The sequence below is a fragment of the Vibrio sp. 05-20-BW147 genome (assembly GCF_013369385.1).
Taxonomy (GTDB): Bacteria; Pseudomonadota; Gammaproteobacteria; order Enterobacterales; family Vibrionaceae; genus Vibrio; species Vibrio floridensis.
The window spans coordinates 115,343-165,878 of record NZ_SZTO01000014.1; the positions used below are offsets into that span (position 1 = coordinate 115,343).

Genomic DNA, 50,536 nt, shown 5'->3' on the forward strand with positions numbered 1-50,536 from the left:
AAACGCTTTTACCAAATGGCTGAACTGGTTGCATCGTGGAGTAAAGATCCATCTACCCAAGTGGGCGCCGTTATCACAAAACAAAACCGAATCGTTTCTGTGGGTTTCAATGGATACCCGCACGGCGTTTCTGACAGTGTTGAGACCGATGAACGGGAGCTTAAGTATCTCAAAACACTGCACGCCGAAGAGAATGCGATTTTGTTTTCTAAGCGCGATTTAGATGGTTGTGATATCTGGGTTACTCATTTTCCATGCCCGAATTGTGCTGCGAAAATTATTCAAACCGGCATTGCTAGAGTGCATTGCCCAGAACAATCTGAAGATTTTCTTTCTCGCTGGGGTGACAAGATAGCCGTTAGCCAAGATATGTTTGATCAAGCGGGTGTTGAGGTGGACTGGTTACCGCTTCAAGACATTGATCATAAAGAGGTTCGCTAAAACGATACTCAGTATCGCAGCCCCAAACGACAAAGCCCAGCAAACGCTGGGCTTTGTTACAACTGACGGCCAGTTACGAATATTTTTTCGCCGTCAGTTCGGCTATTTTAACAATCACTTCAACAGACTTCTCCATCTGCTCAATTGAAGCAAACTCATGAATTCCGTGGAAGTTGTACCCACCCGTGAACAAATTCGGACATGGCAGCCCCATGAAAGATAAGCGCGCCCCGTCTGTACCGCCCCGTATGGGCTTGATGATCGGTTGGACATCACATTCTTCCATTGCATGCTTGGCGAGTTCAATCACATGAGGAAACGGCTCCACCTTCTCTTTCATGTTGAAATAACTATCGGTAAAGCGAACCTCGACTGAACCATGCTTGAGTTTGTGGTTCATTGCATCAACCAGCCCCTGCATGTAAGCTTTACGACGCTCGATACCTCCACGTTCAAAATCACGTAATATGTAACCCAACTCAGATCGTGAAACGCCCATTTCTGCTGATTTTAAATGATAGAAACCTTGGTAACCTTCGGTGGTTTCAGGCGTTTCATCCGCTGGCATTCGGCCATGGAACTGCGTTGCCAATGTCATGGCGTTCACCAGTTTATCTTTCGCTGTACCAGGGTGTACGCTCACGCCATTGAAGATGACATCGGCGCTGGAGGCATTAAAGTTCTCATACTCCAACTCACCTTGTGGTCCACCATCAATGGTATAGGCCCATTGCGCACCAAATCGTTCAACATCAAACAAGTTCGCACCGCGTCCTATCTCTTCATCGGGAGTAAATCCAATGCAAATGTCACCATGTAGGATGTTTGGACTTTCAATCAGTAGTTCTATCGCCGATAAAATTTCCGCAATGCCCGCTTTGTTGTCAGCACCAAGCAAAGTCGTGCCATCAGTGGTAATTAAGTTGTGACCATGTAACATATGCAATTCAGGATATTGAACTGGTGAAAGCACCTCGTCACCCACACCAAGCGCAATGTCCCCGCCATGGTAGTCTTCAATGATTTGTGGTTTGACGTTCTTACCTGACGCATCGGGCGCCGTGTCCATATGCGCGATGAAGCCGATAGCGGGCACCGGAAAATCGACATTGCTGGGCAGTTTGGCCATGAGATAACCGTGTTCATCCAACTGAACATCACTCAAGCCAAGAGCGATCATTTCTTGTCTCAAATGCTCAGCGAACTTAAGTTGACCTGGCGTACTTGGGCAGCATTTCTTTTTCGGGTTTGATTGAGTGTCAAAGGTGACATAGCGAACAAATCTTTGAACTAAATGTTTCATTGCAATTCTCTTCTTCTTAGCCAACGAGAGCGGTGCATGTAATCTTTGTGGTTGCGACACCACTCCACGATTCGCCGGGCGTAAAATGAAGGCATCAATTCAACGTGATATGCACACCCGACCAAACTATCTTACGCACTTGGTGAGATGAGAATTTGCTTTGAATCAGTTTTTGGCTGATTGATGCGGAGAATAGTGACACTTCACGACGCAAATGAGATGTTAATGTTCAGCGACTTGCGTGTTAAGTTCCACAGCTAAATTACGCCACCCTTGAATTTCTGAGCGAAAATGTTGCCACTGTTTGGGGGTCATGGTTTGGCTAATTTTGGGAATATATTGATTTGCCAGTTCGAGATTGAAAGCGACTTTTTGCCCAAGCTCTACGCTGTAGTAGCTCTCAGGTTCGAGTAAGAACCGCATCAAGTTGTCATGCAAGTAATGGCTATCATGTTTGTTAACTAGGAGTTTGCGCACTTCCGCTAACATCTTATTGCGATGCTCCCGCCAATGCGGGGTGGTAAGTTGAAGATCATTCACCCAGCCCTTAACGAGCGCTTTCTGTTGTTTCGTTAAGCGACCGATCCATCGTTCAAGGCTCTCCTCGATGCGTTCTACATAGCGCTCACGACGCTCTAGCTCTGACAGTTTGCCGTATTTATTGTCGAGCTCTTGATACTTTTTGGCCAGATTTTTTAACAGTTCCTCTTCTTGCTTAGTGGAAAGAGACAAGATGAGCGCATAGAGATCAGGGGCGACTTGGGTCGCCAATCTTGTGGTGTGCTGCTTGATAAGCTCTCGTTGAGAAACGACAAACTGCGCCGTTACCTGCCCGGAATCAATGTTCTCTAATGTGTTTAACTGGGAAATGTAAAGAGGCAGTTCTTGCTCTTGATGCCAATAGAGCAATTGCTGAAGCCGTTCATCGAGCATCGCTTCTTGGTCGCGGTCTAAGGTGACGTAATCGTCGATGTACTCTAAAACGACCCAGTCTAGGTTAGTGTATATGAATTTGTTCGAGCAGCCTGCAAGCACCAGCACTAAGGCTAAATAAACCCACTTCCCTCCCAACCATTTGGCGACACATCCAATCGTCATCTCATCTCCTTCATTAGCCTATCCGTTGCTAATACGAAAACGCGTCAGTGACGGATTACTCCGTCACTGAATTTTCTGATTTCTATGGCACACCATGTCCTTTCGATGCAACCCAGACTCGATACCATTGCTCTCGGCTTAGCTCAAACTTTAATGCGTTAACGGCACTCTGTACGCGTTCAATTTTTCCTGACCCAATAATTGGAATCGGCTTAGATGGTAATCGTCTCACCCAGGCGTAAACGACTTCGTCGATACTCTGTGCTCCAACTTCTGCACGAATGGCTTCGAGTTCATTTCGAACGCGCTGTGCCTGTTCACTGTTCCCGGAAAACAGCGCCCCACCACCCAAACAAGACCAAGCCATTGGACGCACTCTCTGCATTTGCAGTTGATCCAGCGTCCCATTATGGACCACATCAAATTGCAGCGGATTGATTTCAACCTGGTTGGTCACCAGGGGTTTTCCTAAACGAGACTGAAGCAGTTCAAACTGACGCGGTGAGAAGTTCGATACACCAAAGTGCTTCACCTTCCCCACTTTGTGAAGCTCACCAAACGCCTCAGCCACTTCATCCGCATCCATCAGCGCATCAGGACGATGGATAAGTAGCACATCCAGCTCATCAACACCTAGGCGCTCTAGTGAATTATTCACCGACTGATAGATATGTGCAGCACTGGTGTCATAATGGTTAACCTTTCTCTGTGGATTTTTCACACCACACAAATTGATATCGCATTTTGTGACGATTTGAATCTCGCTTCGGACACTTTTATCTAGCGCTAATGCTTCTCCAAACAAACGCTCGCATTCGTACTGCCCATAGATATCCGCGTGATCAACGGTTGTTATGCCCATTTCGATGTGCTGCTTTAGAAAAGTTAGGCGTTGTTGAGGGGTCATGTTCCACTCACCTAAGCGCCAATATCCTTGCACTAACTCCGAAAACTCCGGCCCCTGTGGCGCAGTTACAACTTTCGCTACCATAGCGTTCTCCTTTATTTAACTCGTTAAATCCTAGACTTGTTTTGCCATCGGCTCAACGCTTAAACTGTTGGAATTCGAACTGGAGTACGAATTGATGAGTTTTGCCCAAAGATTAGCCAACTTAATTGGTGAAGAAAGTGTCAGTGGTTTTGCACGTCGTGTTGAACTTTCAGAAGCACTCATTCGCAAATACCTTAAAGGCACCGAGCCAAGCCTCTCCAAAGCCAACCAAATTGCCATGCGAGCAAACTGCTCTCTGGAATGGTTAGCCACTGGCTGTGGTTATCTTTACCGACAAGCCGAAGTGGTCGATGACCAAGCCTATAAAATGGCGTATCAATACGTGACTGGCCGGAGACTAAACGAACAAGATTGGCCAACCCAGCAACAGATTGTCGCAGGCTATCAGTACCTTAGAGCACACAAGAAATCCGATGGCTATTTGGATCAAGAAGGCATGGCGGCATTTATACTGCGCTCTTCTTTCAAGGTAAAAGAAGAGTAATCTCTAAGGTTATCCATTCCATATCGTGGCTGAGCTCCACCAACACATCGGTTTGTTCGAGGTGGTATTGTGAAACTGGAAGCCAACGTTGCTGCTGTGGATGCAGGCGGTGTTGATTTAAGAAGAGGATCAGATTCCTATCGACAAGGTTTACTTCCTCTTGACTGGTCGCGTTCACCAGTAGTGCTTGTACGTAAAATGACTGACCTGAAGAAGAGGCTTCTGCCATTTGCATTCGATCTTTTCGTAAATTCAATTGCAACTGTGACCAGATGATGGACTTGTATGGCGCGCCCAGTTTTATCTTGGTGATGGAAGAGTGAAATTCAATCTCAGCGAAAAATGTGATTTGATAGTAACGAACACTGTCATAGCAGTAGATGATCTGGTGTTCATTTTGCTCACATCGATACCCTGCTGAATCATGGTCAGCTGCCGTTTGAGACAACGGTGATTCATTCCCTGTCAGTTGTCCTATTACGGACCAAGTTTCAGCCATCGCAATTGAACTACAGGACAATGCCGCGAGGATGCTCATTTTCAACATAAAACGAAATAACAGTGGAAGCATAAAAATGGAAACGATGCGATAAAAGACCAACAGAATAAAGTAGTATGAGTAAGAGTCAAATCAAGGGCCTAAAATAAAACCGCTCGATTGAGCGGTTTTGTTCTCGTGGTCTCATACTTTGAAATACCTTAATTGGTCGTTAAGTATTTCTGCAGTAGCAGCCATCGATTGGCTATCTTGCGCTAACGAGAGTGAAGACTGCATAACTTCGTTTGCGGCAAGGTGAATGGCGGTAACATTTTCTGTCATTTCGTTAGCCACTAGCCCTTGCTGTTCCGATGCGGCGGCGATTTGAGCGACCATGTCGTTCGACTTCACCAACTCCGTCACCATCAACGAAAGCTGTTTTTGTGTCTCCAGTGTAATGGCAACACTCTGTTCAACCTGACTGTTGCTACGTTCCATTGCTTTGACTGTTCGCTCTGTTCTTTCTGTCAAACGATCGATGGTTTGTTGTACTTCGGTTGTTGACTGTTGTGTGCGCGAGGCAAGGTTTCTCACTTCATCCGCGACCACGGCAAAACCTCTACCTTGCTCTCCCGCCCTCGCCGCTTCTATTGCCGCGTTCAAGGCAAGCAGATTGGTTTGCTCAGAAACTTCTCGAATCACGCTCACGACGGCACTAATTTCTTGTACACCCAATTTTAACTCTGTCACTAGTTGATCCGCTGAAGAGATTTCGTGCGACACTTTTGAAATCGTCTCACTGGTCTTACTCATCGACTGGCCACTTTGCTCTGCATGTGCGGTAACCAAACCCGTGGTGTGCGCAGTATTTTCTGCATTGTTTGCCACATCTGCGATGGTGGTACTCATTTCGGTCATGGCTGTCGATAGTTGCTCCAGTTGCGAATGCTGGCTGCCCACGCTGGTAGCGGCTTCTTCACTCGCTTGGGCAATATTTTGCGCCATAAGTGCCGCTTGTTCCGATGCGTCATGGGCGGTTAACAGAGTCAGCTGCAATTTTTCCAACATACGATCGATTTCTCGACTCATGACACCAAGCTCATCTTTTCTGTTGAAGTTTAAGCGCACGCGCAAATCGCCATCGGCTATTTGGTTGGTGTTCTCTATCAATCGATTCAGTGGCAAAACGATATTGCTTGAAATAACGTATCCCATCGCCAATAAAAGGGCCGCCATTACCAAAGCGATCATCGTTTCTTTCAACATTTGCGCGTAAAACGCCTCTTGGATATCGGCCACTAAGATACCTGAGCCTACAATCCAGTTCCATTCTGGCACCGAAGCGACATAAGAGATCTTGTCTTTAAGCTCCCCTTGTGGGCTCTTCCAACGATAGTCTAAGAATCCTTGTCCCGATTTAGCCGTTACATCAGCCATTTCACGCCAATGAAATTTCCCGGAACCATCTTTAAAGTCTTTAGCGCTTTTCCCATTTAGTTCCGGCTTTAACGGATGGGTAATCACCACAACCTGAGGGTTTGTGATCCAAAAATAGTTGTCGCCATCATAACGAAGTTGATTGATGGCATTGATGGCTCTCGATTGAGCCTCTGATTGCCCCAATTGAGTGGATTGAGAGCGGTAGTAGTTGATTAGATTGACGGCCGTTTCTACTTGAGCACTCAACTTGCTTTCGCGTTCAGCAAGAGAGGATTTCCGTTGTTCGTTCAAATTGTAAAGGCAGGTAATTGCAATTAAAAAGACCGCAACCATAACAAGCGAGAGAAGTTTGTACTTAACTGACAAATCACTTAATTTCATCTAAAAGATCCATTCTATTTGCGAAATCAACATCGAGTATTCTTATAAAATGCGATTCTTACTCACTTAATTGAATAAGCAAAGGATGCACATCACGATTTTAACCATATGTTATCTATGGGTTTCAATAATTAACAATTTACCGCTATTTATGAGGATTTCGTATTAAAAAAGAGGGTTTTATACACGCTGTAAGCAATGGGAATAATGATTAAGGGTTATTAATATAAAAACATAACACTAGTACAACATATGGAAAATATTCTCGCTAACTCAAAGCCCACGGCTTTGCCGTCAGTCTTAACTCTTTTCGCCAAATAGGCCAATACACCGTTAACACCCTCCTTACCTTACCGTTACCAATCGCTAGAATAGTGTGAGTCATGGCTGAGAATTAACATGTCAATTTTGTCGCAAAATGAACTGTGAACAAGGTTAGCTCTTTTTTTTCTGCAACGAGAGAAAATAGCGTCAACATTACTTTGTTAAGGATAATTATATGTTGTATTTGGAGTTTCTGTTCCTCTTACTGATGCTTTATATCGGCTCTCGGTATGGTGGTATCGGTTTAGGGGTAGTATCTGGTATTGGTTTGGTTGTCGAAGTTTTTATCTTCAAAATGCCCCCTACCTCCCCACCCGTGACTGTCATGCTGATCATTTTGGCGGTTGTTACTTGTGCATCAATACTGGAAGCCGCTGGTGGTCTTAAGTACATGTTGCAGGTAGCTGAAAGATTGCTGCGTAAAAATCCAAAGCGTGTCACTTTGATTGCGCCTTTTGTTACCTATACCATGACGTTTATGCTGGGTACTGGCCATGCGGTTTATTCCATCATGCCAATCATCGGTGATGTCGCCCTGAAAAATGGCATTCGTCCTGAGCGTCCTATGGCGGCCGCGTCGGTAGCCTCCCAGATCGCCATTACCGCTTCACCGATCTCTGCCGCTGTTGTTTACTACCTAGCCCAGCTTTCTGATATTAACCACAACATCACGTTGCTTTCCGTATTACTTGTGACTGTGCCTGCGACCTTATTTGGTACCTTGCTCATGTCACTCTACAGCATGAAGCGTGGCAAAGAGTTGGATGATGATCCTGAGTATCAAGAGCGATTGAAAGATCCCGTTTGGCGCGAAAAGATCCTCAACACCACCGCGACGTCACTCGATGAACATCTACCACCTGCTGCTCGCAACTCGGTCCTGTTGTTCATTTTGTCTATCATCACGATCGTTGTTATCGCTATGGTGCCAGAGGTGCGTATCATCGCTGAGGGTAGCAAACCAATTAGTATGGCTGTTGTTATTCAAATGATGATGCTCTGCTTTGGCGGTATTATTCTCCTTTCAACAAAAACCGACCCGCGCAGTGTACCCAACGGTGTGGTCTTTAAATCAGGAATGGTGGCAGCCATCGCCATCTTCGGTATCGCTTGGATGTCAGATACCTACTTTCAATACGCCATGCCACAGTTTAAGTCTGGTATCGTTGAAATGGTGAACAACTACCCGTGGACATTTGCTCTTGCCTTGTTCATTGTATCCGTCGTTGTTAACTCGCAAGCAGCTGTGGCGCGTATGATGCTGCCAGTTGGTTTGGGCTTGGGCTTGGAGCCAGCTCTTTTGATTGGTTTGATGCCAGCGCTCTACGGCTACTTTTTCATTCCTAACTACCCATCTGATATCGCCACCGTTAACTTCGATAACACTGGTACGACAAAAATCGGTAAGTGGTATTTCAATCACTCATTTATGTCGGTGGGTCTGATTGGTGTCATTTCCGCCTGCTGTTTGGGCTACCTATTGGGACAAATGATCATCGGTTAACCCACTTTTTAGGGCAAAACAAAGAACCCATAACGACAAAGAGCGAATATCACTTCAGACCTGATATTCGCTCTTTTTTTGTATGTACAAATTGACCTAGGAGTTGTCTTGTCGCTCTTTCTGGTAATGGGGGCGACTTGCCGTTCCGCCCTTCTGCTCTTCGTCTAACGCTTCTACTTTATGAGAGGCTTTCATTTTATGAGACAAAAAATTAAGCCAACTTGTCGTTTGCTGCGTTGACTTGATTGCATCGGCTTTCTTCGCCTGAAGATAGGCTTCTTCAAGTCTATCTAGACGATAGAGCGCGTTGATTTTCAGCATCTGCCCGTCAAACTGTCGTTGTGGGTTTTGCATTGTATCGAGGGAAGCAATGACTTGCTGGTAACGTTTGAGCTCATTTTGCAATATAGCCACTTCCCATAAATATTTGGGCTCTTGCATAGCCGCCTTCTGCCAATAACTCAGCGCGCTTTCCCACTCTTTGGCGGTTTGCCAATATTGGGCTTGAAGTTTGAGTAGCTGAAGATCGTGCTGAGCATCATCCAACCTGGCTAACGTTTGAGCTGCCTTTAGGTAGATCCCCTCTCCAGCATAAAGATAAGCAAGTGCTTTGATTTCACTTTCATTGAGCGATATGCCCTGAAGCTCTGCCAAAGCGAGCATATCCAAGGCCGATTTCTCTTGCTTTAAATTCAGATATGCATTGTACGCTTGCAGCCACCAATTCTTATTGTTGGGTTGCAGCGAGATCAACTGTTTCGCAATGGGCACTACAGACTTCCACTGCTCCAGTTGCACATTGGCTGCCAACGCCAGTGATAGTATTGTGCTGTCGGGTTTGCTCTGTACACGCTGAAAACCTTGAGTCGCCTTAAGCGTGGCTTGCCAGTTCTCAACGCTGTATTGGGCTTGGGCAAGATAACGCCAGATCTCCGCCTCATTTTCATTCTGGGGCACTGCATTTAAGAGCGTTTGAAGCAGCGGTATCGCCTTTTTGAACTCACCTTGAGTTAAGTAAAGCTGCGCCAACATACGGCGAGTAAACCAAGCTTCATTGGAGGGAAATGCGTTTACCTTCAGCGCTTTTTCCAACGATAGAATCGATGCATCAAACCGTTCCTCCTGCCAATAGTAGAGACCCAACATCTTATTGAGCGCAGCAATATCATCCGCACGGGAGATCTCTGTACTTTCCAACCTCTTAATCGCCTCAACCACTTTCTTATCATCAGCCAACTGTTGCGCTTGTTGCATTGCACGCGCTGCATAATCACTGACGTTAAGCGCAGCTTGCCCAGCCAAGATGGGCTGAGACAGGAGCATGCTGATCACCAATGTTAGAATCCGTTTATTCATCACTGTGCCATCTTAAACTCAATTTTGGTGGTGTACCCGGTGATCACGTGCGCTTGTCCATCCACAATCTGTGGCTGGTAACGCCAGCGCTTAATCGCATCCATCGCACTGCGTTCGAAGAAACGTGCTGGCTCTGCTTCGAGCACCTCAATGTTTTTCGTCCGTCCTTGTTCATCAATGTCAAACTTAACGATGACATAACCTTCGATGCGTCGCTTTTTCGCCTTCGCCGGATAAACTGCCTCTACACGGCTAAGCGGCATTAGTTGTTTGTTCGAGTTGCTCACCGTCTGCGTTGGCGTTGTCACTACCGCTGGCACCGACACCACAACGCCATTGACACTGAAATTCATGTCAATGCTAGGGGTTTCCAATTGGGTTGAACTCACCTGCATTGGCGTGTGCGATAATTTGGGCGTTTCTGGTTGTGGCGGCTGTGGAACATCGGGTGGCGGCGGCACGCTGCGTTGTCGCCTAGCGACCTCGTTTTCTTGCTCGATCATAAACATGTTGAAGCTTAATGAGGTGCTGTTTGACACCGCTCGCTGCTTGCCACTGTTCACCATCCAGGCCATCGATGAAAACAGCGCAATCACCATTGCAATCGCTAAGGGAAAGACCACCAGCAGTCGCAGCATTAGGGTTTCTCCGCTGCCAGTGCGATGTTCTTCACCCCAGCCGCTTTGGCCGCGTCCATCACTTTAACGACGACACCGTTATATGCGTACTCGTCTGCTTGAATCACCAAAGAAGCCTCTGGTTGTTCAAGCAAAAGTCTCTCAATACTCGCCTGTACACGCTCTACATCCACAACGCGCTTATCAATGTAAATGTCATTGGCGGCGGTGATGGCGATAAAAATGCCCGCATCTTTTTGCGCAGCAACATTTGACGCTTGCGGTCGATTGACTTCAACGCCCGACTCTCGAACAAAAGAACTGGTGACGATAAAGAAAATCAACATGATAAAGACGATATCAAGCATCGACGTGAGATCGATTTGCGCCTCGTCACTCTTGCTTTGGCGTTTTCCTAATCTCATTGTTGACTCCTTAATGACTGCTCCAACTTCAGTTCACGGTTTTGGCAAAGCTTCAGTAATCGCGCATGGACAAACATACCCACTAAGGCGGCCACCATTCCTGCCATGGTGGGTAGTGTCGCTAACGAAATACCCGATGCCATCAGTTTTGGGTTGCTGCTTCCTTGGGTGGCCATGACATCAAAAACCGAGATCATTCCGGTCACCGTGCCAAGTAAACCCAACATAGGGCAAATGGCGACGAGAACTTTAATAAAACTCAGGTTACGGAACAGTTGTTGATGAGCGTGATCTATCCAGGCATTACGCTGTGATAATGCAAACCATGAACGTTGGTCCTGACGGCGGCTCCACATGGCTTTTGTCTCTAACATTTGTGTGGGGAACACCCGGTAAACAAAAAATATCTTCTCTAAGGTCAACGCCCAAAAGATCAACAAGACACCTGCTAACCACCACAACACCTCTCCACCTTGTTGCATGAAAGCATACAAAGCGTTCCACCAAGCGCTGCTTGTCAGCAGCTCAGGTAAAAGATCTGAATGGACACTCAACATGGTTACGCCGCATTCCCTACTTTTTCTACGGTTAAGGACTCAGTTTGCGTTTTCCGTTCCGCTTGTTGCGCGACGAGGCCAATGCCCTGCTTTTCGAGCGTATTGCGAATCTCTTCAGCCAAGCTGCTTAATACATTATGCGCAAGCAGCAGAGGCATTGCGGCAACTAAGCCCAAGACTGTGGTGACCAGTGCCATCGAAATACCGTTCGCCATTACTTTCGGATCGCCGTTACCAAATTGAGTGATAACTTGGAATGTTTCGATCATGCCAATAACCGTCCCCAATAACCCAAGCATAGGTGCTAAAGCAGCCAATAGCTTGAGCATCGATAATCCTTTCTCTAAACCAGTTTGCTCATCCACGATCGCTTCTAGCAGGCGCAACTCTAGTGCCTCTACACTGCGTGGTTTCTCTTTACTGTACACCGATAGAATACGACCAAGTGGGTTGTCACCTAGTTGTGCTGGCGCTTTCAACTGCACATTGATCTTGCGCTTTGTCACCAACAGCATCGCGCCACGATATAACGCGATAATCAAGCCGATCAACAACAGTCCTGCAATCACTTTACCCACCGCACCACCGGCGGCAAAGCGCTCGCCTAGGGTCGGAGCGTTAGCAAACTGTTCTAGCAACACCCCTCGAGTTGGGTCAAGCAGAACCACATTGGCCGTATTGCTGCTCATCTCGGTCAACTGCTTCATCGTCGGAGTTTGGCTGGGTAACGCGGTATAGGGTGTCGCGAATTGCTTATCACTATGCCATTGCACATACCCTTGGTGAGTAAGAAGAGCAAAATTACCAATACGAAGTGCGGGGGTTGATTGCGCTTCACCTTGTTGATCGATCACATCGACATCCAACGTAGTAACTTGGCCACTCGCCAACACCTGTTGTTGCATCACCAACCAAAGATTTTTTAACTGATGAATATCCGGCAACGTTTGCGCCGCGACAATCCTATCAATCGATTCAATTTTTTTTTGCTCACCTATGGCAGTGATCGATTCATTCAAATCCGCTTTCAGCTCTTTTGCATGTTGCCGTACTACGCCAAACAGCTCACCAAGTGACCCAGATTCGACGCGAAGCTCTTCCTCTAGGTGTGACAATGTCACCTCATTGTCACTAAATAAGCTGGACAACTGCGCATTTTGTTCTTCAAGCAGCCGCTTTTGTTCTGAAAGTTTTTGCTTAAGTGCTGAAAGCTCCCTCTCTGCCTCAGTAAACTCTCTCTCTCGAACTTGGTTCTGTTTCTGCTGGATCTGGTTCTCTTTGTTCGCCTGTTGCGCGAGGTCAGTGTTTGCGAAGGCAAAGGATTGGCTAGTAAGTAGCAATACAAATGAAAGTAATGTGTTCATTTTCATCTATTTGCCCTCCACTCTAGCAACAGAAAGCGGCAGCAAAATGAGTGAAGGCGCCACCTTTTGGCTCGCAACATCAAAAGCTTGATTGATCTCGGATGCGGGAACATTGGAGAGTTCTTGCCACGCTTGAGCAGATGACTGCCAATACCAAAATTTATCGCCACTTAGGTTACGAGCAATCAACGAGATACGTCCTAAGTGAAGTTGTTCAACTTCGATTTGCTTGCCATTACTCAGTAAAATCGGCGCTTGATAGGCAGACAGCTTGCTGCCGTAATCCATTTCAATTTGGTAAGCCTCAAGGATACGGCGAAATTTTTCTGCATCCGCAACATCTGCACGCACCATTAAGTTTTCTAATTTGCTCACTCGATCCTGGCGTTGCAGGGTTTTGATGGGCAGGTCCTGTTCGACTTGCGAACGGAGTGCGTCGAGCATATCGTACATTAATGGCACAATGCCCTGACGGGTCACTTGAATCTCTTTGATCTGTTCTGCGAAACTAGACTTCTCTCGCTCTTGATTCGCAATCATCGCGTCTAGGTGGCGCTGATAAAGCTCAAGATTACGAACCTCTTCTTGCAACAGTTCAATCTCTGCCTGTAACAGTCGGCTTTGTTCCGCACTGGCACTAATGACGGTTTGACTTTTCGCTGCAGCGGCGTGAGTACGGCTTTGAATTTTTTGAGCTTGTTCAAGGTCACTGCCAACGGCGACGTTACTTGTCGCCAATAAAAACAATGCCGCGCCCACTTTACATCCTGTCATAGACTTCTATCTACCTAAACTGACCATCAAACCAGATGATATTAATTCGTATTATCAAAGTAAAAGGCATTGTATAGGAAATTTTGATCAATACCAAATCGAATGAGTATCCAAATTACATTCCGTACAATGCTTTATTAATCAATGAAGTAGTAACGAGTGGTCGATTTCAATGTAGTGGTCTGCCGCTGCTTGCAAATTTTGCGCGGTCAGGCCGGGCACACCATAAACAATGACGGTTTTACCGAATCTTTGCTGAATGCGTTGCACCAGTATTTCGAAATCACCATCACCTGAGAGCAAAATGACTTCATCGACTTCGGCTGCTTTTTCGATTGCATCCAACGCGATCCCGACATCCCAATCACCTTTTGCGCTGCCATCACCACGCTGGATAAAAGGTTTGAGTTTCACGTCAAAGCCAATGCCGCGCAAAATATGGTGAAACTGTCTTTGCCCTGCATCTTTACTGGCAATGGCATAAGCATTCGCACAGATGACCTCTTTACCCTCGGTGGCTAGTTGCCAAAATCGGTTGTAATTAAACTTTTGGCGGTACTTTTCTTTGCAGGTGTAATAGACATTTTGAACATCAACGAAAATCGCAACACGACGAGACATAACTTGCTTTCTACCAATTAAAAAATTTGCACTAACCCTATTCGATAGAGGGTAAAAAAGCGAGGTAAAATGTCAAATAGTTGCGTCTAACAGAAACGAATTTTTATAAAGAAATGTTGACGTAACGAGGTGAGAAAACAAAAAAATAGAAGATGACATTAGAGAGGAATGGAGGCGCGTCCCGGAGTCGAACCGAGGTCCACGGATTTGCAATCCGCTGCATAGCCCCTCTGCCAACGCGCCTTTTAGATAACCATTACTGGTTTGAGTTAGGATGGTGCCCCGGGCCGGACTTGAACCGGCACGACTCGAAAGTCGAGGGATTTTAAATCCCTTGTGTCTACCAATTTCACCACCAGGGCAACGCATACTGCGATGGTAGCACCATCTGTTCCAACGGCCTTCGCCGTGAGAACGAGGCGTACTTTAGCGGATTTTTTATTTGGGTCAACAACAAAAACAAACTTTTTGAATCAAATGGTTAGTTTGCCATCGCCTCAGTACGGTTCGCGTGCAGTATGGGGAATTTTTCAACATTCTTCCGCTCTTCACTCTTATTGAATGTCTAGATAAGTCATGATGGCTCGATGATCCGAACCGGTCACTTCATCGATAGACTCCCTTTTGCAGATAGTAAAATCACTGTTGAGCCATAAGTGATCGATGGATATTTGCAGCCATGACGGCAGTGTCAATGTCGGTAAGTTTGGCCAACTTGCAATAGGGGCAGTTTGCATTCCAGCAAAAAGCGTGTCAAAGCGCTCACTGTTCGCAGAAAGATTCATGTCGCCCATGATTAAAATATCTTTCGTCGGGCTTTGTGTCGCTTGGTGTTCTAAAGCCTGAATAAGCGTGTTGCGTTTCAACCACATCTCTTTGTTGCGAGGTGAAGGTGGGTGGGCGGTAAGCAAGAATACAGGGTGTTCTTCATCAACTTGCCAAATGCCTCGGATGAGATTTTGATAGCCTTCGATATAAAAAACATCCATGCCATATAAAGGCTGTCGAGAAAAAATAAGCTGATGCGACGGTAGACCTACTTTCGGCTGGCCACCGAAACGATAGCGGTATACGTCATCTAGCACTTTCAACTGCTCTAAGTGTGGGGCCGTGACTTCTTGTAGCAAAACGAGATCAGGTTGCACCCTTGATAGGTAGTCGATCAATTGATCGACATGTTGATTAGAGAACAACATATTGTACTGAAATAGGCGGATGCTATTTCGGCACTCCCCTTTCGAAACCATCCCTTTCGGTACACCAATGACCGTGAAATAAATAATGAGCCCAATGGATGCCAACATTGGTGTCCACGCACGCATCCCAAAACTGATGAATGCGACAATCGCGATAGGCACAATAAACAGTGCGGGATAAGCCGATATATTTTCGGCCCACCATAAATGGGTTTGCGCTTTTACCCCCCAGTAGAAAAGGGTGCAAAGAATGATGATGAACCACAAGCCATAACTTTTAAGCATTGCTGAGTCATACCTGTTGTGCCGCTACCTTAGTTAGTCTAGCAAGGTTTATTAGAGAGGCTGCTCCATTTTTCTTAAATTTCAAACTTTTCTGACACTCTCCGTACACAGGCCAACATTAGACTTGGCTATAATTTCTCCCTAATCCAATACAAGGTATCCCCTCCAATGAAATCAAAATTAGCGATGGCAGCAGCGACGCTATTTTTACTGGCAGGATGTCAGCAAGAGCCTCAAGAACAACCCTCAAGTTATCGTGCTAGCAAAGCGATCTGTAGCTCGCAAGAAAGTATGCCTGGAGGTTGGCACAAAATTGAAGTCGATCATCAAGTGATGCGGGCAGTCGATACTGTGTTAGAGCAAATGAACACCAACTCGCCCTTGAAAGGTATTACATCGGTTCATACTCAAGTAGTCAGCGGTGTCAACTACGCGATTGAGTTTCAGCTAGAAAATGGAAGCCAATGGAATACGATTGTTTACCGTAACCTGAAAGGCGAATATCAAATTACACAAGTGGCGAAACTAGGTTTATTCTGTCAGCAGTAAAGAAAGAAACCCGCGTTTTACTTTGTCACTTAAAAATCCCCTTATCCAGTCAGATAAGGGGATTTTTAGGTATTGAGGACGACCAGTTTAAGCATCACGTTGCCTCTCAAAGGCCTGCACCAGCTATCCGTTGCCACACCGTCTTGAGTGATAATACTGGACGTTATCTAATGACAGTAGGTGGGGTGCTCACGCCCGCACTGTTAAGTCTCACTCCAATTCAGCTGATTTTTCCCTGCAAGCTTACTTTTGTAGAGTGCTTCGTCGGCAAAGCCAAACAGCTGTTTTATGGTGAACTCGTCATCAGGTACACAGGTCACGGCACCGGCACTTAAGGTTATACCGACAGCTTGCTCTACGCTTTCTAAACAGGCTAAGACAAACTTCTCTGCGACATTTCGCTCAGTGTTGGGCATGACGACCGTAAACTCTTCGCCACCAAACCGGCTGACTAAAAAACCCTGTTGAGAAAAGCTCTGAATGAGAATCGATGCTGTTTTAATCAACAATTCATCGCCAGCACTGTGACCATATTGATCATTAAACTGTTTAAAGTCGTCGATATCAAAAATTGCCAATGATAGCGGTTGGCGGAGCTCTTGCGCTCGAATCCACTCTTTCTTCAACACAGTGTCATAACGGCGGCGATTGGCCAACTTTGTTAAAAAGTCACTGCTAGCCATCAACTCAAGTTGTTCACGTTGTTTAATCAGTTCCAAGTGAACAGCAACTCTTGCCTTTACGATACCTGCGTAAAAAGGTTTAAAGATGTAATCCGTCGCACCAAGCAGCAAACCTTTTTCTTCATGATCATAATCGGTCATACCTGAAACAAATATAACTGGAATCGTTTCTGTTATTGGTTCACTTTTCAAACGTTTTAAGGTTTCAAAACCATCCATTTCATTCATATTGATATCGAGTAGTATCAAATCTGGCTGATAACGAATGGCTTTTTTTATTCCTTGTAGACCCGACTTCGCAACATGAACTTGTGCTGTACCACGTAAAATATCACTCAACACTTGTAAGTTGATTATTTCGTCATCAATAACGAGTATTTTCGGAAGGTGATTCATGATATTTCCTTGTCCATAAAAAGAGCCTTGACCACCAAGTAAGCCTCTTCAAACTCAACGTCTTCTAGTAACGCTTCCGTTTTGTCCAGTTGTTGCTGATGGAACTGAGTACACCATGGCTGTTGTCGGATACGACTGACCGTTTGCGCAGCTGAAAAATTCGATTGTGACAGCTGTTCGAGTAGTACATTGATGAGAAGATCACTTTCTTCATTCGTGGTGTTGGAGCCAGCAGGGGTCGTATCGAACGCCGTGGCGATAACTTTCAACACATCCGATAACGACTCGCATATTTGACGTCTAAGTTCATGCGAACTTTTGCCCGAATCAACCTTTCGGCACAAGGCCAACAGACTGTCAGCACCAATGTACGCTGCTGTCGATTTTAAACTATGACACTCAGAGAAAAACTCGACGTCTGAGATTTCAAAAGGTTTAGAGAGCAAAACACAGTCACTGTAACGGCGGTAAAATGTCTCCAACACATCGATAAGCAGATGATCCCGACTCTCAAGACGTTGCAGTGCCAACGGAATATTGAGCAATTCACTATTTAACAGCGGCGTCAGTCTCTCACTCCGTGTCGATTCTACTGGTATGGATATTGGACTTAACGTTACCGGACGATCCTCCTTCCCAGACAAAAATTTACCTATCGTCTCCAGTAGCTTAGCTTCAACAATCGGCTTACCAATATGAGCAGACATGCCGACACGTTTGCAAGTGTCATAGACCTCCTCACCTGAGAAAGCCGTCAAAGCAATGATGGGTAGTTCACTGATAGTATATTGTTGTCGAACCAGCGAGGTTGTTTCCCATCCATCCATATGGGGCATGTTAATGTCCATAAGTACAAGATCAAAACGCTGTTCCTTAAGTATTTCGATCGCTTGCACGCCACTCATGGCTGTTGTAATGCTCACACCAGTATGTTCTAGATATCCTCGAGCGACCTGTTGGTTGACCTCATTGTCATCCACAACCAATAACGAATAGCCTGACCAATTTGGCCGACCTACTCCATTTACAAGCACGTGGTTTACAGGTTTATCTATTAAGTGGCTTGGGCTAGCACTACCGCTAAACGCTTGAAGTAACACAGTTCTAAACAGAGGTTTTTCGAGTGTCATAAGCGTTTCGGTGTCGGTCAGCTGGCGCTGTTCATTCCCAAATTTTTTGATCAAGATGAGATCAGACTCTGAATAGAAACGCCTCACCGCACTTAACATCGAGTCAAGCTCTTCTCCCTCGAAGGAGTCAACGTCAATCAAGACTTTGTGGTAAAGCTGAGAGACCTGCACCGACTGTAACGCCTTAGCGAGCCCAATAGTGAGCATGCCACACAGCTCAACTTCATAACCGATATCAGTTAACATCTCGGACAAGGCAAAACTACTCGCCACACTTTGATCAAGCAACAGAATTTTACGTTGAGCGGTAAACTCAGCAAAGTCACTAACTCGCTGACGTCTCGCTGAAGGATCAGGCGCTGGCAATACAACAGAAAAGCAAGATCCCTGACCGAGTACGCTTTCAACAGTGATATCGCCCCCCATGAGTTGGCTGAGCTGTTTTGAAATCACCAAGCCTAAACCTGTACCGCCATAGTGGCGTGATGTACTCGCTTCTAACTGGTTAAAGGATTGAAACAACTTATCGATATGGCTGCCACTGATTCCCTTGCCTGTATCTTTAACACTCCAATGCAAACAAGCCTGGTGCTCATCATAGTCAACCGCTAACGTAATGGCGCCTTTGTCGGTAAACTTTATGGCGTTGCTGAGCAAGTTAATCGTAATTTGTTTTATCCTAAGGGGGTCTCCAATCAGGACATCAGGTAAATTAGCGCTAATCGAGACTGCAATATCGAGTTTCTTTTCGTAAGCTCTTAATGCGAGCATATTGACCGCTTGCTGCATCACCTGCTCTGGTGAAAACTCAACGCTCTCTACTTCAAATTTTCCAGCCTCAAGCTTCGATAAATCAAGTGTATCGTTCACCACTCCAGTAAGCTGCTGCCCTGCTTGAAGGATCTTATCCAAGTAACTCTGTTGATCTGGTGTCAGCTCGGTTTTGTTTAACATAGAGGCGAGTCCGACAATGGCATTCACGGGTGTACGAATTTCGTGACTCATTCTCGACAAGAAAGCAGATTTGGCTTTGTAAACGCCTTCAACTTCTTTGGTCGCTTTTTCCAGCTCCCGTGTGCGCGCCTTAACTTTTTCATCCAAATCAATGTTTATGCTCTCCAGCGCTTCCGTATACTCTTTGAGCTTTACGTTGGCTTCGACAGCAATTTTTTCTGCTTCTTTTATTTTTGAAATATCACGGCTCACACCACACACAAACTGGGCATTCCCCTCTTCGTCAAAAATGGGGACAAGAAGAGTGTCAACGAAAATGGGACTGTCGTTTAGTGTGGCGTATTGCTCATAAGCAATGGGCTGACCATGAGCGATGGCGTTTCTGTACGTTTCATACAAACCTTCTACGATTTCATCACTCCAGGTTTCGCGGATATTAAGCTTGTGTGTAACGGCATTGTCATCCAGCCCCATCACCCTTTTAGAGGCTGGATTATTGTCGTACAAAGAAAACTCACCATCGGGCTCAACCACCATAATGAACATAAAATCCACTGAGTGATGCCACAACTTTGAGAAGCACTCGAGCACCACTTTTTCGTGTTGCTCGAGATCACCGATGGGAAAAGAAACTGAACTCATATGACTTCCTATTTCATACGACTACAAAATATTGCTTGCGCATTCGATTGCATGTAACTGTCGGCTTCTGATTGTGCCAACGCTCGCCAATATGTCAACACGAGAGTATCCTTGCTTCGATCTAAATAGCCACTGACAGAGATAGGCGTACCACATAGACAACCGCTTAGCGTGATACTCTGTCGTGGATGACGAGGCGCGCTCGCATCGTAAACATCGACAAATCCTTTCATTCGACAAGTCTCGTCACCTTGCTTAAACAACGCAAAGCTCAGCCCTGTTTGGCTATCCTGAAGCGCAATCGAAATCGATAGATCAGACAACTCGGAATGCCAAAGCCCATTAATTTCATTCTCTTGGATTGAGTAGTCGCCATTAAACACATCTTCCAAGTGTTTATGTTGTTCAAGAGGAACATATCCAGAGATTTTTTCAAAACCCAATCTGTCGATAAAATCCCCTCTTTCTGACCCCTCGTAAGAACACGTCGCTACCAAAGAGTTAATCACCGACATTTGTTTACTGTCATTCGCGGTCAACTGACCACAATAGGTTGATACCCAATGCCAGCTCTCATTTCCGACTGTTTGATCGTACGGAAGCCAAGTAATTGAAAGGACTAAAGGCGAGCCTTTCCCTTCGTGCTTTTCTAGAGCCGTTGAGCCATAGACCAAATAGCGGCCGGAAGCCCCCGTCGTCGATGAGTAGGAGCCAAATAACTCACCTTCGTCGTTGCAGGTCAAGTCCATTTGCGAGCCGTAACTATTTACCCATCGGCCGGTAAAGTCAGATTGATTCTCGTAGCGAGGAGAAAAAATACCAGCGGGTTTATCTTGTTTAACATTGATGATTCTAGGGCCACCTATTTTGTTGAATATCCACATTCCAACAGGATAAAGACTGCCATTTTCTAGAACTTGATACTGATACACAGTATAGAGACTATCCATCAGTACCGAACCGACCAACGTTAAGCAGTCTAGTCCATCCATCGGTTCAAATTGAACAACGTGCTCCCCCTTAGAACTTCCTTCCTCTATGAGCACGTCATATAAGCTGCTGGGGACGACTAAGTCGCCGCCTTTTGTCACCTTGTTGTCTGGGATCGTTAAAGTCAAGTCGCCCTTTAAGCTTTTGGCCAATGCTTGGGCGTGCTTCATGTACGCAGGATCGCCTTTGAACTGCGAAGAACCGCTGTCCAAACAAAACCATTGTGTTTTTTCAGACGTAGCACGGCAAATCACCTCACCTGCTAATGACATTTCCTTCAGTGGGGTAGTCCAAATGTAATAAAGTGATTCGATGTTGTATCTGTCCCAAGGCAAAAACAGATATTCCAGTGAATCACCATAGGCCGGGTCCAAAGCACCAAAAGTAACTTGCCCCTTTTTGGTTTCACTGTTTGTTGTAAAGGCAACGTAAGGGTGCTCTTTCGATACCACATTCTGCGCTATCAACGTTTCCATAAAGTGGAAAGTCGCTTCGCGCGACTGACAATGCATGCCCCTGTAATTAACCTTTTCTAGCTCCAGAGACAAAGGCTGATACGTTAAGGTTGGTAGACCAATGCCACCATCCCAGTCGAGTTCTAGAAACTGCACACCTTCGTATTGAGTTGATAAATAAAGGTCGGTATTCACACAAGTTGTTGCTGAAAGGGTCAAATTATCATTTCCCGACACCACTTGCATTTCACCCCAAGGACCAAAACCTACGATCTTTCTATCTTCTGAAATCGCCGTGTATGTAGACGATTTGTATGGGTTAAATCGCTGGTTGCCATAGTGATGGCAGTATGATTCGGGACAATAGGTAGATGTGACCCAATTAAAGTTACTTCCGGTGTCAAAAGAGAACTTAAGCAGTTGATTTGGTTCACCTACACCAAGAATGGCATACCAGGGAGACGCACCATTGTTCTGAAAAGGGCCTTTCTGTAGACCCAATGTAATGCCACTTGCCGATCCTAAATCAATCTTCTCTACTTCTGTCGCCATTCACCACATTCCTTTGTTAGCGATTTGTTATCATGAATCCATCATTAATTCGCACCAATTATAAAGAACAGACCACTCATATGCACAAGGCGTTCGGTTATAAATTGACAAAGATAACAATATATTCATCATTTTTTTGCAGAGAGACTCATTTTTCATGCTGCGCCTTCGATGATAGTGCTTGCCGATAATCAAAACGCAATATCAAAAAGTCGCGATTAGCAGCCGAGATTGACTAGAACGCTCCCCCGCGAAGATGAACTGTCGAGCCCACTCGCGACGGTATCACGTCAATCCGCTGTTGCATTTGTTCTTTCAACTCTGACACATGGGAAATCACCCCGATCATCCGGCCTGTTTGCTGCAGCTCCACCAAGGTTTGAATCGCGAGATCAAGCGATTCAGGATCCAAGCTGCCAAAGCCTTCATCAATAAACAAAGTCTCTAAACGAATACCACCACTGTATGACTGGACAACATCCGATAAGCCAAGAGCGAGGGAAAGTGCCGCCATGAAAGATTCGCCACCGGAGAGTGTGGCGACATCACGCGATTTTCCGGTGTAGCTGTCTTCCACAATCAGATCGAGCCCACGACCCGCCGTGCCCTTAAAGCCTTCGGTTTTTCGCGTTAACTGGTAGCGACCTTTGCTCATTAATGCCAAACGATGCGAAGCCTGAATCAGTACATCATCCAGCAACACCCCTAACACAAAACGGTGCAAGCTAATGCGACTGCCTGTTTTGCCGCTCGCCACATCGTAGAGCGTGCCAAAAACCTTGTATTCTTCTTCGAGGCGATGATTATGCGTGTGCAGTTCAGCAATCTTCGCTTGCACGGTCTCAAGCTTTGCCACCAGTGAACGCACCGCATCCAACTCATTTTTGTTCTGTTGATACTGCTGTTCCGTCGTTGTCACCAACAGCTCTAATTGTTCAAGCTCGGGCACTTGCTGATCTTTCAAACGCTCTTTAAGGTCGTGATAACTCTGCTCTAAACGTGTCGCCTGCTGTTGATGTTGCTCAATCTCACGTTTCCATTGTTCGATCTGTTCTGGCTCGACACGCAACGCCAAATAGTGCGGTTCATCGTCAAATGACGATGCAGACAACGACTCCAACCATGCAGCTTGGTTTTGTTCACTGCGCTGCTGAATCTTCAGCAACATCTCACTGTGTGCCTTAACTTCACTTTGACGCGCGGCAAGCGTTTGTTGAATCTCATCAAAACGCTTTTGGCTCGTCTCTTTTGCCGTTTGTAAAGCCGTCGTTTGTTGCTTTATCTGCGCGATTTCCAGCTCAACTTGGGCAACATGGCTAAATTGCGCGGCAATTTGTTGGCTGAACTTCGCCAACTGTTGCGTTTTTTCTTTCAACGTTGCGCTGCTAGAAATATGTTGCTGAGCGAGTTCTTTTTCCATCTCCTCGCCTTTCGCACAGCGCTCGGTCAATTGCTTAACATGACTTTCTTGCTGAGTAAGATCTAACTCTTGCAGCAGTTTGAGCGTGTGACGGATTTCAAGTGCTTGCGCCTGTAAGGTTTCTAACGGGCTGTTAAGCAGCTCACCGAGTTGTGTTGCTTTTTCCTCAATCGCTTTCTGCTGTTGCTTAACTTGTGCAAGGTGCAGCTCCAGCTCTTGGTGATGTTGATTGAGCTGTGCGAGCGCGTTTTTTTCCTGCTCACGGGCCTGTTCTACTTGCTGTTTATGCACAGGCTCACCGACAAACTGCGCTTTTTGCGGGTGTTCGAGACTACCACAAACTGGGCAAGCTTCCCCTTGATGAAGGCGCTGAGCCAAAATAGCAGCTTGGCCATTATGCCAACTCAGTTCCATGCTATCCGCAGACTGTTGAGCGTTGAGCCAATGCTGCTTGGCTTGCTGGTGTAACTGCTCTTTTTGTTCAATTTGCGCGAGTAAATTCTGAAGGACTTGATTAAGGTTCTGGTATTGCTCATAGTCACTGATCTGACGCTTTAGCTCGCTCTCTCGCGCTTCAAGTCGCGGTATCTCTGCCGCTTGCTGCTTTGCCTTTTCGAACGCATCACTGGCAGACGTCAGCTCCTGCTGCATCACGACTTTATGTTCTTGCACGCGTTTTAATTGATGAGCAAATTTCTGCACGTCTTCTTCAAGACGAATGATCTCTTGTTCAAACTGGGCTTTTTCCACCAGCTTGCTTTTAACCGTCTCTAATTCATACGTTCGCTGTTGTAGCTGAGGAATTTGTTCGGCATTTTTCTGCGCCTGCAAACACTGTTGTTCCAGCTCATTACTCTGCAACAACAGTGTGTTTAATGATGCGTTAAGCTCGTCAATTTTGCCTTGCTGAGCATGAACATCATTGAGTGCGTTTTTCCACTGGCGATGCGGTGCGTCAAGCTGCTGAGCTTGTCGTGCTTGTTCCAGCTTTTGCGCCAACTGATGCATTTGATCATTTTTCGCCAGATGGGCGTCTAAATTCGCTTTGGCCAAAGCCAGTTTATTAAAATCCTCCACCAGAGCTTTGGCCGTGGAAAGGGATTGCTTGGCCGAATTGTAACGCTCGAGAGCGTGTTTCTCTGTCTCTTGCCACTGCGTCAGTTGCGTCTTTTTGTCTACAAGCGCCTCTTTGAGCACCTGCTCATCACTGACATCCGCCACCTCTAGCGCCCCACGAATTTGATTATCAAACTCTTCTTTGGCTTTACTAATCGCATTGGCTTTGTCCTTTAGCGCCCATTCAATGCGTTTGTAAATTTCGGTTTGGAACAGTTGGCCAAAAATCTCTTCACGATCTTTGGAACTCGCCAGCAGCAAATCGCGGAATTTTCCCTGTGGCAACACCATAACTTGACGAAACTGCGTTTCATTCAATCCAATCAGTTCCGTCACTCGCGTTTTTACTTCAGCCGTTTTGCTGGTGATCAGCTCTTCGTCATCTTGACAAAGATAAAGCGCGGCAGTGTGTTTTTTGGTGGTAGTGCCTTCACCACGCGCTTTTGCCGCCTCTTGCTCAGGTAGGCGAATCACCTTATAGCGTTTTCCATGTAGCAGAAACTCTAACGTCACTTCCGTGGCTAGATTGATAGAGGCCAAATCTGAACGCATCTGCATACCTTGGCGCTCATTGCCTGTGGTTTCGCCATAAAGGGCAAAACAGATCGCATCCAAGATAGAGGTTTTTCCCGAACCTGTGGGCCCATTAATTAGAAACAGTGGGTTGTCACCCAGTTGGGTAAAATTAATAACTTCACGTTCAGCAAATGGACCAAACGCCTGCATGGTAAGTTTGAGTGGTTTCATCGCGATTCCTAAGACTTGGTCAATTGTTGAATGAGTTGGCAAATCGCGGCATCTTGCGTTTCGCTCAGTGGGTTGTCCTGCGCTTGTGCAAAGAAATCACGAAACATATCAACTTCGCTACGAGCCAATTTAGCTTGCGATAAACCTTGCTCTACATTCATTAACATCCCTGGTTTTTCTAAATGAAGAACATTGGGATAGACCGCTCGCAACTTTTCCATCGGGTTTAAAATGGCATGTTTGTCGTGCAAGCGAACAAGCAAATAGTCCTGATAATTGGGATCTTGCTTACCTTGTTCGAGAATATCGTTCATTTCGCCCTCAATCACCCGCATGTCATAAGGGGCATCGAGCGCAATGTGCTCTGCGCAGACAAAGCCGTTTTCATCCAACTCCACTAACGTGAATCCTTTTTTCTGAAACTGCTCAGAAAAACTGTATTTCATCAATGAACCACTATAACGAATGTGTTCTTCCACTCGCTTTTGTGGTTGGTGCAGGTGCCCTAAGGCGACGTAATCAAAAATGGAAAAATGCTCATAGCTAACGCGGTCAGATCCACCGATGGAAAGTGGACGCTCCGACTCACTGCTCTGCGCCCCATCGACAAAACAGTGGCTCAATAGCACTTGACGCTGTTTGGGATCAAAATGCTGGCGAATTTCATCAACCAAGACGCGATGCGCCTCATCATAATTGCTCACTGCCACGCCAAATGCGTCGCGCACTTGTTCAGGATCGCTGTAAGGCATGCCATAAAATGCCACATCGCCCGCCCTCTCACTTTTAAGCACAACCGGTTCGATCATTTGTGAAAACTGGCTAATGATATGCAGCCCTGAGGGTTTCATTTGCGAAGCACCAAAGCCCAAACGCGCAGCACCATCATGGTTGCCTGGAATCAGAATCATCGGTGTATCAAGTTCACCACAAATTTCATCAATCGTTTTGCCGAGCAGTTCGATGGCCGCAGTAGGTGGCACCGAGCGATCAAAAATATCGCCAGCAACAACAACGGCATCAACGGGATGCTTTCGAATATAATTGACTAACTGGTCGAGCACGACGCGTTGATCATCAAGGAGTGAAACGTTGTGAAACTGGCGTCCTAGATGCCAATCTGAGGTATGGATGAACTTCATGAATTGTCACTGCCAACAAATGAGAGAAGAGTGTCGAATATTGTTGGCCATCATAGCACAAAACCGCGCAGATTCTATGATTGCTCAAGGTTCAAATAAGCAGCAAAACCCATCACATTCAATGAGTTCCTTTTGACAAACTCACGTTATCTGGCACTGGTTTTCTGGGTAATTTCAGCGGCGTTTTGGTGGTGATGCTCGTGATAACTGGGGCTCTTCATCACAAACCAAGCGGCCTCAATCGTAAAAGTTGGGGTTAATGGTCATATGCAGCATGCAGTGATAACAAGGATAAAGCACTCGAACAGAGTGCTTTATCTGACCAAAAGAAGCGATAGAAACGCTTATTGCTCTTGGGCTACAACCTTTGGCTCCGCCGACTTAATGACCGCACCAACCGTATTTAATTTGTCCCGAACTGGACCGCACTGCACCTCATAGACTTCACCTGCTTTGACGCGCGCTTTCACCGCTGGAAACGCGTAGGAAGAACCCACATGGCAACGTGTCAGTATGAGGTATTCTCCTGGTAACATATGAATTTCTTGGGGATAACCAACCACTGCATCGCCTACATCTTTAAACTTTCTTTCTTCAACAGATAAGTCCGCATAACTGGCAAAATACACATGGTAACTGGCGCCGCCTAACTCATAGGTTTTCCCTTGGATAACAGCGATTTCTTCGTTGGGTTTTTTCTCACCTTCGTAGGTACGAACGGTACCTACACAGCCGTTTAATAGGAACACGGAGAGAAGGACGGCCATCAGACTAATTATCTTTTTCACTTGTTTTCCTTAACATCATTGGTACGTAACCACACCGAACACGCCCATGAATTCGCGGCCATATCAAGGTGTGGTTAAAGTATCAAAACAGAAATTTATTGGCACAATAACAGAGAGTTATCTGACAAATAGAGTAACCACTTGCATTGCCTTTTCAAAAGTTAAGCGTAAAAAAAAGCGAGTGTCTTCATGATTTTTTCGCCTAGCTGCAAATTTTAGCTCTAAAGGCGCCAGTGTCCCTATTCGGTTACATTCTCCCCGCCACCGAGAAGAAGAACTGATCTTTACCCAGTTCCGAATCAAAGCCATGGGCATAGCCTAAGGTGATCGGCAGCACGAGATTGTACCCCAGACGCGTTTCAACCGTGACTGACAAACCCGCGCCACTCAGCTGATTTCTACTCGTTTTTTCACTCCAAGCCGTCCCTGAGTCGGCGAACACCGAAGCTGAAATATCACCCAAACCAATTGGGTAAAGCCCCCAGTTGCGCTCTACGCGTGCTAACCACGTGGTTGCCGTCAGTCGCTGTGTGAAATAACGATCGCCTCTTTGCACGTTTTCATCATATCCCCTTAGAGACTGTGACTCGCGGCCAAACAGAGCATGTTCGTCACTTTGATCAGAGCCGCCTAAACGGAAAGGCTTGGCGTTTTCATCCGCATAGCCACCCGCAAGGCGAAGTGATAATGTGCTTCTTCCCGGTAAATCGAATGTCATTTGCCACTGCGCCTGAAACTTCTCCCCTTGGTAGTCACTGCTTAGCCAGTCGTTAGTTTCCACAACCGCATCGAGGTAATGCCCCCAACCTACTCCAGGCACATTAAGATAGCTTTCGCGATTATCAAAAGTGACGGCCAGCCCTACCAAGCTTTCTTCTTGCTCTCGATACGGCGTGATCGCACCAAAAGATGGCGCTTTCGCTTCTGAGTCTTTATCCCAGTATACGCCCGCAGCAACACTGAGTTGGTCTTCAAAAGCCGTAAAGATGTGATTACGTTGGATTAACGCACTGTCACTTTGTTCTATTCGATAGGTCTCTGCTGTACCTTGCTTAAACGTGGTGAAATCGTGTGTACGCGATGCTTGAACGAGCCAACGCGAATCATACAAATACCCCAAATTGAACTGTGCAAGATCGTTTTCAAAATCCCATGACAAACCCAATTGATATTGATGACGACTTAATGCATCGGCTCCGTTAATGATGAAACCGGCTAATTTTTGATTTTCATCTTGAGCTGCAATCGGCAACCACGTTCTTGGGCGCAAGCTGGGCCAAGGAGAGTAGTCACTGATCTCACTTTTTTCCGCTACCTGCTCAACGGGATCGACATAATGATACTGGCCATCTTTGTCGGCAACCGTGAAAGTGGTCACCGGTACCCTGTCCGATTTTTCATTCAAGGTATAGCCGTTGGCATCATACGATTGATAAACAAAACCTGAATCCCGGCGGGTTTGTGGTGTAAACGCGCCACCCACTTCACGGGTCAACTGCTTTATTTCGCCAGACACGATGTCGAGCGAGTAGATGTTAAACACACCGTCGTAATCGGCGCTAAACAGCACTTCACCATCAGGGGTAAATGCTGGTGAATTTTCGACGGCACGAGATTGCGTTAACGGGGTCCATTGCAACGCGGCTAAGTCAAATTTTTCAAGGTTCCAACCTTCACTCGATCGTTTGACACTCGCCACGATAAAACGACCATCGTGAGACACGGCAAATCCACCTAACACGTCACCAATCGTGCCTTGCCAAATTTGCTGACCGCTTTCTGGTTGTTGCGCATCCATTAACCAAAGTTCACTGAGACCATTCACCTTACGTGTGGCTAAGTAGCGCTGACCATCAGGGAGCCATTTAGCGCTGCGAAAACGCTGCTTCTCTGTCAACGCTTGCCAACGATCATCTTGATAAAGATAAACATCGCTCAGCACTCGGCCATCGGCATAAGCGATAGAACGCGTCGCCAGCACCCCACTTTGAGGATGGAAATCGAGCGAGTTGATGTTTTTCGTTTTAGTCAGTGAGGCTCCCGCGCGCTCATCACTGCCATCGCCCAACAGCATCAATTCACTCGCATCCTCACCATTGTCGACGTTAACCAAAACACCATTGTCCGTTGCGGTAAACACTTGCATAAATGGGGCGGTATATTTCCCCTCACCAATGACGGCTTGTTCCATCATGGTGGCAAGATCGCCTTGGTATTTCTCATAGATATGAGCTTGGAAATCAGACCAAAGCTGTTCAAAATCCTTCCCAAACGTTGTTCTCGCCGTGCTGTTGAGCAAAAAGAACGGAATAAGCTTGCGGCTGTAACCCTGCAAAAATTCTTGCACCTTAGCATCACCATAGCGATCGGCTAGGTATTGCACGAAATAGGCACCGTACAAATAGTTGTAGCCTAGCGGCCATTCTCTTGCCGCCACGGCAACTTGGTTGAGATCTTTCACATTACCTGAGGCGACTTCCATTCTCATTTCCATGTCATAACCAGAGCCTTGCAAGCGCCCATAGCCAGCTTGTTCATTGGTTTCCAGATAAACCGCAAGCCCTTCGAGCATAAAAGAAGGCGTCATGAGATGAGGATAAAGAAATGGGTTGCGACCAAATATTTTACGAAAAACGTTGACCGCGCCGCCGCCCATTTCCATGTGCATGATATGCGCGTACTCATGCTTAATGAGGAGATGCATCCACTCATCGTTATTTTCCAAGCCATTTGCTTCATCTGGTGGACTCATAATCAAACGAATTTGTGGATATGGCACCACCGTCGCCCAACCGTTTGAATAGTCCACCTCGTCCACCAACACCAATTCTGTTTTTTCTTTCGGCTCGTAACCAAAGTATGGCACCAACTCTTTATGTGATTGTTCGGCGAGATCAAGCGCTCTTGCGGCTTGCTTTTCATGACCATTTCTAAAGTGGATAACAAAGTGATCCGTCGATTGAGTTAACCATGTCTCGTTTGCTTGATCCCAAGCGACAGATTGCGCGTAGGCTTGAGAAGGAGTCCCTGCCCCCAAAGCGAATAGCGCGGCAAGTGAAAGTGCGAGCGGCGTATATTTCATAGATAATTTTCCATCAGTGCACATAGATAAAATGAATAGAACCAAGTTAATGTACACTGTTTTATTGATTATTCATGTCCCTATTTGTATGGGAATGTATAGAGCAATCAAAAAGATGACAACGTGCGAGCCCCTAAGAGTAGAGCAAACTCTCACGAATCAATGGAAAAGGAACAAGATGAAAAGTGCTTAAATGCAAAAAGCCGACACTCAGTGTCGGCTTTTCTAAATAATGGAGGCGCGTCCCGGAGTCGAACCGAGGTCCACGGATTTGCAATCCGCTGCATAGCCCCTCTGCCAACGCGCCTTACTGTGTTGCCCGTGCTCGTCTCGGGAACGGGGTGCACTTTAACGTATTCTCTCAGCAGGTCAACCTTTAATTGAACATTGCCCAACCGTTCGAGCATTATCAGCACAATTTGCTGTTATGTTAGCCAATTTAAACAATTTCACCATCATTCTTTCTGGCCCGAAATGAGTAGACGCTCTTTGTTTAATCACCTATCAATCCATTAACACTTAAAGAATAACGTTCCGCAAACCTATATTTTATAGCATCACCATTTAATCGAATTTTTCTCTAATTTTGATCAAGCACTTGGTATAAAATCCAATTTTGAACCTGTGGCAATGGCGTGCTTTAGAACAAAAACATTTTAAGAAGATGCTAATATCCATCGATATTTTGGCTAGGTTAACGCCAACCCATTAATGACTCTGGAGAATGAGATTCCGGAGAATATAGCAAGGAGATTTCATGCTTAATCCCATTACCGCTAAAGCGGTTATTGACCATGCACTGTTTCTAGGGGCAGACTTCGCTGAACTGTTTGTTGAACATCACCAAACCAATAGCATTCAATTCAACTCGCAGGAAGTGGACAAAATCAATTCTGGCATCGATTTTGGTATTGGTATCCGCCTGTTTTTTGGTCACAAGGTGCTTTATGGTTTCACCAACAGCACCGATGAAAACGAGCTAAAGCGTGTGACTGCTCTCCTCGCCGCCAAAGACAAACGCGATCAAATCGTGCACGCTGGCTCTCTCAACCTAATACGCTACCCGCAGCAACATGGTTGTCAGCAACCATTGAGCCAAGATCCTTACTTGGATTCAAAAATCGCCTTTCTGCGCCAAGTCGATTTAGCCGCACGCGCTGAGAGCGATAAAATTTCACAATTTATCGGTAGCGTTCTGCAACGTGAACAACAAATTGAAATCTTTAACTCTGAAGGCCTACATGTTGGCGACACACGCCACTACACCCGCATTGCCGCGAGCGCAGTCGCACAAGATGGCAGCGAACAATCCACTGGCATGGAAGGCCCAGGTGCGCTTTCTGGTTGGGAGTTTAGCCAACAATTAGATGCAATCACTCTTGGCAAAGAGGTAGCAGCGCAAGCACTGGTTAAACTCAATGCCGATGCTTGCCCTTCTGGTGAAATGCCAGTGGTAATCGGCAATGGCTTCGGTGGTGTGATCTTCCATGAAGCTTGTGGGCACTTGCTAGAAACCACCTCTGTTGCCAAAAAAGCGTCTGTTTTTCATGACAAAATGGGCGAAATGATCGCACATTCTGCCGTGAGCGCCGTCGACGATGGTACCATGACCAACGAGTGGGGCTCGATTCATATTGACGATGAAGGCATGGAGACTCAACGTACTCAGCTTATTAAAGATGGCAAGCTGACCAGCTTCATGGTCGACAAAATGGGTGGCCTAAAAACCGGTTACGCGCCAACGGGTTCAGGCCGCCGCCAAAACTACAAGTTTGCACCGACTTCACGCATGAGAAACACCTTTATTGAAGAAGGTGATAGCTCGCTCGATGAGATGATTTCAAGCATCGAGAAAGGCATTTACGCCAAGAAACTCGGTGGTGGTTCGGTTCAGCCCGGTACGGGCGAGTTCAACTTCGCCGTACGAGAAGCCTACCTCATCGAAAACGGAAAAATCACCAAACCACTCAAAACGGCAACCTTGATCAGCACGGGACCTAAAGTGCTGAAAGAAATCAGCATGGTAGGTAAAGACATGGCGCTGGCTCCGGGCATGTGTGGGTCGGTCAGTGGCTCAGTACCAACAACCGTCGGACAACCGTCGTTGAAAGTGGATAAAATTCTCGTTGGAGGTGGAAACTAATGTCTCAAAAGCAACCATTACTCAATGCAATAGACCACCTACTCAGTGAAGCGAAAAAACGCGGTGCGGAGGCGGATGTTATTGCACAGATGAGCGACAATTTTTCGTTGAAAGCGAACAAAGGCCAACTCGATGAATATAAGGTGAGTACCGCTCAAGTGATCGGTATTCGCGTTGTCAAAGATGAGCGTGTCGCAACCAGCTATTCCGAATCACTGACGCCCGAAAGCTTGGATTTAATGCTTAGTAACGCATTAGAAAGCACCAAATACGCCAAAATTGATCAGCACCAGAAGATCAGCACCGTGGATAGCCGGATCACCAGCGGCTATGCTGAACTGGATCAAGAATGTGACGCAACGGTAGATGACAAAATCGCCCTGAGCTTGCGTTTGGAACAAGGCGTGGTCAGCCGCCCGCACGCCAGCAGCTCCCCTTACAATGGCTATAGTGATGTCACCAGCCAAATCATCATTGCCAACACCAAAGGAACGCTTTGTCAGCAAACTGAACGTTACCACTCTGCCTACGCTTACACACTGTTTGAAAAAGACGGAAAGCAATCCATGGCGGGGGCATCCAGTGTTGGTCGTCGATACATCGACCTCGAACCAGAATACTGTATTGATGCAGGCTATGAACTCGCTCGTGATCTGCTTGATGGAACACCTGTTAAAACGGGAAGTTACGCAGTAGTTTTTGATATCGACGCACTTAGCGAACTGTTTGGCGCTTTCTCTGCCTGTTTCTCAGCGGTGTCGGCGATGAAAGGACTAAGCCCGCTCCGCGATAAAATCGCCAGCCAGATTGCCAGCCCACTCCTGTCATTCTCGAGCAAAGCTTATGTTGAAGGAGGATTCCGAATTCATAGTTTCGATAGCGAAGGCTACGCTGCTCGCGATTTAGTACTGATTGGCGAAGGTGAGCTCAACTCATTGCTGCACAACAGTCAAACTGCATCGTACTTTGGGGTGGAAAACACAGGGCACGCATCACGGGGGCCAAAAGAAGGACTTGAAGTCTCCACGCATCATAAAGTGATCGAGGCTGGTACCAGCAGTTTTACAGAAGTAACGGCTGGTGAATACTTAGAGTTGGTCGAGCTGCAAGGCGCGCATTCTGGTGCTGACTTCATCAGCGGCGACTTCTCTTTTGGTGCAAGTGGCTTCCTATGTCGCGATGGTAAACGTGTTCAGCCAGTTCGAGGCATCACTGTTGCAGGAAACTTCTACCAAATGCTGAAAGAGATAGACGCGGTAGGCTCATTGCTTGAAATCAATGATTCTCGCTCGTTCTATGCACCAAAAATCCGTTTTGCTCGCTTGAGCATTGGCGGTAATTAGTAATATCCGGCGTACAACGGAGTGGGATCTCCCTTCGTTGTACGCTCCGCTAATAACAATAGAAACATCTCTTCACACACTGTTTGTCTTTTCTATTTGTGTTTTCTCCTTGTCTTCCTTAGCAACCTCAGCTGAACATCCTTTTCGCCCTCTCATAGCGTTTTTCGCCTTTGAAGAGAACTTGTTCAAACATTACCCTTTCTTACTCCTTATCATGACACACTACTGAGCTACATACATTTCTGTATACAGACTGGATACCAGAACATAACACTATGCAAACGCACCACATACACAACATTCAACTGGATGACTTTCTTGATACAAAACTTGCTTTAGATCATTCAAAGTTCAACTAGCCCTCGTGCTACAGAATGCTTTTCTGTACATTCATTGACACATATTGAAACAGTTCTTCCTAATTTTTTAATATTTCATGGAGATTTCTATGCTAGAGCTCTTAATTGGACTGGTAGTGACCATTGCAGTCGGTTACTTCATCGTCAAGGGTTACAAAGCGGCGGGTGTGCTACTGACGGCAGGTATTCTGCTACTGATTCTTACTGGTATACTGGGCCACACGGTTCTACCCGCCAAAATTACCTCAACGGGTAACATGGTGACCGACTCATTAGAATACGTAAAATTTATGCTTCAAAACCGTGGCGGCGGCTTGGGCATGCAGATCATGTTGCTTTGTGGCTTCGCCGCTTATATGACGCATATCGGCGCAAACAATGTCGTGGTGAAACAGTTTTCTAAACCTCTTTCTGTCATCAAGTCACCTTACGTATTGTTGGTGGCGGCTTACATTGTTGCCTGTTTAATGTCACTGGCTGTGAGCTCTGCAACGGGTCTGGGCGTGCTCTTGATGGCGACGCTATTCCCAATGATGACCGCAATGGGCATCTCTCGCCCTGCTGCAGCAGCGGTGTGTGCATCGCCAGCTGCGATCATTTTGTCTCCAACCTCAGGTGACGTTGTGATTGCCGCAGAAAAATCCGGCCTTGCGTTGGATGTGTTTGCGGTACAAACCGTTTTACCGGTTTCTATCTGCGCCATTATTGTCATGTCTGTTGCAGCGTTTTTCTGGAATAAATACTTAGACAAGAAAGACAATACGCCGATGGAAAAAATCGACGTTTCTGAGATCAAAGCCGACGCACCAGCGTTTTATGCTGTTCTGCCATTTTTGCCAATTATTGGCGTGTTCCTTTTCAACGGCCGTACCATTCCCGGAATGACCCTCGATATTTATACGATCGTGGTGCTTTCCATCTTCATTGGCGCGCTTGTTCATTACGCAGTGAATAAGTTCGATGGCAAGAAATCATTAGAAGACCTCGACTCGTGCTACGAAGGTATGGCCGATGCGTTCAAAGGCGTGGTTATGTTGTTGGTGGCAGCTGGTGTGTTTGCACAAGGTTTGATGTCTATTGGCGCGATTGACAATTTGCTTCACCTAGCGGAAACCGCTGGCGCGGGTGGTATTGCACTGATGTTGATCCTAACTGGTCTAACGGTAGCTGCGGCCATTGCAACGGGTTCAGGCAACGCACCATTCTACGCGTTTGTTGAGCTCGCCCCTTCGTTAGCAGCAAAAATGGGACTGAATCCAGCCTTCCTAATCATTCCAATGCTGCAAGCGTCTAACCTAGGCCGCACAATCTCCCCTGTTTCGGGCGTGATTGTTGCCACTTCTGGCATGGCTAAAATTAGCCCATTTGAAGTGGTTAAACGCACTTCTGTACCCGTACTCGCAGGGTTGGTTACCGTGATTATTGGTACCATGGTGCTTGTCCCGATGGCGGCTTAACCGGTTTACGGAAACCTCGACTGAGCACCTAAAGTCACGAAAAGAAACACCCCAGAAAATCTGGGGTGTTTTACTTTTAAAGAGTGATTAAGGACAAGTTACTTCATCCCAGAACCAGTTGGTTTGTGTTGGAGACTCCCAAACCCCTGGGCTGTTTTTCGCCACAAAACACTTGCCGTTAAAGGTGACTGTTTCGCCATTATTCACTTGCGTTACGCCAGGTTGCCACTGGATAACCGTACCGCTACCTGTATTGCCACCAGTGTCACCACCGCCGGTGTTACCGCCGCCAGTATCGCCACCACCCGTGTTGCCACCGTTGCCTGCAGACAAATCAGCAACGGGCAGATCAGGTTGTTCAAACTTGAATGCGTAGTCTACACCGTTGATGTTCACGCTGTAGTTTGCCGGACCAGAAATTGGTAGGTAGTAAACCATATCCAACTCGTAACTTCCGCCTGCTGGTAGTTCTTTCCACGCAGGAAGCGAGAACGCCACACGATGCATTACGCCATCCAGACCGCCGATGTTGTTCGCACGTGTGTGACCAGAAGCAATCACTTTCAGGCCACCACCAGATTGATCTTTCGCGTTATCTGGCGCCGACACTGGAATGTCGAACTGGAACTCAGTGCCGCCCGGAATTGCTGTACCGGTATTGTTGGTAAAGGTCACTTTCGGGTTGATTGGGTAGTTTTGATCACCCACTTTGAATCCACCGACAGAAACAGCGATGTCCAGTGTCTCTGAAGGAATTGCGCCCGTTGCGACCGTGTTGCCGTATGGGGTTGCTGACTTAAACTTATCGTAGATAGCTTTGGTCATCGAGTTACCCATGTGGAACTCACCGTTGCCCGTTGCACATGCCTGCTCGGTTTCATCGATGGTCGTGCGGTTGCCATTGGCATCAAGCACGTAACAGTTATAGTCACCCGCCAATTCCCAGAACATGATACCGCCGATCTCTTTATCGATGACGTAGTCCGCTTTCACGCTGACAGACGCTTTGTCTTCCGTTGATAGGAATACCGCTTTTTCTGCGTTCCACAACCAAGGCGCCACTGCCACACTGTCGTAGTTGCGAACATAGTTACCAACCAATTGATCTCGCGGATCGTTGACAGGATCAAGTTTGTACGCTGACGCATAGGAACCAAAGATGCCTTTTTCTAGGTTCTTCGCATGCCACATTGGGTTTGAACCCGCGCCCATTTCATTGCCTTTTGGATCGGTGTCGTGCCACATGTTGTCGATACCCATCGCACCATGGCCACAGTTATTTTTCTCACCTTCACCCGTACCCGGAGCACACTCAGCCTGATTTGGTAGTGCCGCTCGGCCCCATAGACCATTGGTCCCCCCCGTTACACCTTGCCAACCACGAGTATAGTAAGGCACACCGATGTTGATACGGCCTGCTGGCATTGAGCCACGGAAGTAGTGGTATGCCCAGTCTGTATTGAGGTAACCGATGCCACCATATTGTGCCGTGCCGTAAACATTCCACTGCGCCAATTCTGAGTCTTCACCTGTATCGTACAGCGCCGCGTTGTGGCCAACATGATCGTTCCATGCACCGTGTAGGTCGTAAGACATGATGTTGACGTAATCGAGGTACTTAGTCACATCAAACGTTTCCATACCACGCAGTAGGTAGCCCGATGATGGTGCAGCGATGGTGAGCATGTAGTGAACGCCATCTTGTGCAGACGCTTGGTCAAGCTTCTCACGCAACACACGCATTAACTCTTGGTATGAAGCCCATAGATAAGCACGACGAGGTTCCATAAAGGCTTTATCATCTGGGTTACCCGCACCCGCCATTGACGTTGGGTACTCATAATCGATATCCACACCGTCGAACTTGTACTTACGAATCATTTCGACCGCTGAGGTGGCAAATTTCTCAATGCCCGCATGGTTGATGGAACCATCAGCATTGGTTGTCATGGTGTAGAAACCACCGTCTGCAACACGTTTGCCGTCCGCACCAAAGTGACCGCCCGTTTCCGCCCAACCACCGATAGAAATCAGCGTCTTAACGCCATATTTTTCTTTGTAAGTGGCTAGTGCACCAAAGTGACCTTTGAATCCCAGAGTCGGATCGATTTCAACGCCCGGCCACTCTTTTCCTGTTGCAGCGTTAGTCGGATCGTTCACGTCACCAACGTTGACTTTGCCGTCAGAGCCAATGCTGACAAACGCGTAGTTAATGTGCGTTAACTGCTCCCACGGAATATCTTTAACCAGATAAGCCGCTTGTGGGTCATCACCGCTACGCCAGCTGGTAAAGTAACCAATCACACGACGTGGGTGGTCTGCCCCCATCTTCTCACGACCTTCTTCATCGTAAATCGTACAGTAAGGCACCTTAACGCCTTCTGTTTGGTACAGGCCGTCAGGGCGACACGATGCCACTGGTGCCACACCGTTGACTTTCAGCGTCTGTGCAGAGGAATCCGTGGTTGCACCAAGGTTATCCGTCGCACGAGCAAAGACCGACAAAGAGCCAGCTTGAGTGGTGGTATAGTCAAGCGTATAAGGAGCGGTTGCTGCCGTACCGACAAGCACGCCACCAACAAAAAAGTCGACTTTCTCAACAGTACCATCGCTGTCTGCTGCATTTGAGGTCAACGTAACCACTGCGCCCTGCTCAACCGTAGTCGCAGAAAGTGCAAGATCGACCGTTGGCGCCGTATTGCCAGGCTGAGTGGATTCCACTGTCAACGTCACGTTGCTTGGTTGGCTTACCGCGCCTTTATCGTCATAAGCGACAGAGCTGAAAGTATGCGCGCCTGCGGTTGCAGTCCATGACGCGGAGAATGGTGCCGATGTATCTTGACCAACCACAACGCCATCAACCAAAAACTCAACTTTGGCGACGGTGCCATCTTGATCCGCTGCCGTTGCTGCAAGAACAACGACCTCACCTTCTTTCACAACATCCGTTGCAACCGGTGAGGTCAAAGCGGTGGTGGGAACTTGGTTAACTGGGTCAACCGGGCCATTGTCACAAGCACCGAGTGCTTTCCACTGTGCCCAATCACCCGAGAATTCTGCTGGGTTATTGTTTTGTGTCCAGTAACGGGCTTCATAAGCGCTACCCTGATACTGAACCTTGTCTCCGCCGTTATAAATGGCAGAAGAGTTCCATTCTTGTAGAGGTGAACAATCAACAGCCGCATAGCTATTGAATGCCATCAGACATGAAGCAGTCAAAGTACTGAGTGTAAACACATTCTTTGCTGCATTTCCTTTCGTTAAACGCATATAGGATCTTTCCTTAAGTTGTTGTTTCAACGCTAAATCATCAAAATAACATTCCCTAGATGACTTATATCTCGCTGTAAAATAACTTAAGTACAGTTTGAATTTTTAACACCTATCTCTTGGCATAAATGAACATTGGCTCGCAAGAAACTAGCGCAACTGTGCAAAGGTGACACTCTTATTTTGTACCAATAACTAATTTCTGAATAATTTTTTACAATTAAAAAAATCGTTTTTACTCAGCATAAATACGTAGTGATTAACATATGTGACTAATTTTGATGCATATGACGGCACAATATTGCGCAATCTGTTTTATAGTCATGCTCGTCGCTTGCTCGTCCCGTTATTCTATTTAACACGATTTTATGCACTTTTGGGCGTTTCGTTAAAATGGCGGTTGTATTCACGGCTAAATTGAGAGGTGCTGTTATACCCCACTAGACGCGCTGCATCGTTCACTCTTCTTCCTTCAAGTTTAATCAGCTCACGTGCTTTGCTCAGCCGCACTTTTTTAATGTATTGAATGGGAGATTCGAGTGTCACACTACGAAAAGCGGTGTGGAACGAGGAGACACTCATGTTGGCTTGGGAAGCCAAATCTTGGACAGTCAGAGGTTGAGAATAGTCCTGATGTACTTTATCAAGCACTTGCGCAATCCGTGAATAATTGCCTTCGGCATGTGCTAGTTCAAACAGCACATAACCATTAGGGCTCAATAGCGCACGATAGACCACCTCTTCAAGCAATGATTGGCCTAGCACTTCAGTTTCAAGAGGATCACACAATCCGCGCACTAAGCGCTTGCAAGCATTAAGCATGCTCGCTTCCATTTTCACTGACTTCAAACCGCAGCTTTCTTCTTTGCCACTGCAAATATTTTGGTAGCCGTGCTTTTCTAGCTTCTGAACCATGTGTTGCAGTAGCGCCATGGGCACATCAACGGAAATACCCAGTAACGGATGGTCTTGCTCCGCGAATGCCTCACATTCAAGTGGCATGGGTACGCCAACGACTAAGTAATCATCAGCACCATAACGGACCGGATGGTCACCAATATGAATATTTTTACTTCCCTGCCCCAGCACAATAATGCCGGACTGATAAACAAAAGGCTGACGAGCATTGCCTTGACTACTTCGATAAAACCAGACACCAGGGATATCGGTTTCCATGATACCTTCGAGGGTTTCAAGACCTTTGACATCAACGTATCGTTGCATCAGTTCTGCAAGGGTTTCCATAGCACGCACGCTCACTTTGTAGAAATAGGCATTTAATTTAGAGTTTTGAGGCTATAATTGTCAAACTCACAGTACTATTATGCACACAACGAACACAACTCCAATAACGATGTGAGGTTAACAATGAAGTTTACTTATTCCAACCCTACGCAAATTTTCTTTGGCCAAGGTCAGATCCAAGCGATTACTCAAGCGATTTCCCCTGAGAAAAAAGTGCTCGTCATTTATGGTGGCGGCTCAATTAAGAAAAACGGTGTGTATGATCAAATCGTGGCGGCTCTAGACGGCTATCATTGGCAAGAGTTTTCCGGCGTTGAACCTAACCCAACCAAAGAGACACTGGACAAAGCAGTGGCTGTCGTAAAAGAAGACAACATCGATTTTATTCTTGCTGTTGGCGGCGGCTCTGTGATCGACGGTTCTAAATACGTGGCCGCATCTGCCCATTACCAAGGCGACGGCTGGGACATCCTCACTGGTAAGCATCATGTTACGTCAGCAACACCACTGGGCGCGGTGTTGACACTTCCAGCAACAGGTTCAGAGTCCAACTCTGGCGCAGTCATTACTAAGGCGGAAACCCAAGACAAACTCGCCTTCTTGAGCCCTTACGTTCAACCGACCTTCGCTGTAATGGATCCTGACGTGATGAAAACACTGCCTGAGAAACAGCTGCTCAATGGTATCGTTGATGCTTGGGTACACGTTTGTGAACAGTACATTACTCGCCCTTCCGGTGCGATGGTGCAAGATGCCTACGCCGAAGCGTTATTGAAAACGCTGAAAAATCTCGGTGATCGCTTTGCACAGCGCGACAGTGATGAATGGCGTGCAAACCTGATGTGGGCAGCAAACCAAGCCCTTAACGGCTTAATTGGTTCAGGCGTCCCTCAAGACTGGGCGACGCACATGGTTGGCCACGAACTGACCGCACTTTGGGGCGTGGATCATGCGCGTTCGTTAGCGATTGTTCAGCCTTCTCTGCTTCGCAACCAAATTGAGCACAAACGCGCGAAGTTAGAGCAAATGGGTCGTGAAGTCTTTGGTTTAGAAAACGGCGAGCAGCTAGCAGAGCGTACGATTGATGCTATCGAAGCCTTCTATCATTCCCTTGATGTCTCAACAAAACTCACTGAGCATAAAGAGAGCAAAGAAGAGGCGATCGAAGCGGTGGTCACACAACTGACCAACCATGGCATGGTGGCACTGACAGAAAACCAAAGCGTGACACCAGAGCAAGTGCGTAAGATCCTTGCTGAGGCGATCGCCTGATCCCCTTCACGTCTATCACTCAAGACTAATAAAAATCCGGCACTCGTATGCCGGATTTTTTTAACGCGATTTGTAGTTATCCTTATCAATATCGTGCTTTTTCATGCGCAAATAGAGCTTTTTACGCGGGATCTGCAAGTACACCGCTGCTTCCGTCACTTTTCCGGAATGCAAAAACAGCGCATCTTCAATGATCTGCTTTTCAAAATCGTCCACCAGCGTATCCAATGGTGATTGCAGTTCGTTTTGGTTCACCAGCCGCTCTTTCCCTGTCAGTTTGACAATGCCAATGGCATACAACTCTGCGACATTTCTTAACTCACGCACATTTCCTGGCCACTGATGATTACGCAACAACGAAAGATAGCTCGAATCAACGGCCGGCATCGGTTTACCCAGTTTCTGGCAACTGTGCTTAAGAAAGTGATGGAAAATGGCGGCGATGTCATCCGGCCGATGACGTAAGCTCGGCACTTGAATAGCCCCTTGATTGAGCAGATAGTAAAGCTCGGGCAACAACTGATTTTCCGACATCAGCTGTTCTGGGCTGGCATCAAACAGGGTGATCACCCGCGTTTTGCTGGCGCTGCCTCGCTCTTGCGCCAACAGCAGTTGGACAAGCTCTCGCTGCGTCTTTTCATTCATCGATTGAACGTTCTCAATCACCAAAGTAGCCACGCTTCCATCGAAATAGCGCGCGATGGCCTCTTTGTCGTGGTCCGCGGTAAGATACAGTTCTTCCAACGTTTGATCTTTACGCGGCTGGCTCATGTCATGCAGTAGATGAGCGATGCTGTGGCGGCCTGAGCCCGATTCACCACAAATCACCACATTGGTGTTGATCAAAGCAAACCTCGCGACGTGCTGACGAATTTGCTCAATTTGCGCCGACTTACCGACGAGCGCTTTGCCAACAGACTGCGACACGTTGCTCTTTTGCGCGGTGTAAGCTTGGCGCTCCTTGAGATACGATTTCACTTTCGTGAGCAGATCGGGCGGTGAAATCGGCTTTTCAAAAAACTCACAAGCGCCTTTTTTCAGTGCGTCCACCGCCATCGGTATATCGCCATGCCCAGTGATGACCAGCACCGGAATGTGTTCATCAATCTCTTTGATGAGCGCCAGCAGCTCCATGCCATGCATTTGTGGCATATACATATCGAGTAAAACCACACCGGGCCAATCTTCGCTGAGATATTGGCACGCTTGCGTCGGATCATTCACCAGTTTCGCAGTCAAACCAGAAATGGACATCAGATGCGCGTACGAGTCGAGTACATCCTGATCGTCGTCAACCAAAAGCACATCATATTGATTAATCGTCATGAGGCATCTCCAATACCACCATGGCTCCACCTTTTGCGTTGGAAGCCAAGTAAATGTTTCCGTTATATTTTTCTATGATTGATTTACAGATGTTCATACCAAGTCCGAGACCGATTTCTTTTGTAGTCGTAAATGGGGTAAAGAGGCGATCAACAATGTCCGGCGCAAAGCCCTTACCGTTATCGCATACCGCAATCGCATGGTGCGTTTGCGTAGAATACAAATGGCACAGCTCAATCACACGCTCTGCACCATTGGCTTCGCTCAACGCATCGCAACTGTTCACCATCAAGTTAATGAGCACCTGTTCGTAGGCGACCAAGCTGCCTTGCACCATCAGGGTTTTGTCTAGCTGATTGCGAATTTGAATTTGCTGCCTTTTGGCTCGCGTGTTAACGAGCAACATTGAGTGCTCTGCGACATCGTGCAACTCTATCGATGCGGACGTTGGCTCGCCATCCGATTTCTTCGCAAAGTGACGCAAACCATTGACGATTTTACTCATGCGCTCTTTGAGGCTTTCGATGTGCGTTAATGACGTTGCGACCTGCTCACTGTCCGCCTTCTGGTTAAACAAATTGGCGCTATAAAGATAGGTAGACATCGCATTAAGCGGCTGATTTAACTCGTGCGCTAAACTGGTCATCGCTTGCCCTACCACCGCCATTTTTGCCGCCTGAATCAGCTCGGATTGCGTTTTCTTCAAATGCGATTCCGCTTTTTGCCGCTCTTGAATTTCCAGCTTGAGCTGGCGATTTCGCTCCGTCACATCGCGGGTTTTCTCAGCCACTCTTTGCTCTAAGATGCGATTCGCCTGAATCTGTTCGGTTACGTCGGTGATGGTGATGATCACTTTTTCACAATGACCGTGAGTAAATAGGCTGAACTCGCAATGTAAAAAACGCCCATAAGGATCGTCCGCCAATGACATGGTGAGTTCGCTTCGGCACTCGCGCATTAAGGTGGAATCGGCATCAAATTGGGCGCGTAATGCCTCAAACCAATGCTCAGGAAAGGCTGACCAAATCGGCAACTCGGTAATGGCATCGTCTAACTCCAATAAGCGTCTTGCACTGACATTCGCCGATTCAACCCAGCCACCCAAGCTGACCGTCATCAGACTGGCGCTGGTGTTGTTGATTAAGCTTAGAGCGTTGGTTCGCTGCATCTCTTTCACTTTGTCACCGTATTCGATCAGCTTGGCACTTAAGCGGCCAATCTCATCGTTGCCGTCAACACGAATTGGGTGGTGTAAATCATCATTGATGATCGCATCAATGCTGTTACTCAAATTGGCCAAGCGCGCCACGATACGCTGATAAATAAAGTAGTACGCCAAAATCAAACTGGTGAGGATCGACACCGCAAAGCAGATGAGCAACACGCGGTTGCCCACACTGACCATCTCAGTGGTGTCTTGTTTGACTTCATAGAAAGCTTTGTCTGCCGACGCAACAATGCCGCCAATTTGGTTGTGAATCGTACCGATTTGGCGATCAATATCGCGCTGCTGCACTTCAATTCTCTCGCGGATGGAAACGTAATCGAGCAGTTGCTGGTGCAAGAAACCTTCAATTTGCAGCAAGGTTGTTAACTCACCGACTAACTGTTGGTATGCGATGGACGATGGCCATTCAAAAATGGGCTGGCTCAAACGGTGAAGCTCTTCGGTACGATACTGAATCACTTTCATGCCGTTATTCACATGTCCCAACTGCGTTGCGCTCACCACATCTAACGCCAATTCGTAAATCGTGGATTCGAGATCCAATACCTGTTGAATCACGTTCAACTGTTTAAGTAACGCATCGGTTTTGGCCTGTTTCTGATTGCGTGACATCTGCCAATCTATCTCTTGGCGTAAAGGCATCAGCTCGGTGCGAATGTCTTGATGAATCCAATCAAGTTGTTCTTTCAGTAGATCGATTTTTCGCTGCGCATCAATGCGTTTAGACACCAGATAACCATAGAGATCAATACTGCTCGCAAGCGAGGTGTACGACTCAGCGAGGGCACTCAGCGAGTCATGCGTGGCTTCGTCGGCGCGTTGCACGCGTTCAACAATCTGCTTGGTATCGCTTAATTGCTTGCTCAAGGAAAGCAAGTGGTTGTCGAGTTGAACTTTGCTTGTTACTCGTTCGATCTGAGAGATTTTACGTCGCACTTCACTGCTTTTGCTCTCAAGCAAATAACTGGCGTTGTAGCGCGGCACGTTTTCTTCCAACAACCCGCTGACTCGCAGATCGAGCTGATTCCAAGTCATCCACGCAATCACACAAACGAGAGTTAACAGCAAGGTGCTGCCAGTAAACGCGGCGACCAGTTTTACCCCAATGGTGTTGTATCTACGCATCTATTCTTCACCCTGCTTTTTTAGCGTTTGCAAACGTTGATTTGCTGATGCTAATTGGCGATGAAGCGCGCCGCTGACACGATGGCTGAACTCCGCCATCACGGCCTGCGCATGGCCATCATCCGTCATCTCTTGTTGGGAAGAGAGTGCCAGTTGCATGCTCACTTCCAATACCTCTGTTTCCGTCACTGGAATATCAAAGGCAAGCTGACGAATGGACTCGAGTTGCGTTAACACGACCGGGTTATCGGCGTACGCCTTACGCAGTTGAATGATGGTTTGCCAGGTGTCTTTTAGCTCAGGGAGGCGTTTGGTAATGGCCAAATCAAACAGGCGATTGGTCAGCACTTCTCTTTGCATTATCGCGCTAATGTTCAACGTTGGATGATCACCATCTTTGCGCTCGGTATCATGTAGAGAAAACTTGGCAAAACTGTTTTTGCCCAACGACGCTTGCATTGGGGCAGAAAGCAGCATTGCCATAAAGTCATCCACCAACGGATCATCACTCGCACGCTGGGTTTTGGCGATATAAGTAGGCATCAAGGTAAAATCTGACTCATAGCTAAATCCCACATGGTCAAATTTCCGCTGGATCAGAAGCGCATAGCTATCAATTGTCGGGCCCAAGCCGAATTGCCCTTTCGCTATGTAGTCACTCACGCCAAAGCTGCGAGAAGAAATGGTCGCCAAGTTAGCACCAATGTTAATCAATAGCCGCCAACCATCCTGCCAACCGTATCGGCTTAATATGCTTTCCACCATCATTTGTGTTGTGCCTGAACGATTTGGTGTACTCATGGTGATATGACCAAAATATTGTGGCTGGGTGAGGTCGATAAAGCGGTTAGGCACCGTTAACTGATGCGCTTGCAAATAGTCGTGATTCCAAACAATCCCAGCCCCCGAGTAACCAATGGTTTGAACGCGTTCGCGCGGTGGCAGGACATAAAGCGCCATCCAATCGGGCAAGGTTTCGAGTTGTTCCACTTCTCCCAAACGTTCATTCTCGCAAAGCTTTTGCATCAAAAAAGGTGACGAGCTCAAAACCAAATCGATGTCTTGCATATAGGTTTTGCCGAGTAGCTGAATGCTCGACTCGCTGCGACGATGGATAAAACGAACTTCTGCATCAGGGTGACGCAACTTGAACTCATCAATTAGGATGGACAGAGGCTCTTGGGAAAAGGTGGTTAACACGACGATCTCTCTGTCTACCGACGCGGCTTGAGCTGGTATCCATGAGAGGCTCAACAACAAAGTAAGCCAGTTAAAAACCCCAAATCGCTTAATTTTCACTACCGATAACCTTAAATATTGTGCGTTCAATCAAAACTCTATTATTTGGATAAAAAGTCTTGAGATCGCCGCTGAGTCACTACTGACGCAATTTCCGTTCATTGATAGTAATTTTATCAGCAATCCGCCAGTAACGGTTATGTCATTAGGTTCACTTTTGACTCGTTAAGAAAAACAAATTGAGTCAAATCTGCCCCAAAAACGCACCTTTGTACCGATTTTTAAAGCCCTTCATCATGCTCCCGACAACACATTCTTGTTGATTTACATGGAGAGCAAATATGCTTAATTTCTTTAAAACTCGTCCGGATCTGCCGCCCTCAGACAGCTCCAACGAGAGTATGCTAAAACGCTATAAGAGCTACCAATGGCAGGTGTTCTTAGGCCTCGTTTTTGGTTACGCCGTCTTTTACGTAGTACGTATGAGTTTGGGTGTTGTGAAAAAACCTATGCTCGATGCGGGCATCGTGACCATCGAAGAACTCGGTATCATGGGTTCTGCGTTCTTCTTCACTTACGCCTTCGGTAAGTTCCTTAACGGCTTCCTATCTGACTACGCCAACATTGGCCGCTTTATGTCGTGTTCACTACTGGTTTCGGGCGTGCTCTCGGTAGTGATGGGGATGAACACTGTAGGCTTCTTCTTTGTTCTGCTTTGGGGATTGAACGGTTGGTTCCAATCCGTGGGTTCTGCGCCTTCGTGTGTCGCTATCTACCAGTGGTTTTCACCAAAACAACGTGGTAGCCGTTACTCGATTTGGGGTGGTTCACGTAACATTGGTGAAGGTATCACTTGGATCTTAACTGCATCACTAGTGAGCTACTTCGGCTGGCGTGCAGGTTTCATTGGTGCGGGTATCGCGGCAGTTGTTGCGGCACTGATCATGCTGAAAGTACTGAAAGACCGTCCACAAACTTACGGCTTGCCAGATCCAGGTACCGCATTTGGCGAAGGTACCGAAATCAAGAAAGCGAACGATCCAAAAGAAACACGTCGTGCGCAGATGTTTATCCTAAAACAACCTGTTGTATGGCTAATCGCCCTGTCTTGTGCGGCGATGTACATCTCTCGCTACGCGATGTCTTCTTGGGCGGTATTGTTCCTACAAGAGACAAAAGGCTACTCACTGATTGACGCGGGCTTTGCCATGTCAATGTACCCAACCGCAGGCCTAGCGGGTGCGATTCTGTCGGGTATCCTTTCAGACAAGGTGTTCAAAGGTAACCGTAACATCCCTAACCTACTGTACGGATTGTCAAACATTGCTGGTATGTGTTTGATGTTCTTCGGCCCGGATAACCGTGTTGTCGACGCAGTGGCACTGAGCATGATCGGCTTCTCTATCGGTGGTCTAGTGGTATTCCTCGCGGGTCTAATTGCATGTGACCTAATGCCGAAAAATGCGGTTGGTGCGGTAAAAGGTTTGATCGGTCTGTGTTCTTACATCGCAGCGTCAGCTCAAGAGCTTATCTCAGCTTCACTGATCACAGTAACTGAAGTGGATGGCATCAAACACTACGACTTTGGTAACGCGCAGTACTTCTGGCTCGCCGCTGGTGTGGTATCGATGCTTCTAGCGCTCACCGTATGGAACGCGAAGAAAGTGGTCGACATCGACGAAGAGCAAGACAACAAGCTTAAAGCTCGCACAGCTTCTTAATTGTTCATTGAGCAGGAGCGCAAGCTCCTGCTGTTTCTCCTCCCCCTTTTTAGTCTCGTCGTTATAGGAATTGAAGATGTGTAAAACCAAAATTGTTGCGACTCTCGGTCCTGCTAGCCAAAGCCGCGAAAAGCTCACTCAACTGATTGAAGCGGGCGTAAACGTGGTGCGTTTAAACTTCTCACACGGCAGCGCAGAGGAACACATTGCGCGCGCTGAAATGGTGCGTGAAATCGCACAAGATCTTAACGTCAGTGTTGGCGTTCTCGTTGACCTACAAGGTCCCAAAATTCGTATCGCTTGCTTTGAGCAAGGCTCAATTCAGCTCAAAGCAGGCGATCCCTTTATCCTAGACGGCACACTCGACCGTGAAGCGGGCAACCAAGAACGTGTTGGCTTAGACTATCCCCAGCTGATCGACGATCTCGCCGTAGGTAATATCTTGTTGCTCGACGACGGTAGAATTCAGCTCGAAGTAACGGCCGTTGATACACAAACTCGCCTGGTCAGCACCATTGCATTAAACAGCGGCAAACTCTCCAACCGTAAAGGAATTAACTTGTTGGGTGGTGGCCTTTCAGCCCCTGCGCTGACCGACAAAGACAAGCAAGATATCCTGACCGCTGCCGAGCTCAAGGCGGACTTTTTAGCCGTGTCGTTTCCTCGCAACGCAGAGGACATCGAGTACGCGCGTGCACTTGCCGTTCAAGCTGGCTGTTACGCCCATATCGTTGCGAAAGTAGAACGTGCTGAAGTGGTGGCCACTGAAGCAGCGATGGACGAGGTGATTCGCGCCTCCGACGTAATCATGGTGGCACGAGGCGATCTGGGTGTTGAAATCGGTGATGCGCGTCTACCTGGCGTACAAAAAGCACTGATCGCTCGTGCGAAGTACTTAGGTAAACCGGTTATCACAGCAACGCAAATGATGGAATCGATGATCGAAAACCCATTGCCAACACGCGCAGAGGTTCTAGACGTTGCCAACGCAGTACTTGATGGCACAGATGCCGTGATGCTCTCTGCTGAATCAGCGGCAGGTCTCTATCCGGTTGAAGCGGTAGAAGCGATGGTACGCATTGCACAAGGCGTCGAGCACGAAACCAGTTGCGCCCAAGGCTGTTGGGATAAGCTTCACCATTTGTGTAGCGATGCGGGCAAGAGCTTTGCTCTTTCATCCATGATTTCGGCAACAAAAGTACACAAAGATCTGGGTGTTGCTATCGTCACTCAACACGGCGAAACGCCACTGTTAATGTCTCGCTGCCAAAGCCAAGCAACCATCTGGGCGGTCTCGAACAAACCTGAACTACTGCGTAAGCTGGCAATTTTACGTGGCGTAACCCCAGTGTATCTACCCACTTTGGATAAACGCGGTGACATTGCGCATCAACTTATTAGCCTACTAGGCGCCGATGCTAAACAGAAACAAATCTCATCCATCATGATGACCCAATTAGAGTCGGTTGAAGGTGTGGGCGATATGAATGTCTGTCGCCTACTGAGCCTAAACGAAACAACCGTTGCAACAGCAATCGCAGCATAACAGTTTAATCACCCCCCCCTTGCTCCACAGGGATTTTGGCCTGCCTTTGCGGCAGGTCCTTTTTTTTTGCTTCTTCCCCATCACTTATTTTCCTACTAAAAATAATTAACTTCAAAATTGTGACAACCATAAATAAAATGGCATTCTGACTCGCGTAAGCTCAAATTTTATTGTGTACTACGTTAAAAAGGGCCTATGATTTTCCGACGCAAATCAAATTTGCGTGTTAGCAATAAAAGTCCGTCGTTTTGTTGCTTTACTCAGTACTGCAAAATGTTACATTTTTCGTTAAGTATTCTTTAGGGTTGTGAATATGCAGTTAATCACTCAATCAGACTATGAGCAGTACATCCGTCAAACAGACGATGGTGATTTCATTATGCTGCTTGACAACCTGACTTTTTCGAGTGTTTTTCAACCGATATTCAACCAGTTAATGCAACTGGTCGGTTTTGAGGCTTTGTTGAGAATCCAAGACGAACAGCATAATTTCATCCGGCCAGATCTGTTTTTTTCTGACCCCTCTCACAGCGATGAGTACATTCTTTCGATCGAATTTCTCTCTCGAGCCATTCACATTCGCAACTTTTCTAAGCACTACACAGCCAAAGGCGTGAAGCTTTTTCTCAACGTGATGCCCAATTCACTGCTCACCATGACCAAAGATCTAGAGTACGTCGACAGAAGCCTCTTATTTCACAGGCTAAAACAACTTGGCATGGCACCCTCTGATGTTACCTTTGAAGTCATTGAAGAGCTTTGTTACCAAAATGACGATTTGCGCGAAGCAGTAAAAGTATTGCGCTCCAAAGGCTTTAACTTTGCTATTGATGACTTTGGCGCCGGCCATTCCGATGAAAAACGAGCCGTTGAACTGACACCCGATTTGATAAAAATCGACCGAAGCTATCTGTTACGTTATTGCGCCGGACAACGTGAAGAATTACTCCACGCAC

At 46.9% G+C, this 50,536-nt stretch carries 36 protein-coding genes and 3 tRNA genes (1 of these 39 only partly in view); 11 read left to right on the plus strand and 28 right to left on the minus strand.

The features are described 5' to 3' along the window. Positions 1-441, plus strand: the 3' portion of a protein-coding gene (locus FC652_RS14095; protein WP_176299096.1) for a dCMP deaminase family protein. It extends 18 nt beyond the left edge of the window; 441 of the gene's 459 nt are visible here — the last part of the coding sequence; the start codon falls outside the window, past its left edge; it ends in the stop codon at positions 439-441. 73 nt (positions 442-514) lie between these two features. Here the strand turns inward: FC652_RS14095 and pepT are convergent, their stop codons facing one another. The 3 genes from pepT to FC652_RS14110 all read right to left on the minus strand — a co-directional run bounded on the left by pepT (position 515) and on the right by FC652_RS14110 (position 3,833). Continuing rightward, positions 515-1,744: a peptidase T gene (gene pepT, locus FC652_RS14100; RefSeq protein WP_176299097.1), complete on the minus strand. Its 1,230-nt coding sequence runs from the start codon at positions 1,742-1,744 to the stop codon at positions 515-517. A gap of 222 nt (positions 1,745-1,966) precedes the next feature. Next, complete coding sequence (locus FC652_RS14105; protein WP_255199169.1) at positions 1,967-2,842, minus strand: DUF6279 family lipoprotein; 876 nt, start codon at positions 2,840-2,842, stop codon at positions 1,967-1,969. An 82-nt stretch (positions 2,843-2,924) separates the two neighbouring features. Next, positions 2,925-3,833, minus strand: a complete 909-nt coding sequence (locus FC652_RS14110; RefSeq protein WP_176299098.1) for an aldo/keto reductase family oxidoreductase — start codon at positions 3,831-3,833, stop codon at positions 2,925-2,927. 94 nt (positions 3,834-3,927) lie between these two features. On the opposite strand from FC652_RS14110, the gene FC652_RS14115 reads away from it, so the two are divergent. Next, entirely contained in the window at positions 3,928-4,338 is a 411-nt protein-coding gene (locus FC652_RS14115; protein WP_176299099.1) for an XRE family transcriptional regulator, read from the plus strand. On the opposite strand, the gene FC652_RS14120 is transcribed toward FC652_RS14115, so the two are convergent. Both FC652_RS14120 and FC652_RS14125 read right to left on the minus strand, forming a co-directional pair. Next, positions 4,319-4,837 (minus strand): hypothetical protein, encoded by a 519-nt coding sequence (locus FC652_RS14120; RefSeq protein WP_176299100.1) that lies wholly within the window; start codon positions 4,835-4,837, stop codon positions 4,319-4,321. The two genes, FC652_RS14115 and FC652_RS14120, sit on opposite strands and share 20 nt — an antisense overlap. A gap of 183 nt (positions 4,838-5,020) precedes the next feature. Further along, positions 5,021-6,637, minus strand: a complete 1,617-nt coding sequence (locus tag FC652_RS14125) for a methyl-accepting chemotaxis protein (protein WP_176299101.1) — start codon at positions 6,635-6,637, stop codon at positions 5,021-5,023. Between the two features lie 499 nt (positions 6,638-7,136). Here FC652_RS14125 and FC652_RS14130 point away from each other — a divergent pair, with 499 nt between their 5' ends. Beyond that, a complete protein-coding gene (locus tag FC652_RS14130; RefSeq protein WP_176299102.1) occupies positions 7,137-8,465 on the plus strand; it encodes an anaerobic C4-dicarboxylate transporter in 1,329 nt (442 codons plus the stop codon). A 96-nt stretch (positions 8,466-8,561) separates the two neighbouring features. On the opposite strand, the gene FC652_RS14135 is transcribed toward FC652_RS14130, so the two are convergent. From FC652_RS14135 to FC652_RS14180, 10 genes are all read right to left on the minus strand, one after another. Next, positions 8,562-9,821 carry a lipopolysaccharide assembly protein LapB gene (locus FC652_RS14135; protein WP_176299103.1) on the minus strand — a complete coding sequence of 420 codons (1,260 nt, stop codon included), beginning with the start codon at positions 9,819-9,821 and terminating at the stop codon, positions 8,562-8,564. Beyond that, positions 9,821-10,459, minus strand: coding sequence for a TonB family protein (locus FC652_RS14140; RefSeq protein WP_176299104.1), 639 nt, complete (start codon positions 10,457-10,459; stop codon positions 9,821-9,823). Before FC652_RS14140 ends, FC652_RS14135 begins: the two co-directional genes overlap by 1 nt. Then, positions 10,459-10,863, minus strand: coding sequence for a biopolymer transporter ExbD (locus FC652_RS14145; RefSeq protein ID WP_176299105.1), 405 nt, complete (start codon positions 10,861-10,863; stop codon positions 10,459-10,461). The genes FC652_RS14140 and FC652_RS14145 overlap by 1 nt, the downstream gene beginning before the upstream one ends. After that, complete coding sequence (locus FC652_RS14150) at positions 10,860-11,420, minus strand: MotA/TolQ/ExbB proton channel family protein (protein ID WP_176299106.1); 561 nt, start codon at positions 11,418-11,420, stop codon at positions 10,860-10,862. The genes FC652_RS14145 and FC652_RS14150 overlap by 4 nt, the downstream gene beginning before the upstream one ends. A 2-nt stretch (positions 11,421-11,422) precedes the next feature. Beyond that, positions 11,423-12,790: a MotA/TolQ/ExbB proton channel family protein gene (locus FC652_RS14155; RefSeq protein ID WP_176299107.1), complete on the minus strand. Its 1,368-nt coding sequence runs from the start codon at positions 12,788-12,790 to the stop codon at positions 11,423-11,425. Further along, positions 12,791-13,558: a DUF3450 domain-containing protein gene (locus FC652_RS14160; RefSeq protein ID WP_176299108.1), complete on the minus strand. Its 768-nt coding sequence runs from the start codon at positions 13,556-13,558 to the stop codon at positions 12,791-12,793. 141 nt (positions 13,559-13,699) lie between these two features. Further along, positions 13,700-14,179, minus strand: coding sequence for an NYN domain-containing protein (locus tag FC652_RS14165; protein WP_176299109.1), 480 nt, complete (start codon positions 14,177-14,179; stop codon positions 13,700-13,702). 169 nt (positions 14,180-14,348) lie between these two features. After that, positions 14,349-14,422 (minus strand) — tRNA-Cys (locus FC652_RS14170). 32 nt (positions 14,423-14,454) lie between these two features. After that, positions 14,455-14,541: transfer RNA gene (locus tag FC652_RS14175), tRNA-Leu, on the minus strand. A 192-nt stretch (positions 14,542-14,733) separates the two neighbouring features. After that, positions 14,734-15,660 (minus strand): endonuclease/exonuclease/phosphatase family protein, encoded by a 927-nt coding sequence (locus FC652_RS14180; RefSeq protein ID WP_176299110.1) that lies wholly within the window; start codon positions 15,658-15,660, stop codon positions 14,734-14,736. Positions 15,661-15,828: 168 nt separating this feature from the next. Between FC652_RS14180 and FC652_RS14185 the strand changes: the two genes are divergently transcribed. Then, positions 15,829-16,209, plus strand: a complete 381-nt coding sequence (locus tag FC652_RS14185; protein WP_176299111.1) for a cystatin domain-containing protein — start codon at positions 15,829-15,831, stop codon at positions 16,207-16,209. 203 nt (positions 16,210-16,412) lie between these two features. On the opposite strand, the gene FC652_RS14190 is transcribed toward FC652_RS14185, so the two are convergent. From FC652_RS14190 to FC652_RS14225, 8 genes are all read right to left on the minus strand, one after another. Next, positions 16,413-17,288, minus strand: coding sequence for a diguanylate cyclase (locus tag FC652_RS14190; RefSeq protein ID WP_176299112.1), 876 nt, complete (start codon positions 17,286-17,288; stop codon positions 16,413-16,415). Next, positions 17,285-20,014: an ATP-binding protein gene (locus FC652_RS14195; RefSeq protein ID WP_176299113.1), complete on the minus strand. Its 2,730-nt coding sequence runs from the start codon at positions 20,012-20,014 to the stop codon at positions 17,285-17,287. The genes FC652_RS14190 and FC652_RS14195 overlap by 4 nt, the downstream gene beginning before the upstream one ends. A gap of 8 nt (positions 20,015-20,022) precedes the next feature. Further along, positions 20,023-22,011 (minus strand): pepsin-like aspartic protease, encoded by a 1,989-nt coding sequence (locus FC652_RS14200; RefSeq protein WP_176299114.1) that lies wholly within the window; start codon positions 22,009-22,011, stop codon positions 20,023-20,025. A 235-nt stretch (positions 22,012-22,246) separates the two neighbouring features. Then, a complete protein-coding gene (locus tag FC652_RS14205) occupies positions 22,247-25,294 on the minus strand; it encodes an AAA family ATPase (protein WP_176299115.1) in 3,048 nt (1,015 codons plus the stop codon). Between the two features lie 8 nt (positions 25,295-25,302). After that, positions 25,303-26,436 (minus strand): exonuclease SbcCD subunit D, encoded by a 1,134-nt coding sequence (locus tag FC652_RS14210; RefSeq protein ID WP_176299116.1) that lies wholly within the window; start codon positions 26,434-26,436, stop codon positions 25,303-25,305. A gap of 344 nt (positions 26,437-26,780) precedes the next feature. Continuing rightward, positions 26,781-27,224: a hypothetical protein gene (locus FC652_RS14215; protein WP_176299117.1), complete on the minus strand. Its 444-nt coding sequence runs from the start codon at positions 27,222-27,224 to the stop codon at positions 26,781-26,783. A 247-nt stretch (positions 27,225-27,471) separates the two neighbouring features. Continuing rightward, positions 27,472-30,306, minus strand: coding sequence for a hypothetical protein (locus FC652_RS14220; protein ID WP_217904628.1), 2,835 nt, complete (start codon positions 30,304-30,306; stop codon positions 27,472-27,474). 233 nt (positions 30,307-30,539) lie between these two features. Further along, positions 30,540-30,613 (minus strand) — tRNA-Cys (locus FC652_RS14225). A 450-nt stretch (positions 30,614-31,063) separates the two neighbouring features. Here FC652_RS14225 and FC652_RS14230 point away from each other — a divergent pair. From FC652_RS14230 to dcuC, 3 genes are all read left to right on the plus strand, one after another. After that, positions 31,064-32,449 (plus strand): TldD/PmbA family protein, encoded by a 1,386-nt coding sequence (locus tag FC652_RS14230; protein ID WP_176299119.1) that lies wholly within the window; start codon positions 31,064-31,066, stop codon positions 32,447-32,449. Then, a complete protein-coding gene (locus tag FC652_RS14235) occupies positions 32,449-33,792 on the plus strand; it encodes a TldD/PmbA family protein (RefSeq protein WP_176299120.1) in 1,344 nt (447 codons plus the stop codon). The genes FC652_RS14230 and FC652_RS14235 overlap by 1 nt, the downstream gene beginning before the upstream one ends. A gap of 448 nt (positions 33,793-34,240) precedes the next feature. After that, positions 34,241-35,608 (plus strand): anaerobic C4-dicarboxylate transporter DcuC, encoded by a 1,368-nt coding sequence (gene dcuC, locus FC652_RS14240; protein ID WP_176299121.1) that lies wholly within the window; start codon positions 34,241-34,243, stop codon positions 35,606-35,608. Between the two features lie 87 nt (positions 35,609-35,695). On the opposite strand, the gene FC652_RS14245 is transcribed toward dcuC, so the two are convergent. Both FC652_RS14245 and FC652_RS14250 read right to left on the minus strand, forming a co-directional pair. Further along, positions 35,696-38,878, minus strand: a complete 3,183-nt coding sequence (locus FC652_RS14245) for a glycosyl hydrolase family 18 protein (RefSeq protein WP_176299122.1) — start codon at positions 38,876-38,878, stop codon at positions 35,696-35,698. Between the two features lie 366 nt (positions 38,879-39,244). Beyond that, positions 39,245-40,123 (minus strand): AraC family transcriptional regulator, encoded by an 879-nt coding sequence (locus FC652_RS14250; protein ID WP_176299123.1) that lies wholly within the window; start codon positions 40,121-40,123, stop codon positions 39,245-39,247. Between the two features lie 123 nt (positions 40,124-40,246). Here FC652_RS14250 and FC652_RS14255 point away from each other — a divergent pair, with 123 nt between their 5' ends. After that, entirely contained in the window at positions 40,247-41,395 is a 1,149-nt protein-coding gene (locus FC652_RS14255) for an iron-containing alcohol dehydrogenase (RefSeq protein ID WP_176299124.1), read from the plus strand. A 60-nt stretch (positions 41,396-41,455) separates the two neighbouring features. On the opposite strand, the gene FC652_RS14260 is transcribed toward FC652_RS14255, so the two are convergent. The 3 genes from FC652_RS14260 to FC652_RS14270 are packed head-to-tail and all read right to left on the minus strand — an operon-like array spanning position 41,456 to position 46,373. Further along, positions 41,456-42,721, minus strand: a complete 1,266-nt coding sequence (locus FC652_RS14260; RefSeq protein WP_176299125.1) for a sigma-54 dependent transcriptional regulator — start codon at positions 42,719-42,721, stop codon at positions 41,456-41,458. Next, complete coding sequence (locus FC652_RS14265) at positions 42,711-45,074, minus strand: ATP-binding protein (RefSeq protein ID WP_176299126.1); 2,364 nt, start codon at positions 45,072-45,074, stop codon at positions 42,711-42,713. The genes FC652_RS14260 and FC652_RS14265 overlap by 11 nt, the downstream gene beginning before the upstream one ends. Then, positions 45,075-46,373, minus strand: a complete 1,299-nt coding sequence (locus FC652_RS14270; protein WP_237286359.1) for an ABC transporter substrate-binding protein — start codon at positions 46,371-46,373, stop codon at positions 45,075-45,077. 281 nt (positions 46,374-46,654) lie between these two features. On the opposite strand from FC652_RS14270, the gene FC652_RS14275 reads away from it, so the two are divergent. The 3 genes from FC652_RS14275 to FC652_RS14285 form a co-directional block, all read left to right on the plus strand. After that, the gene (locus FC652_RS14275) at positions 46,655-48,034 is read left to right on the plus strand and encodes an MFS transporter (protein WP_176299127.1); all 1,380 of its coding nucleotides are present in this window, start codon (positions 46,655-46,657) and stop codon (positions 48,032-48,034) included. Between the two features lie 76 nt (positions 48,035-48,110). Next, positions 48,111-49,580 (plus strand): pyruvate kinase, encoded by a 1,470-nt coding sequence (gene pyk / locus FC652_RS14280; protein ID WP_176299128.1) that lies wholly within the window; start codon positions 48,111-48,113, stop codon positions 49,578-49,580. Positions 49,581-49,893: 313 nt separating this feature from the next. Next, the coding region (locus FC652_RS14285; RefSeq protein WP_217904629.1) for an EAL domain-containing protein at positions 49,894-50,536 on the plus strand (643 nt) is incomplete at its 3' end.

What these genes read in the sequence shown, in the direction of transcription:
- pepT (WP_176299097.1), bottom strand. Translation starts at nt 1,744, where the DNA reads ATGAAACATTTAGTTCAAAGATTTGTTCGCTATGTCACCTTTGACACT.
- FC652_RS14105 (WP_255199169.1), bottom strand. Translation starts at nt 2,842, where the DNA reads ATGACGATTGGATGTGTCGCCAAATGGTTGGGAGGGAAGTGGGTTTAT.
- FC652_RS14110 (WP_176299098.1), bottom strand. Translation starts at nt 3,833, where the DNA reads ATGGTAGCGAAAGTTGTAACTGCGCCACAGGGGCCGGAGTTTTCGGAG.
- FC652_RS14115 (WP_176299099.1), top strand. Translation starts at nt 3,928, where the DNA reads ATGAGTTTTGCCCAAAGATTAGCCAACTTAATTGGTGAAGAAAGTGTC.
- FC652_RS14120 (WP_176299100.1), bottom strand. Translation starts at nt 4,837, where the DNA reads ATGGCTGAAACTTGGTCCGTAATAGGACAACTGACAGGGAATGAATCA.
- FC652_RS14125 (WP_176299101.1), bottom strand. Translation starts at nt 6,637, where the DNA reads ATGAAATTAAGTGATTTGTCAGTTAAGTACAAACTTCTCTCGCTTGTT.
- FC652_RS14130 (WP_176299102.1), top strand. Translation starts at nt 7,137, where the DNA reads ATGTTGTATTTGGAGTTTCTGTTCCTCTTACTGATGCTTTATATCGGC.
- FC652_RS14135 (WP_176299103.1), bottom strand. Translation starts at nt 9,821, where the DNA reads ATGAATAAACGGATTCTAACATTGGTGATCAGCATGCTCCTGTCTCAG.
- FC652_RS14140 (WP_176299104.1), bottom strand. Translation starts at nt 10,459, where the DNA reads ATGCTGCGACTGCTGGTGGTCTTTCCCTTAGCGATTGCAATGGTGATT.
- FC652_RS14145 (WP_176299105.1), bottom strand. Translation starts at nt 10,863, where the DNA reads ATGAGATTAGGAAAACGCCAAAGCAAGAGTGACGAGGCGCAAATCGAT.
- FC652_RS14150 (WP_176299106.1), bottom strand. Translation starts at nt 11,420, where the DNA reads ATGTTGAGTGTCCATTCAGATCTTTTACCTGAGCTGCTGACAAGCAGC.
- FC652_RS14155 (WP_176299107.1), bottom strand. Translation starts at nt 12,790, where the DNA reads ATGAAAATGAACACATTACTTTCATTTGTATTGCTACTTACTAGCCAA.
- FC652_RS14160 (WP_176299108.1), bottom strand. Translation starts at nt 13,558, where the DNA reads ATGACAGGATGTAAAGTGGGCGCGGCATTGTTTTTATTGGCGACAAGT.
- FC652_RS14165 (WP_176299109.1), bottom strand. Translation starts at nt 14,179, where the DNA reads ATGTCTCGTCGTGTTGCGATTTTCGTTGATGTTCAAAATGTCTATTAC.
- FC652_RS14180 (WP_176299110.1), bottom strand. Translation starts at nt 15,660, where the DNA reads ATGCTTAAAAGTTATGGCTTGTGGTTCATCATCATTCTTTGCACCCTT.
- FC652_RS14185 (WP_176299111.1), top strand. Translation starts at nt 15,829, where the DNA reads ATGAAATCAAAATTAGCGATGGCAGCAGCGACGCTATTTTTACTGGCA.
- FC652_RS14190 (WP_176299112.1), bottom strand. Translation starts at nt 17,288, where the DNA reads ATGAATCACCTTCCGAAAATACTCGTTATTGATGACGAAATAATCAAC.
- FC652_RS14195 (WP_176299113.1), bottom strand. Translation starts at nt 20,014, where the DNA reads ATGAGTTCAGTTTCTTTTCCCATCGGTGATCTCGAGCAACACGAAAAA.
- FC652_RS14200 (WP_176299114.1), bottom strand. Translation starts at nt 22,011, where the DNA reads ATGGCGACAGAAGTAGAGAAGATTGATTTAGGATCGGCAAGTGGCATT.
- FC652_RS14205 (WP_176299115.1), bottom strand. Translation starts at nt 25,294, where the DNA reads ATGAAACCACTCAAACTTACCATGCAGGCGTTTGGTCCATTTGCTGAA.
- FC652_RS14210 (WP_176299116.1), bottom strand. Translation starts at nt 26,436, where the DNA reads ATGAAGTTCATCCATACCTCAGATTGGCATCTAGGACGCCAGTTTCAC.
- FC652_RS14220 (WP_217904628.1), bottom strand. Translation starts at nt 30,306, where the DNA reads ATGAAATATACGCCGCTCGCACTTTCACTTGCCGCGCTATTCGCTTTG.
- FC652_RS14230 (WP_176299119.1), top strand. Translation starts at nt 31,064, where the DNA reads ATGCTTAATCCCATTACCGCTAAAGCGGTTATTGACCATGCACTGTTT.
- FC652_RS14235 (WP_176299120.1), top strand. Translation starts at nt 32,449, where the DNA reads ATGTCTCAAAAGCAACCATTACTCAATGCAATAGACCACCTACTCAGT.
- dcuC (WP_176299121.1), top strand. Translation starts at nt 34,241, where the DNA reads ATGCTAGAGCTCTTAATTGGACTGGTAGTGACCATTGCAGTCGGTTAC.
- FC652_RS14245 (WP_176299122.1), bottom strand. Translation starts at nt 38,878, where the DNA reads ATGCGTTTAACGAAAGGAAATGCAGCAAAGAATGTGTTTACACTCAGT.
- FC652_RS14250 (WP_176299123.1), bottom strand. Translation starts at nt 40,123, where the DNA reads ATGGAAACCCTTGCAGAACTGATGCAACGATACGTTGATGTCAAAGGT.
- FC652_RS14255 (WP_176299124.1), top strand. Translation starts at nt 40,247, where the DNA reads ATGAAGTTTACTTATTCCAACCCTACGCAAATTTTCTTTGGCCAAGGT.
- FC652_RS14260 (WP_176299125.1), bottom strand. Translation starts at nt 42,721, where the DNA reads ATGACGATTAATCAATATGATGTGCTTTTGGTTGACGACGATCAGGAT.
- FC652_RS14265 (WP_176299126.1), bottom strand. Translation starts at nt 45,074, where the DNA reads ATGCGTAGATACAACACCATTGGGGTAAAACTGGTCGCCGCGTTTACT.
- FC652_RS14275 (WP_176299127.1), top strand. Translation starts at nt 46,655, where the DNA reads ATGCTTAATTTCTTTAAAACTCGTCCGGATCTGCCGCCCTCAGACAGC.
- pyk (WP_176299128.1), top strand. Translation starts at nt 48,111, where the DNA reads ATGTGTAAAACCAAAATTGTTGCGACTCTCGGTCCTGCTAGCCAAAGC.